Raw genomic sequence first — 57671 nt, forward strand, 5'->3', positions numbered from 1 at the left:
TCCCTCACCGGACCGGTGCCCACCCTGCTCGAATGGGACGACCGCATCCCGCCGCTGCCCGACCTGCTCGCAGAACTGGACAAGGCTCGTCCGTACATCAAGAACGCGGCTGCGGTCCCGGTGGGCCGTGGCTAGCGCGCCCGGCTTGGACGAGGCACAGCGCTGGCTCCAGCAGGCGATCCTCGGCCCGCGGGAGGGACAACGCGCGCAGTTGCTGGCGCCGGCGGCCCGGCTGACTCCCGCACAGTGCCTGGACGTCTACCGGCACGGCTACCGGCTGCGGCTGCTGGAGGCGATGCGCGGGCTCCACCCGGGCCTGCGGGCGCTGCTCGGCGAGGAGGTCTTCGACGACTTCGCCGTGGACTACCTGGACGCCCGCCCCTCCCGTTCCTACACCCTCTTCGAACTCGACCGGCACTTCGCCTATTTCCTCGCCGATCACCGCCCCGACCGGGAGCGGCCGGCCGACCGGCGCGAGGCGTGGATCGACGTGGTCATCGATCTCGCGCGCTACGAGCGGGCGTTCGCCGAGGTGTACGACGGCCCCGGTGCCGAGGCCGTGCCCGACAGCTACGCGGTTCCACCCGGCGAGGTCAGCCCGGCGCCCTGCCTGCGGCTGTTGACCCTGAGCGCGCCCGTGCACACCTACGCGGCAGCCGTCCGCCGGGGCCTCGATCCCGCGCCCCCGGCGCCGAGGCCGGTGCGGCTCGCGCTGTCACGCCGGAACTACATCGTCACCGCCACCGAACTGGACCGGGCAGCACACCAGTTCCTGACCCTCCTCCGGGAAGGCAGGCCGGTCCGTGCGGCAGCCGCCGCAGCGGGCCTGGACGAGGCGGGAACCACGCGCCTTCTCCACCGGTGGACGGCCGACGGATGGCTGCTGCCCGACACCACTCCCCCAGCCCCCGAATCCAGGAGACGAACACCATGACCGTCACCGCTCCACGCGAGGCCGCCACCCCCCTCATCCTCACGCACCCGGAGACGAAGGTCGACCCCAGGAGGCCCATCGAGACGCTGGACGACCTGGTCAAGCACCTGAAGCAGGCCGCCTACCTGGAGATGTCCACCATCCCCATGTACCTCTACCCGTCCTTCTCCATCGCCTCGCGCGGCTACTCCCAGTGGGACCCCGGGATGGGAGCCTTCCGGCTGATCCGCAGCATCGTCGTGGAGGAGATGCTGCACCTGTGCCTCGTCCGCAACCTTCTCGTGGCCCTGGGCAAGGGCGACGAGATCAGCTTCTACAGGAAGGACTTCGCACCGACGTACCCGTCGTACATGTTGCACCGCTGGCCACCGCTCGTCCTCGACCTGGGCCCGTGCACCAGGGAACTGGTCCGGGACGTCTTCATGGAGTTCGAGCTGCCCTCGCCGGCCATCGGCGCGGGAGCGGTGCCCGACGGGTGGTACGCCACCATCGGCGAGTTCTATGCGGCCGTCGGCAAGGGGCTCAAGACCCTCAATGACACGACGCCCGACCTCTGGAAGCAGAACAAGCCGTACCTCCAATACATCACGGCCTACTGGAACAAGGACGGCGGCGGCGAGCCGGTCGCGATCAAGGACCTGGAGACCGCCCAGGAGGCTCTGAAGACCATCGTCGAGCAGGGCGAGGGAGCCTCGCCCGACATGCTCACCGTCCCCATCGACCCGCTGAAGCCCGTTCCCGGCCTGGACGAGATGCCGCACTACATCAAGTTCAAGCGCATCGCGGACGGCGTCGAACCGATCGGCCCGGTCTGGCCACTGCCCACCAACCCGACAGCAGAGATCTACCGCGACGATGAGAGGGTCCGCAGCATCAACACCCTCTTCAACGCGGTGTACTCCTACGTGCTGTACATGATCGACATGGTCTACACGTCCTCGCGCGAGGACGTGACCCCGGGGCAGGACAACCCGCGCTACCACTACGAGCGCACCTTCATCTCGGCGATGCAGGGCATCCTGGTGACGGTGGCGCAGACCATGGTCGCCACCCGGGCCGACATCGACCAGTCGAGCGGCACGCGCCTGGGCCCGACCGTGCGTGCTGACGCGGCCGCCACCATGGGTCCTGGCCCGGCCGTCATCACGAATGCTGGTCCGACCTTCGAGTTCCACGAACTGCCCGAGACCGGGAAGAAGAAGCACCTCATGGACCTGTGCGACGCCGCCATGGTCCACTTTCCCCAACTCGGCGGTGACAACAGCGTCCGCTGGCTGATCGGCAAGCTGCCCGACGAACTGTGAGACACGTGGATGAGCCCGCTCGCATCGATCGCGAGCGGGCCATTCGCGGCCTCCACTGCGAAGCGCGGGGTACTCCAGTCGCGGTTCTCCATCTGCGCTGGTCAATGGTCTGATTTCGAGCCTACTGGGCTGACGTGTCGCCAGGGTAGTGATGGTTCGTAACTCACCCGATTGGGATGCATTTTGAACCACTTACGGACAGTTAGCGGTGTCATCGTGAAGTGGCAGGTCACGGGCCTGGTGTGATTCCGTGCCCGGGTGCTCGTGCTGCTAACGCGCGGCAGTCTGCCGCATAGATCGTCGGGCAGGGAGGTCTTCGCGGGTTCCGGCCCGTTCCGGCCCCGCTCCTACGCTCCCGGGCATGGTGGACCCCGAGGCGCTGGAACGGATCGCCGCGCGCCGCGCGGAACTGGACGGGCTGGAAGAACAGCTGGTCAAGCAGCTGGTCAAGGTGCGGGCCGAGCGGGACGAACTCGCAGTCGCGGAGCAAGTCCTGACGCGGATGAATGAGCAGAGCACTGGGGAACGGGCCGTCGGCGCGCCGACGTCGGCGCAGGTCGGCGGGCGTCCTGTGCTCTTGGTCCCGCACCGCCGCGACAGCCAGGACGTGTCAAAACCTGTGGATCTGCTAGCTAAGGGCTGTCCCGTTTTAAAGGGATGTCTCGTTTGGAGGTTGAGGCCCTACGCTGTGCGGATGTCGAGTCGTCTGAGCGTGGCGGTGTGCCCCGGCCGTGAAATCGCCTACCCGGCGGCCCTGCAACGCCTCGCGGGAATGGGCGGGATCCCACTGGTGTGCTTCGAGTGTAAATGTGGCGCTACCCACCTTGTCGTGGTGTCACCCGATGGTGCCGAGGTTGTCGCCTCAGGAGGCGGTTACCTGCGTGCCAGATTCGAGTTGCTCGGCTGGGTGCGCTCAACTGTGTTCGCCGAGGGCGGTGCTTTCCGCCACTACATGGTGCCGGACGCCGACCGGTCCCTGCTGGACGGTTTCCTCGCGCTCCTGGCTGCCCGCGTGCCCGGCACCTGAGCCGTCAGGCTTTGAGGTTCGGACACAGCCTGCGTCGGCAGATCTGCACCACGCCAGGGGTGACGAAGGCATGGACCGACCCGCGGGTCCGACCATGCCAGTGCCATGATCTTGGAGTGGCTGGTGTGATCACGGCGTCGGAGCCGTCCTGGATATTCCCGTTCAGCGGGCTGGGCCCGCGCGACTTCCAGCAGCTGATCACGATGCTCCGCCGCGAGGGGGCCGAAACGGTGCGCCCGGGCCGACCGTGGAGCCTGCCGTTGGAGGATCGGGTTCTACTGGTCGCCGCCTACTGGCGCACGAACCTGACGCTGCGGCAGCTCGCGCCGCTGTTCGGGGTGTCCAAGTCGACGGCCGGCCGGATCATCGACCACATCGGGCCCCTGCTCGCGCTCAATCCACGGCGCCGGTTCCGCAAGGACACCGTGCTGATCGTCGACGGCACGATCGCCGAGCAGTCGAAGAACTACCGGTACTCCACCAACCACCAGGTCGTCATCGACGCCCGTACCCGGCTGGTCGTCGCTGTCGGCAAGCCCCAGCCCGGCAACCGAAATGATTGCAAGGCATGGGAGGATTCCGGCGCGAAGGCCGCCGTCGGCCGGACGACGACCATCGCCGACGGCGGCTATCCGGGCACCGGCCTGGTCATCCCGCACCGCCGGCCACGCGGCGGCGAGCTCACCGAGTGGCAGGCCGAGCACAACCGCGAGCACAAGCAGGTCCGCGCCCGCGTCGAGCACGTCTTCGCCCGGATGAAGACCTGGAAGATCCTCCGCGACTGCCGTCTCAAGGGCGACGGCGTCCACCACGCCATGCTTGGCGTCGGCCGCCTGCACAACCTTCTCCAGGCCGCGTAGGCGAAGCCCACCCTGAGGCGGATCACCCAGCCCCAATCCAACGAGATCAATTACGGGACGACCCTTAGTCCTTGACCAGAGACAAGCCCCTGATCAGGCACTTGATCGACGCGAGAGCTACGACCTGCCGGGCAGAACGATCATCGCGCGGTCCTCCTCGCCAGGAAAGTAGTCCCCGGTCGACGCCGTGGCCGGGTGCCCTTTTGCTGACTCCGGATGGTCGATCAGGTCCCCAGCCTTGATGGAACCGTTGGTTCCGCGGTAAGGCCTGCGGGTGTTTCCGCAGGCCGGACCCCGTCTACGGGACCACGTTGAGGAAGCTCATCATGCCGTGGTCCTCGTGGGCGGCGATGTGGCAGTGGAACATCCACCTGCCCGGGTAGTCGGCGAAGGCGACCCGGATGACCACCTTGCCGGCGACGCCGTCGACCGCGTGCGGTACCGGGACGGTGTCCTGGCGGCCCGTGTAGGGGTGCGGGGTGCCGTTGACGGAGAGCACCTGGAAGGCGTTGGTGTGGAGGTGGAAGGGGTGGTCCTCGCCCGAACGGTTGACGATGGTCCACTCCTCGACGGTGCCGAGTTTCGCCGGGGTGTCGAAGATGGAGCTGTCCGGCGTGAACTGCCGGCCGTTGATGTAGAAGGTGTTGCCGTCGTCGCTCTCCGACAGGGCGACGGTGCGCCGTTGGGCCACGGGCTCCGCGGCGAGGTCGGCGGGGGCGGTCGGGATGGCGCCGGTGACGGCCGGACGTCGGTGGACCGGGGCCCCGGTGACCCTGATCGTCGCCAGCTCGGTGTCGGGGTAGGCGTCGCCCTGGGGGCCGTTGCTGTACGCGAGGGTGCGCAGGGTCGCCCTGGCCGGGCGGGGGCCGGCGGTGACCAGCACGTCGTAGCGCTTGCCCGGGGGCAGCAGCAGGTTGTCCGCGGTGGTCACCCGGGCGACCGGGCTGCCGTCCTCCCCCACCACGGTGAAGCGGTAGCCGTCCAGCTGGAGCCGGTAGAAGATGTCGGCCCCGGCGTTGACCAGGCGCCACAGCTGGGTCTCGTTCGGCCGCATCGACAGCACCGGCCGCAGCCGGCCGTTGACCAGGCGCACGGTCGGGTTGTTCGAGTCGATCGACGCCGTGCCGGTGTTCTGCAGGATGTGCCCGGTCGGGTCGAGCTGGACGTCCTTGAGCACGAGGGTGTGCGCGGTGACCTTACGCAGGTCCGCCGGAAGCAGGGTGCGGTCGTCGCCGATGATCAGGGCGCCGGAGAGGCCGGCGAAGATCTGGTTCTCCACGTCACCGGTCATGTCGGTCATCCCGGTCATGTCCGAGGATCCCGACGTTCCCGGCGCTCCCGGCGCGGGGCAGCTGGTGCCCATGGCGTGGCTGTGGTACCAGAAGGTGCCCTGGGCGTGGTCCGCGGGGATCGCCAGCCGGTAGGTGGTGTCGGCGCCGGGCGCGACGCACAGGAACGGGTCGTCGGACTGTCCCTCGGGGGACACGTGCAGCCCGTGGAAGTGCAGGTTGGTGGCCACCGGGAGGTGGTTGACCAGGTGGACGGTGACGGTCGAGCCCGGGGCCGTGTGGAGGGTGGGGGCGACGTACGAGCCGGTGTAGGAGGCGCCGTAGACCTCCCGCCCGGAGACGTCGAACCGGCTGCGGGTGGCGTCCAGGGTGATCGTCACGTTCTCGTCGCCGGTGGCGTCCGCGACGGGCGGGTCCTGGAACGGCATGCCTGCCCGCATGCCGTGCTCCTGGTCGGCCGTCGAGGGCGGCTGCGCGACGTCGGCGGGCGGAACCGCCATCGCCTCGGCGCCGAGGGCGGCCGAGAGGAGGACCGCCACCGCGGTCATCACGTGGATGACCCGCCGGGTGCGGCGTATCTGCTGCCGATCGGGGTCGACCGGAGCTTCGATGTCGTGGGACATCAGATCTCCGTTGTTCAGCTTGTCAGTGAGGGTTGGTTGAACTGGTCACACAGCCTGTCCGTCTGACCGGTTCCTGACAAGGCCTCAACAGGCCGACAGCGGGTGCTCCCACCCACCCCCGTAGGTCGGGAGCACTCCACAGCCGACCCGGTTCCCCGGAACCGCCCGTACCGTTCGGGCGCCTACCGCCCGTCGGCTCCAACCCGTGTCACGAGTTCGGTGGCGCCGTCGGGAATCCACTCCGACATCGCCCGGCGAGCCCCCGCCGGATGGATCATATTTGCCAGTCCACCGGGACCACACCTCCTGGTCGGTGCCGATCGACGACCTCGAAGCGCCGCCGGGCTGACTTTCAGTCAGCCAGCGGAGTGGTCAGGCGGGTTCGTCCACACCGAGCTGCCGGTAGGCCGCGGCGACCGCGAGCATCCGGGTGATTTCGGTCGCTGACGGTCAGCAGGTCAGGTCGGGCAGCAGGTCAGGTCGGGCAGCAGATGAAGGGCGCAGGCCGGTTCGGTCCGGAGAGTCGCTCCTCCTCCTAGCAGTGCCGGCGCAGGCCGCTTCCGGCGGCCGGGGCCCGGAGGGCGGCGGCTTGAATCGGACCGTGCCGGCCGCCGACCGCCGCCCTGCGCGGTGGGCGGCCGGCGTCCGGTTCGAGGCCCGACGGGCCCCGGGGCGTCAGCCGCGCGGCAGCACCAGCGACTGCACCGCCGCGAGCTTGCGCCAGTCGCTGGACACGATGCTGGCGTGCGCCCGGGCCAGCTGCTCGGTCCGGGCCCGCGCCTGGTCGACGGTCGGGGTGGTGGCGCTGATCTGCGGCGCGACGTTCTGGGCGTCCGTCATCACCAGCAGGTAGTGCGAACGGTCGAACCACGCGGTGTCGATGCCGTTGAGGTAGGTGGCGGCGTCGCCGTCGAAGACCACGAACCAGGGGCGGATCCCGGCGTCCGAGCCGGTGTACTTGCTGCGCGGGTCGCCGGCCGCCGCGCCGTGCACGGCCGGGAACAGCTGGGCCTGGCCGATCCGGCCGGCCGCGGCCAGGTCGCGCAGGTGCCGCCCGTACTCGACGTCGGTGTGCAGGGTGTCGAAGGGGTTGTTCTCCTCGACCGTCCCCGGGATCGCGTAGAGCAGCACCCGCCCGGCGAGGGCCGAGCGGCTCGGCCAGTTGCCCGCCCGCACCGCCTCGTCGACGCTGGCGTACGAGCCGCCGCCCGGCTTGGCCAGCAGGTCGGCCGGGCGCAGCACCGCGTCGCCGAGGTGGGCGGCGATCAGTGTGTCCAGCTGGTCCGGGCCCATCCCGAGGTTGGCCGCGAAGCCGCCCTTCAGCTCCAGCTTGACCACCAGCGGTCCGGCTCCCGGGTGGGCGCCGAGCCAGACCCGGATGTCGTCGAGGCAGTGCTCCAGGTTCTTGTTGGTGCCGCCGCCGTAGAGCTGGCTCGGGGTGTCGGCGGCAGTGCAGTTGTTGGAGTTGCCGAGTGGGTTGGAGTGGCTGACCTTCCACTCGTGGGTGATGACGTCGGTCCAGAGGTCCAGCTCGATCATGCCGGTGCCGGTGTCCAGGCTCTGGGCGAGGTACTGGTAGGCCGCCGGGTCGTAGGTGTTGTGCAGGCCGACGGTGGTCGCCGAGCCGAACGGCAGGTCGCCGCTGCCGGTGTCGGCGGCCGCCGGGGCCGCGGTCGGCAGCAGGGCGGCCGCGGTGGTGAGCAGGCCTGCGGCCAGGAGGCCGGCCAGGGTACGGCCCGAGACCGTACGGCCTGAGGTCATGCGGCGTACGGCTGTCCGGCCTGGGTTCGAACGGCGTGCGGTCATCGGAAGATCCCCCCGGTGTCGGTCACGGCGGCCGCCCGTGCGCGCCGCCTGAGGCAGCATCGCCCGGCCGGGCGTGCACCTCGTGAAGAAGGCACGACAATAGCGTGACGGTTCCCTCACCTCCGTCCCGACCTCCCCCGAATGGGACGGCCGCCACGACCTGCCGGTGACGGAACGTCAGGATGTCGGAGCCGGGCGCTAGCGTGGCCCGCGAGCGGACGGCCGGAAGCGGTGGCGGACGGCCCGCGAGCAGCCGCAGACAGCGAAGAGCAGTGGAGGCAGCACCATGTCCCTGGTCCGGGTCCACAACTTCTCGATCTCCCTCGACGGTTACGGCACCGGCGAGGGGCAGAGCCTGGAGAACCCCTTCGGGCACGCCACCGACCGGCTGCACCGCTGGTTCTTCGGCACCCGCACCTTCCGGCGGATGCACGGCCAGGAGGGCGGCGACACCGGGGTGGACGACGCGATGGCCCGCACCTGGGGCGACGACATCGGTGCGGAGATCATGGGCCGCAACAAGTTCGGTCCACAGCGCGGGCCTTGGCAGGACGAGGACTGGCAGGGCTGGTGGGGGCCGAACCCGCCGTTCCACACCCCGGTCTTCGTGCTCACCCACCACCCGCGCCCCAGCCTGGAGATGGCGGGCGGCACGGTCTTCCACTTCATCGACGCCACCCCGCAGGAGGCCCTGCGGCGGGCCCGGGAGGCGGCCGGTGGCAAGGACGTCCGGATCGGCGGCGGCCCGCGCACCGTCCGGGCCTTCCTGGAGGCCGACCTGATCGACCACCTGCACGTGGTCGTGGTGCCGGTGGTGCTCGGGCGGGGCGAGTCGCTCTGGGCCGGACTCGAAGGGCTGGAGCAGCGCTTCGACACCGAGGTGGTGACCGGCCCGAGCGGCGTCACCCACCTCACCCTCACCCGCCACCGCAGGGAGTGACGGCGGACGGCGCGCCGTGTGACGGCCGACGGGCGGCCTCCCCGCGTGGGTACGGGGAGGCCGCCCGTCCGTCCGGGACGGTGTCGGGTCAGACCCGGTCGGCCGCGATCAGCACGTACTGGAAGGAGCCGTCCTTGTAGGACTCGATGAACGCCTCCTCGATGCCGGTGACCAGCGAGGTGGTGTTCCGCAGCTCCCAGTAGGGCAGGGTGTCCGGGGTGAGGTCGATGACGGCCTGCGGCACCAGGCGGTTGTCGGCCATCGCCCGCAGGTACTCGCGGCGGGAGTGGATGTTGCACTCGAAGTGCGCGTTGATCTGCGAGACCCACTTCGACGGCTGGCCGTACTTCGGGTTCCAGCAGCCGGTGATGGTCACGTACCGGCCGCCGACCGCCAGCACCCGGGAGTGCTCGGCGAACAGGTCGTGCAGGTCGACGTACATGCTGGACTCGTTGTTCCAGGAGCCGGCGACCGAGCCGCTTTCCAGGGGCATGTCCAGCATGTTGGCGACCCGGGATCGGACGAACTCGCCGATGCCCAGCTCGGCGGCGCGCTTGTTGCCGAAGTCGGCCTGCTGGGTGGAGAGGGTCAGGCCCTCGACCCGGCAGCCGAAGCGCTGGTGGGCCATGACCATCGAGCCGCCGCGGCCGCAACCCGCGTCGAGCAGGGTGTGCTCGGCCCTGATGTCGCCGAGGTGGTCGAGCAGGACGTCGGCCTGGGCGGACTCCAGGCGGTGCAGCTCGGCGATGACCTTCTTCTCGCGCTCGCTGTCGGCCGGGTCGCCGATCGCCGCCTGGTCGATCTCGCCGATGCCGTAGTGGTGGTGGTACAGGCCGTCGACGTCGCCCAGGCGCAGGTTGACCGGGCGTGCCTCGTGGTCCCAGTAGCGCGCGATGTCGCCCTGGTACGGAGTCGCCGGGCCGGGGATGGCGCTGCCGAGCGTGGTGGTGATGTCGTCGGTCAGGGACATATTGGTCAACTCCAGGATTATCAAAGGGTGTTCGTCGGAGAGTCAGCGGGCCTCCGGACCTGGCGGATCACCAGAAGTCGGGCAGGCTGTACCGGTGGGTGTTGGTCTGGTGCCAGTAGTGGTTGCCGGCCAGCCACGCGGCCACCCCGTGCAGGAACCGCACCAGGGTCGGTACCGGACAGGCGAGGGCCAGCGCGGCCGACTCGGCCTCGAAGGCGTGCATCAGGTCGTTGTGGACCTCGACCGCCTTCAGGTAACCCTCCTTGCGCGAGACGCCCTCGCGCTCGGAGATCACCACCGGCAGGTTCAGGTGGAGCCCGGGGCCGGCGAGCTCCTTGGTGTACGAGTACAGGTCGTTGACGATCGTGGTGGCGTTGCCGGCCAGCGCGATCACCCGCTGCATGGCGGGCAGCGCGTGCAGCTCGGCGGGCAGCTCGTAGCCGCCGACGGCGTCGGTGATCGTCGGGCAGGGGCGGAAGTTGTTGAACTGGCGCATCGCCAGGTACTCCCACACCTCCGGGACGTGGTCGGTCTCGGCCCAGGCGGCCTCGGCCAGGTACCCCATGTGCAGCCGCGCCATGTCGTGCCGGAAGCGGTCCGCCTGGGAGGGCGTGGAGGCGCGGACGAAGTAGTCCATCGCGGAGCGGTACGAGCGCCGGGGCGCGTCCTCGGAGAGCGAGGCCTCCCAGGCCGGGTGGTACTCGGGGGTGGTGTGCAGCGGGTCCAGCGCGGTGTGGGCGAGCAGCAGGCGGCTGCCCAGGCCGATCGGCGAGCCGCCGAGGTCCTCGCAGTAGCAGTCGTCCACCGCGTTCTCGGCGACCATCAGGCGGGCCGCGAGCATCAGGTGGTCGACGCTCGGCGCGTCGGGGTGGCAGGCCACCATGTAGCGCCCGGTCGAGAACCCGTCGAAGTCCTTCTCCCACTCCGGCGGGTAGAGCTCGATCTCGTCGATCGCCCAGGCCTTGATCCTCTGGCTGAGCGCCTCCACCCGGACCGGGTCGGGCTCGGCGATCGGGTGGTGGTAGAGACCGGGGATCGGGTCGCCGAGCTTCGGCTTACCGCCGCTCGGCGCCGCGGCGGCGGCCGGGGCCACGGCCGCCGGGCCCGGAAAGGACGGAATCGCGAGGGACGGAATCGGGAGGGACGGACCGGGGAGAGAGGGCAACCGGACGTCCGGGACCGCCGCCTCGAACGTCGCCGCCTTGGCCGTGAGGGCCTCCAGTGCCACGACCTCGACCACCGAGGTCTCGGTCACCACGGCCTCGGCGGCCGAGACCTCGGGGGACGCGACCGCGGGGGCCGGGGCCTCCGGTGCCTGGACGGCCGGCGCCTGAAGATCCGGTGCCTGGAGCGCCGGCGCCGGAACGTTCGGACCAGGAGTCTCTGGCGCCGGGATCTGCGGCCTCAACTGCAGCCCGGCGGTGCCCAGTCCGGTGGGCCCGCGCAGGATCCGTTCGATCGCCGGGGAGCTCATGGGCCCACCGCCGGGGCGGGGGCGGGCCCGGGTGCTGTGCCCGTTCTGGTGCGCAGGGGCATGGAGCCTCCTCTGAGAGGGATCGCATGATGTGACGGATCGTCATCTCGCCCGCCGCGAAGGGGAACTCCACGCCGCGGGCCCCGTCTCGCTCGCTTCCCAACCGTAGGCGCGAAAGCGCGTTCCGGATCGCCACGGACGATCTTCTACACCCGATAGGGTGAACGTTCATGCCGACGGCGTTTGACCGTGCTCCCGTCATGCATCGGTCCACCCCGCCGCTGGGCACTCCGGCCCCGAGCCGGCGGATCCGACCTGCCCGCATGTCGCGTCAACCCGGTGAACCTCACCCGTGCCCAGCTCCGACGGGCCGCGTTGTGAACTTCGCGACCCGCACCACCCTGCCCGCCCGGCTGCTGCGCGGCCCGGTCGGGCTCGGCACCGCCGCCGCCCGGCTCGGCGTGAGCGGCTAGCGCGTCCGGTTCCCCGCCAGGACTCCCGCCCGGCGGCCGACCCCGGCCGCCGGGCGGGCCTGTTCCGCCGGGCGGGCCTGTCCGCTCCACCCGCGTAAGGGGGAGAAGAATGGGCGCAGCGCCGTGAGTGGAACGGGGCCAGGAAGGAAGAGCAGCGCATGGAGAGCCAGGCCCGCAGCCGGACCGCAGTCGTCGAGGACCTCATGGAGCGCTTCCCCGACGTACCCCGCGAGGCGGTGATCAAGGAGGACCTGTTGCGCGGCGGCATGGCCTTCGACGAGTCCGCCCTCAGCGGCAGCACCGGCGCCGACGGGGGCGGCGAGGTCAAGCCGAAGTCGTACTTCATCTTCTCCTTCGACCACCGCACCCTGCCCGAGCTCGGCGCGGCCGCGCTGAACCGGCCGCCGGAGGAGATCGTGCTGACCGGCGGGCCGTACGGGCTGCGCCGCACGGTGGTGTCGGTGCGGGTCAACCCGGACTCGCCGTACCGGGTCCGCGCGGGCGAGGACGGCACGCTCGGCCTCTACCTGGACGGCGCGCGGATCGCCGACGTCGGCCTGCCGCCGATGCCCGACTACTACCGGCACACCCTGGCGAACGGGAAGTCGGTGATGGAGGTCGCGCCGACCATCCAGTGGGGTTACCTGATCTACCTCACGGTGTTCCGGGTCTGCCAGTACTTCGGCGCCAAGGAGGAGTGCCAGTACTGCGACATCAACCACAACTGGCGCCAGCACAAGGCCGCTGGCCGCCCGTACACCGGGGTCAAGCCGGTCGAGGAGGTGCTGGAGGCGCTGGAGCTGATCGACCGGCACGACACCGCCCGGGCCTCCCAGGCGTACACCCTCACCGGCGGCGCGATCACCTCGCAGGTCGGCGGGCGGGACGAGGCCGACTTCTACGGCCAGTACGCCAAGGCCATCGAGGAGCGCTTCCCCGGCCGCTGGATCGGCAAGGTGGTCGCCCAGGCGCTGCCGCGCGAGGACGTCCAGCGCTTCCACGACTACGGGGTGCGGATCTACCACCCCAACTTCGAGGTGTGGGACAAGCGGCTGTTCGAGCTCTACTGCCCCGGCAAGGAGCGCTACGTCGGCCGGGACGAGTGGCACCGCCGGATCCTCGACTCCACCGAGGTGTTCGGCCCGGAGAACGTGATCCCCAACTTCGTGGCGGGCGTGGAGATGGCCGAGCCCTTCGGCTTCACCACGGTCGACGAGGCGATCGCCTCCACCCGGGAGGGGCTGCGCTTCTTCATGTCCCACGGCGTGGTGCCGCGCTTCACCACCTGGTGCCCCGAGCCCACCACCCCGCTGGGCAAGGCCAATCCGCAGGGCGCGCCGCTGGAGTACCACATCCGGTTGCTGCGGACCTACCGGGCCACCCTGGAGGAGTTCGGCCTCTCCTCCCCGCCCGGCTACGGTCCGGCCGGGCCGGGCAAGGCGGTGTTCTCGGTGAGCTCCTTCATGGACTCGCTGCCGGGCTGAGCCCCTGTCGCTGAATCACTGCCGCTGAACGAGCGGCGCCGCCCCCGGCGGGGATGGCGCCGCTCGTTCCGTCAACTTCCGGACAGCGGGCGGACGGTGAGGATCTGCTCGGCCCGGCCGACCGGCCCGTGCACGTCGTGCAGCACGGTGCTGGTCACGCCGTGGCCGGACGGGCCGAAGCTGACGCTGGTGTCCAGACCGGTCCACGGTCCGTCGGGGCGGCGGTGGAAGTGGATGGTCAGATCGGTGTTGGGGAACATCCACTCGGTGGGCTCCTGGCGCACGGCGATGCCGTTGGCGGTGTCGACCAGGGCGATGAAGGAGGCGTGCGGGCTGCTGGGCTCCCCCGCGACCAGCTCCAGCGGCGTGGCGATCCAGGCGGCGGCACGGCCGGGGGCGGTGTAGCGGCGGCGGACGTCGATCGAGGCGATGTAGCCGCCGCCCCACGGCCCGCTCATCGCCCACGGCTCGAACTCCTCCGGCGCGGGCAGCCGTTCGTCGTGGGTGCCGGCGACGGCGGTGGTGTCCTGCTCGGCCAGGAACCAGGCCCGGGCCCGGACCACGGCGCGGCCGCCGACCGAGGCCACCGCCTCCACCAGCTCGATGGTGCGGCCGGGGCGGACGGTCTCCACGGTGATCTCGAGCTCGTCCAAAGCGATCAGACCGAGTATGTCGTAGCTGATCCGGGCCAGGGCGAGGCCGTCGGCGGGTCGCTCCGCGGGGCGGTCGGCCCGGTGGCGGTCGATCGCGTGGGCGATCAGGCCGCCCACCGGGCTGAAGTGCTGCTCGTCGGGGTGCCAGGCGCCCTGCGCGTGGGCGGTCGGCTTGTAGCTGTGCTCGCCGGTGCGCTGGTAGTAGCTGTCGGGCGCGGCGGTGGGGGTGGTCAAGGTGCGCTTCTCCTCGGGCCGGATCGCGGGGGGTGCCGGGCGGGCGCCGGGCTCGTGGCGGACGTCCGCGATCACGATCGTAGGAGCCCGAACGGGCCCGAAAGCTGTGATGCGCCCCACACCGCCCTCACACCCCCATACCGCCGCATCCCGTGCGGCGGTACTGGGTTCAGCGCGCGGCGCCCGGGCGCCGTCGGGGGCACCCCGGTCTTCCCCGGGTCGGGGGCTGCCGCCACACTGTCGCGAGCACGAACGGAACCACCGAACCGGGGGCAGCATGGCCAAGCGGCCGAACAAGAAGCAGAAGCGACCGCTCGCCGCGGGCGTCCGCCGGCCGCCGAAGCCGGTCCGCCGGCGCCCGGGCAAGGACATCCAGCTCGCGCCGCGCACGGTGCGCCGCACGGCGCTCCTGGTCGGGCTGCTCGCGCCGCTGCTGATCATCGGACTGCTCGCGGTCGCCACCAACCCGGACTACCAGACCCCCTGCACGGTCCTCGCCGTCCTGGTACTGATGGCGGCCGTCATCGGGCTGATGCTGATCCGAAGCACCGGGTGGGTGATCTGGCCGGCCGTCTTCCTGGGCGTGCTGCTCCTGGCGATCCCCACGCCCGCCCTCCGCGCCCAGCTGATCGCGCACCGCGGGGTGCGGACCCCGGTCGTGGTCACCTCGGCGCACAGCGGCAAGGACAAGACGGGCAAGGTGAGTTGGACCTGCGGCATCCGGCGCGAGGACGGCCGTCCGCTGCCGCACGGCACCATCGGGGGCATCGGCTGCTCGGGCACCTCCATCGGCACCACCACGACGGTGCTCGCCGACCCGGCCGGCTGGGCCCCGCCGGCCACCCTGGACGACGACCTCTCCTTCGACGGCGCCGGGGTCTACGTCACGGGCGCTCTGGCCGTCCTCTGGGCCGCGCTCACCTTCGGCGCGGCGCGCCGTTCGCCGCGCGGGCGGAGTCGCCGGTAGGGCGGGTCTGACACGCCCCCTGGCGCCGGAGCTCGGACGGGTGTGCCTCCGGCCGGGCCGGGGGCGTCCCGTCGTCATTCGCCCCGGAGGCCGTCGAGCAGGGCGAGGGTGTCCTCGACCGAGCCCGCCGGGTCGGTGACCGGGTAGAGCACGCCCCGGACGGTCCGCCCGGCGTCGAGGATCAGGGTGAGCCGCTTGAGGCGCTCGACGCCGGCGGCGCGGAAGGTCGGCAGCCGAAGGGCGGCGGCGAGTTCGAGTCCGGCGTCGGAGAGCAGCGGGAACGGGATCCGCGCGTGTTCGGCGAACGCCGCCAGCTGGTCCGGGCGTTGGGTGCTGACGCCGTGGACGGCGGTGTCGCGGGCGGCGAACTCGCCCATCCGGTCGCGGTAGGTGCAGGACTCCAGGGTGCAGCCGGGCGCGCCCGGGACCTCGCCCCAGCCGGGCGGGTAGTCCAGGCCGCCCGGGGCGTAGGCGCCCGGGTAGCAGTAGAGCACCGTCCAGGCGCGGTCCGCGGCGACCGGGTCGACGCGTCCGCCGGAGGCGGCGTCGAGTTCCAGGGCGGGCAGCCGGTGGCCGGTGAGCGCCAGCACCCGGCGGGTCTCGGCGGAGTCGGGGGTGCTGGTGCCGGTGAGCGTGCCGTCGCCCAGGACGTAGCGCCCGCCCCAGTCCTGCAGGGCGACCAGCACCGGCAGCAGGCCGCGGCCGCGGTCCGTCAGGTGGTACTCGTAGCGCGGCGGGTGGGGGTGGTAGAGCCGCTTCTCCAGCACGCCGTCGGCGACCAGCGCCTTCAGCCGTCCGGTGAGCACCTTGCGGCTGATGCCGAGTCCGTCCTGCAGCGCGTCGAACTGGTGGGTGCCGCCGGCGACGTCCCTGATCAGGAGCAGCGTCCAGGTGTCCCCGACCACCGCCAGGGCCTGGGAGATCGCGCAGTCGGGGTCAGCCGCTTCCGTGTGCCGCATGATCACCCATTATAGTGAGTTCCCAAAAGGAACTCAGTCGCAGCGAAGGGGTGGACGTGACGACGGAGACGGTGGACACGACGACGGGAACGGCGGAGGGGGTACGGCCCGGCAAGCGCCGCGCCGGCGGAGCGACGGCCTTCTGGCGCTACTGGACGGCCTCGACGGTCAGCCGGCTCGGGGACCAGGTGACCACGGTGGCGCTCCCGCTGATCGCGGTCGTCACCCTGCACGCCTCGGCCCTCGAGGTCGGCCTGATCACCGGCGCCGCCTACGTCGCCTGGCTGCTGATCGGACTGCCGGCCGGTGTCCTGGTCCAGCGCCTCCCGCTGCGCGGCACCCAGGTGGCGATGGACCTGATCCGCGCGGCCGCCGTCGCCTCGATCCCGCTGGCGGCCGCCCTCGGGGTGCTGGGGCTGCCGCAACTCGTCGTGGTGGCACTGCTGGTCGGCTTCGCGAGCGTCCTGTTCGACGTCGGCAACTCCACCTTCCTGCCCACCGTCGTCCCCAAGGAGCAGCTGACCGCCCGCAACAGCCTGGTCTCCGGCAGCATCGCGGCCACCGACCTGGCCGGGCCCTCACTGGGCGGCGTACTGGTGCAGCTCGTCGGCGGCGCGGCCTCGATGCTGCTGGACTCGGTCAGCTACCTGGCCTCGGCGGCGCTGCTCGGCAGCCTCCCGCAGGCCGAGCAGCCGGCCGCCAGGCCGACCGGCGGCGCCGGGATGCGCGAGCAGATCCGCGAGGGCTGGCGGTTCGTCGCCCGGCACCCGGTGATCCGGCCCTGCGTCGCCGACGCCACCGCCCTCAACTTCGTCTGCGGCGGCCTGATGACGCTCACCCCGGTCTTCCTGGTCCGCACCCTCGACGCCCCGGCCGCCACCGTGGGCGCCCTGATGGCCACCGGCGGCCTCGGCAGCCTGCTCGGCGCGGCCGCCACGCCCCGCCTGGTGCGGCGGCTTGGTGGCGGGCCCGCTCTGCGCTGGGCGGCCGTGGTCTCCACCGTCTTCGCCCTGCTGCTCCCGGCGGCCGGATCCGGCTGGGGCACGCTGGTCTTCGCCCTCGGCAACGCCGGGTTCTCGGCCGGAGTCGTGGTCTCCAGCATCGTGACCCGCACCCACCGGCAGACCCAGACCCCGCCGGAGCTGCTCCCCCGGGTGATGGCCACGGTCCGCTTCGTCTCCTGGGGCGCCATCCCGGTCGGCGCCCTCGCCGCCGGCGCCGCCGCGGCGGCCTGGGGGCCGCGCACGGCGCTGCTGCTGGTCGCGATCGTCAGCGCGGCGAGCCCGGTGATCCTGCTGGCCAGCCCGATCCGCCGGATGCGCGAGCTGGCCTGAGTCCTGCGCCCGGCCGCCGGCCGGCACCCGCGCTGACCGGGCGTCCGCGCCCGGGGCCGTGGCCGTGGCGCCTGAGGGGCACGGGGCAGCCGGTCGGCCCGGTCCCGTTCCCGGATCCGTCCCAGGGCGGCGACGAGCTGCTGGCTCCACAAACGGTACGCCGCCGGAGCTCGGCGTGGGGCGGCAGCCGGTGTCACAGGTCTTGGGCCGCCAGGCCGAGGTGCTCCTGCCAGGCCTGCCGTCCGGCTTCGGTCACCGCGAGAGCGCGGCCGGTGTCGACCCGGGTCCCCAGCCGGCGGTGAGCGCGTGGGCGCACAGCGCGGCCCCCGCCGCGCCGCCCAGGTGGGGGCGGCGCTCGGTCCAGTCCAGGCAGGCCCGCACCGGCGGGCGCCGCGGGTCCGCCGGGCAGCTCGATGCCGAGCCCGGCCCGCCAGGCCCGACCCTCCGGTGTGAGTCCTGGCGCCGGGCCCCAGTCCAGCAGGCCGCGCCCGGCCATCGCGTCGGTGACGGCCAGGCCGAAGGCGTCGGCCAGGTGGTCGTGGCACAGCCGCGCCCGCGCCAGGGCGTGCCGGCGTCCGGAGGCCGCGAGCGTGCGCGGCGGGGCGGCCTGCCGCAGATGGACGACGCCCGGCGAGATCCCGTTGCGATCCGCCGGGCACCAGCCGGGTGTTCCTGACCGAGCGGCTTGCGGAGCGCTAGAGACCGCTCGGCCAGTTGTAGCCGCTCGGCACCGTGACGGCGGCGTTCTCGGCCTCCGTGCCGTAGACCAGGGCGATCTCGTCGTGGGCGTTCAACCGGATCGCCGCCGGGTCGCCGCTCACCGCCTTGCCGTTGACGTACGCGGTCAGGGTGTGGGTGGCGTCGGTGCGCAGCCCGCCGAGGTGGTCGGCGGAGGTGGAGACCTGCCACTCGGTCAGGAACTGGCCCAGGCTGAACTCGGCGGTCACCGGCGACTCGACGTGGATGACGCCGGTCGTGTCGTGGGTGTGCAGCGGGCTGATCCTCTGGGCGCTCTCGTCGATGCCCACCAGCGCGGGCACCGTCACGGCCCGTCCGTCGGCGTAGACGTCGAGGTGGGCGTGGATGTGCTCGGCGCCGAGCATCGGCAGGCCGGCGGCCTTCACGGCGGCGGCGACGTCGGCGGGGGCGTCCCAGGGCGGCGGGGTGGTCCGGCCCTCGGCGGTGGTCCGCGGCTGCGCCGGGACGCCGCTGGGCGCGGAGGAGCCCTGGTTGGTGGCGATCACGACGGCGATCCCGCCGACCACGACGAGCACGAGCAGGCCGATCACTGCGCCCACCAGCCACCGCCGGGCCCGCGCGTGACGGGCCTCCGCGGCCCGGAGCGCGGCAACGCGGGCCTGCCGTCCGGCCGGCCCGGGCTTCTGCGCTGACATGGGTGCGGGCCTCCTCGGTCGAGGTAGCTTCCCCTTCAGCCTGGCAGAGTCCGTCGCTCCCAGCGCGCCGAGCCCGGTGGGGCCACGTACGACCACTCCACGGTCACCGCGGGTGATCGGAAGGCGTCGGCCCCGGCTCCCCCGTGGGGAACCGGGGCCGGACCTCGGTCAGCGCTGGCCCGGGTAGCCCTGCTGGCCCGGCTGGCCCGGGTAGGGCACGTTCGGGACCTGCGGCGGGTACGGCTGGGCCGGCGGCGGCACCTGGGCGCCCGGCTGCGCCGGGTACGGCTGGGCCGGCGGGTAGGCCTGGGGCGCCGCCGGGTACGGCTGCCCGTGCGGGGCCGCCTGCGGGGCCGGGTACGGCTGCTGCGGCGGGTACGGCTGGCCCTGCGGCGCGCCGTAGCCCTGCTGCTGCGGGATCCCCGGCTGACCCGGCATCGGCTGGCCCGGCATCGGCTGCCCGGGCATCGGCTGCCCCGGCATCGGGTAGCCCTGGCCCTGCGGGGTGTCGAACGGCTGCGAGCTCGGGTCGATCGACCCGGGCGGGAAGGCGGCGCTCAGCTGGTCCATCTCGGCGCGCCAGATGCGGTGGATGTTCAGGCGCGTCGGGCTGCTGTTGCCGGGCATCTGGACGTACATCGAGCTCCAGATGCTGGCCCGCTTGACCCGGTTGACCGGGAAGGCGTGCCGCGGGAAGGCCGCGACGACGTCGCCGGGGCGGTTGTTCCAGCGGTTGGCCGAGTTGATCACCACGTGGCTGTTGGTGAGCGTCAGGAAGTAGTACCTGCGGGTCAGCACGATGATCAGGCCGACGAGCGGAATCTCACCGAGCGCCGCGGCGAGCCAGGGGCTGGGCCCGCTCTCCGCGTGCACGCAGGCGATGAAGGTCTCGCCGGGAGGCGCCACCTGCGAGAGCTTCTCGATGACCTGGGCCTTCTGCTTGGCCCGGAGGAATGCCATGTCTTCTGTACCTCTTACCCCGTCGTGTCCGCCGACTCGGTGTGGCGGGAAATCGGCTGAGGTTAGCAGGTGGTGATGACACTTCGAACACCGCCGTCCCCGTGGAATCGGGCGCCCCGCCGGTCCGGCGCCCGCCGGGGCCAAGTCGGCACACGGAGCGTCCAACGGCGGCCTGGTCCTGGGGCGTTCGGAGCGGCCGTACGGGTCATGACCGGCCGACTGCCGCTCAGCACTCGGCGGCGGCACCGGTCTCCACCGTGCCGGTGGCGGAGCTGTTCCTCCTGTCCCGGCGACTTCGTGCGCGGGGCCGACTCCGGCTCGTCCAAGGGGTGGTCCGGTCGGCCCGGTGGGGTGGAATCCGGCCAAAGGGTCACCATCTCGGACAGATCTGTTAAAGCCGGGGTCAAAAAATCGTGTGCATCCTTGCTGACACTGTGCTCCCATGTGTACGCGCTGCGGTGCACTTCGCCGCAGGGGGAGGGATCGGCCTGGCCCGTTTCGGTCAGGCCCCGTCACACAGGAGATGCACCATCAACACCGCCATCCGCAAGGCCGCGCGCGGTGCGCTGCCCGTCGCGGTCACCGCCTCCGTCCTCGCCGCCGGCCTCACCGCCTGCGGCACCGCCGAGCAGATCTCGGCCGGCCAGAAGGTCTCCAAGGCCTTCGGCAGGATCGGTGACAGCAAGTCGGCCGGCTTCACGCTCTCCGTGGACGCCACCCCCGAACAGATCGTCGCCTTCACCAAGGAGAGCGGCGACGAGGCCGTCGACGAGCAGAGCGCGAAGGGGCTGTCCGGCCTCTCCATAGCCGTGTTGGTCTCCGCCGACAAGCCGCTCAAGGACGTCGAGGCCTTCAAGAACGCGGGCGCGAGCGACCAGAAGGACGTCACGCTCGACAAGTCGGTGCGCGTCTCCTACCGCATCGCGGACAAGAAGGGCACCCCGCTCCTCGAGTACCGCCAGGCCGAGGCCACCGGGTACCTGCGCATCGACCTGAAGAGCGTGCTCAAGCTCACCGGTCAGGACCCGTCCGAGGCCGACGCCGTCACCAAGGACCTTCCCCCCGGCACGGACCCCGCCAAGAGCCTGCTGAGCGGCGACTGGACCTCCTTCGACCTCCAGGAACTCGCCAACGAGGCCAAGAAGAACGACGGCGCCAAGGGCGGCGAGCCGGAGGCCCTGCCCTCGGTCGACCCGCAGGCCGGCAAGGAGCTCCTCGACTCGCTGAAGGACGTCTTCAACCGGACGGTCACCTTCGAGGACAAGGGCAAGAAGGACGGCACCGAGCACATCTGGATGAGCGCCCCGGCCCGCCAGGCCGTGGACGAGCTGTACAAGGCCCTCAAGCCACTCTCCACCAAGTTCCCGCAGCAGTTCAAGAAGTTCCCGACCGAGGCTCCGAGCGACGTCCCGGACCGCAAGGTGGGCGCCGACCTCTACCTGAAGGACGGCTCGCTCTCCTCGGCGAGCTTCGACCTGGCGCAGCTGGCGAAGGAGGTGGACCCGGGCGTCAGCTTCCCGGTGAAGCTGACCTTCGACCAGGAGGCGCCGAAGGTCGAGGTCCCGTCGCCGGTGCCGAACAAGATGACCACCGAGGACCTCATGAAGAGCTTCTTCTTGCTGGCCGCCGGCGGCGACAGCTCCGACCTCGGTGACGAGACCGCGCCGGGCGCCGTCCCGTCGGTCAGCACCGACGCCGCGCCGCTGACCGACGCCCAGCTCAAGGAGCTGGCCGCGCTCGGCCTGCCGGAGGCCCAGGCCCAGGCGCTCAACAAGGTCGGCATGAGCTTCGACGACCTCAAGTCGATCGCCCAGGAGAAGTGATCCCCTCCTGACGTCCATGCGCACCGACCGGCCGACCGCCTCCGTGGTCGGCCGGTCGCGTCCGGTCAACTCCGGCTGCGCAGGCTGACCTTGGCCCGTTCGGGCATCGGCGCCTCCGGGTCGCCGGCCACCCGGACCGCCTCCATCGCCGCGAGTTCGCTGGGCACCCGGGTACGCGCGCCCAGGCCGAGGATGCCGCCCTCCTCGTTGGCGTCGGCGACCACGGTGGCGATCTCCAGCAGGAAGGCGCGGAACCCGTCGAGTTCGTCCGGCGCCCGCTCCGCGACGATCCGGGCGGCGGCCCGGATCGTCTCCAGCGCCGGCTCGCGGTACTCGGCGTAGCGGGTGTCGGGGCGCAGCCCGGTGTCGAAGGTGGAGGCGGCCGCGAGCTCCCGGACGAAGCGTCGCGGGTGGGTGGTGCCCGCCTCGCGCAGCAGCTTGACGATCGCGATGATCTCCTCCGGATCGGCGACGCCCTCGGCCAGGGCGACCAGCACGCCGGAGGCCATCAGTGCCCGGCCGAGCACCGCCCACTCCTCGGGGGTGAAGTCCAACTCCCCCACGCCGTCGGTGATCCGGCCGATCCGCACCACCTGGAAGCCGACGTCGGCCAGCACGGCGGGAATCCGGCGCACCGACTCCACCGTTCGGGCCCGGGCCCGGTCGGACAGCTCCTCCCAGGGCAGGAACTCCGCCCGGCCGTCCCGCTGGCCGGGGAGGACCGCCTCCGGTTCGGCGCCCGTTCCGTAGCGGTGCTCGTGCTCGTGCTCCAGCCGGGCCAGCACCTCGGTCTCCTCCTCGGTGAAGTCCTCGAAGCCGCCGACGGCCTCGGGGGCCACCTGCTCGGAGGTGGGCACCATCAGGCAGCCGACCGCGGCGAGGCGTTCGCCGAGTTGCCGGGCCTGGCGCCGGTTGGCCGACCGCAGTTCCTCGGGCAGTTCCTCCCAGGGCAGCAGGGCCGGCCGGCTGCCCGGCTCCTCGCCGTCCTCCACCGCGGCCGTGAGCCGGCTCTGGTGGATGGCCCGGGCCAGGTGCCGGGTGACCTGGGCGCTGGTGTAGTCGGCCAGGCTCTCGATGACCTTGCCCTGCGCCTCCAGCCGGGCCTTCATCCGGCCGCACTCGTGCAGTACGGCCTCGGCGTCCAACAGGGTCTGCTCGGCGCGGCGGTCGCCGGCCTTTCCCAGCACGTCCTGGCCGACCATGATGACGATCATGAAGATCAGCTGGGCCAGGGTGGAGAGGAAGCTCATGAAGGCGAACGGGTAGGGGTCGAAGGTCTGCAGCCCCAGCCGGGACAGGCCGATCCACACCACCTGCGTCCCGGCCGCCAGGTAGAAGGCCCACATGCTGCCCAGCCGCCCGGTCAGCCAGGCGGCGATCCGCCCGTTGACCCCGGTGGCCTGGTCCAGCGCCTGCGGCGGCGGCTGCACCCGGTGCCGCTCGATCCACGGGTGGCCGCTGGTCTCCAGCAGGCTGACGCCACGGCCGAGTGCCCGGTCGTGGCGGTCGAGGTGTGCCTGGAGGTCGGCGACCCTGGCGAAGATCGCCTCGGCGTTCTCGTAGGTCTGCACCGACCGGCGGTCGGCGGCCTGGCCCAGCACCCGCTGGCCGACCAGGATCGCCAGGCAGAGCACCAGTTGGACCACGTTGTCGAGGAACAGCAGGAACCCGAAGGGGTACGGGTCGACGACGTGCAGCGGCCCCCAGGTCGCCAGCGCCATCCAGCCGCCGACCAGCGCCAGGGCGACGTACAGGGCGGGCATCGACCCCACCGCCCTGGTCAGCGCGGCGGCGAACGCGCCGTTCAGCCCGACCTGTTGGTCCGCCATCGCCACCGGCTGCTGTCGCGGCTGGTCGATCCCCGTACCGGCTTCCCGCACGCCCGCTCCTCACGCTCGCTTCCGGCGCCGCCGCCGGAGTCGTGTTCATGATGACAGCGGGTGCCGGACGGCGGGTCGCCGAGCGCTTTTCCTGACGTCATGTCAACGCCCGCTCCGTTCGCGGCGCGTGCAGCTCGACCCGGCCGCGGCGCAGATGGCTGCGGTGGCCGTCGGCGAACTCCACCCGCAGGCTGCGGTCCGCCGGGGCGGCCACGACGACGGCGCTCTCGACCGCGCCGAAGGAGGAGTCGCGGTAGACCCACACCTGGTCGCCGACGTGGAACTCCGATGTCTCGGACACGATCACCGCACTCACCTCCGCTCCTCCGCTCCGGAACGCTCACCTGTGTGTACGGGCGGGAGCGCCGGCGGACTCAGTGGGTGCGCAACTGCGTCGGGGCGGTGATGGTCGGCAGGTCGGCCGGTTCCCCACCCCGTTCCACCGGCGTGCCGTCGGAGTGGCGGGAGCACTCGGTGCCGGCCGTGACCGCGAAGGTGTGGTCCACGCGGTTGTAGCTGATCGAGACCGTCTCGGCGAGGGAGCCCGGACCGGTGGCCGGCGGCGTCAGCGACAGGCCGGGGACGAGGGCGGAGTCGTCGACGGCGGCGACCGTCCAGCCCTGGCCGGTCAGGGTCTGGCGGGCCCGCCGCGAGGCCTCCCGCCACTGCGGCGGGGCGATCCCCGCGAGGGCGCAGCGGGCGCCGAGGACGGCCGTGCGGGACTGGCCGGTGCCGCCGCCGTCCAGACCAGGCCCGGGGCAGCCCGTCCGCCAGCGTCGCGGCCGAGTGGTGGCCGACCGCGCCGAGCACCATCGCCCCGGCGGCCGCGGTGGGCATTCCGATCCGCACGGACGCCCGGCGGCCCTGCCTGGTCTTCGTCATGATCGACATCGTCCACCGCCGCGCCGATCCGCCGCCTGAGTACGGCTACTCAGACGGCGGCGTGAGCGGGCTCAGGCGTGGGCGGACCCAGTCGTGCTCGGGCTCAGGCGTGGGCGGCGGCGCACTCCGGGTGGCCCCAGCTGCTGCCCACCTTGGTGATCTTGTCACCCTTGGCGTACGGGCGGCTGCACGGGCAGGTGCCGGGGAAGCGGGCGTTCAGGGTGCGCGAGCCGCCGCTGCGCTTGGCGGCGCCGCCGGTGCCGGAGGAGGTGGCGGCCGAGCGGGTGGGACGCGCCTTGGGGGCCTTCACGGCGGCGGCCGGGTCGGGCACCGGCAGGTCGGCGGCCGTGCCGGCGGCGGCCCGCTGGGTGCGGGCGGCGTCGCTGGCGGCCTTGTCGGCGATGGCGTTCAGCGGGTCGCCGTCCACCTGGTGGGCGGGAACGTACACGAAGGTGACGTCCCGGCCCTCCAGGAGTTCGTCGATCCGTTGGATCAGTTCGCGGTTGGCCACCGGCTTGCCCGCGGCCGTCTTCCAGCCGTTGCGCTTCCAGCCCTTGAGCCACTTGGTGACCGAGTCGCGGGTGTAGGTGCTGTCGAGCCGGACCTCCAGCGGGACGGCCGGGTCGGTGGCGGACAGCAGCTGCTGAAGCGCCGTCAGCTCGCCGACGTTGTTGGTGCTGTGCCCGAGCGGCCCGGCCTCCCAGCGCTGGGGCACCCCGGCGCCGTCCGCCACCACGTAGGCCCAGGCCGCCGGACCCGGGTTGCCCTTGGCTGCTCCGTCACACGCTGCAATGACTCGTTCGACCATGCCCCCGATCATGCCTGGTCAGGGGGCGCGGAGCCAAAGCGGTCAGTTTCCGCAGCAGGGGCAGCAGCGGCGCGGCGGACCAGCTGAAGTCGGTGGAGTTGCGACCCCGGCCGGTCAGCGGGTCGTGCTTCTCCCGCGGCCCGGTAGGCGCCTACCGGACGTACTGTTCGACCAGGTCGGCGCCCCGGGCCGCTCCCCCACCCCGCCGGACGGCCCGGCGCATCTCCGCGAGATCGGCACGCACCACCGGGTCCGCGGCGACCCTGCTGATCGCCGCCCACAGTGCCTCCGGGCTCACCGGCTCCGCGTCGTCCAGGCGTTCGCCCAGCCCGAGCTCCACCAGCCGCCCTGCGTTGGCCGCCTGCTCGGGCGTCCGGGGGACGGCGACGATGCCGACCCCGTAAGTCAGCGCCTCCATCACCGAGTTCATCCCGGCGTGGGACACGAAGGCGGTGGCCCGGCGGAGCACCGCGAGCTGCGGGAACCGCGACCGCACCTCCACCCACCCCGGGACGACACCCAGTACCGCGCGCTCCGCCCCGCCCACGCTCATCGCCACCTGCCACGACCGGTCGGCGACGGCGGCCGCGCACGCCCGGTAGAAGTCCGGGTGGCCGTCGACCACGGTGCCCAGTGACACGTACAGCAGTGGCGCGTCGGGGTCGCGCGGTGACCACTCCTCGACCCGCTCCCGCGATCCCGTCGACGGGCCCAGGAAGTGGAAGCGCCCGTCGAAGCTGTCGGCGGCCGGCTGGAACTCCCGGGGGACGAACACCAGGTTGAGCCCGTCCGCCACCGTCATGGTGTCGGCGAGGCCGAGCGGGACGCCGTACTCGGTGGCGAAGGCGGCGCAGTCGGCGGCGAGCGAGGCCACTGCCGGATCGTCGGCGTCGATCCCCCCGGTCAACTGCCGGTCCAGCGAGTACGTCTCGTTGGAGGCGAGGTGGGGGAAGCACTGCACCCCGGGAATGCCCAGGCTCCGGGCGGCGATCCGGCCCGGCCAGTTCGTCGTGTCGTAACAGATCGCGTCCACCCGCTCCGACCCACAGTGCCTCCGCAGCACCGGGTACGTCGCGCTCAGCGCCGCGAAGTAGTGGCGCAACCAGCCGGCCACCGCCGCCGGACCGATCACCGGCGGCGGCGTGAACGGCGGCGGCGACGGCAGCTCCAACCACCGCGCGCCGGCCCCGGTGACGGCGGCGGCATGACCCGCCTCGGTGGCGTACACCACCTGGTGCCCGCGCCGCACGAGCTCCTCGACCAGCGGCAGCATCGGGTTGATGTGCCCGTGCCCGGTCAGGGTCACGAAGAGCAGATTCTTCCTCAGCACGGCTGGCACCCTGCCAGGAGCGGGGACGCGACGCCACCGGATTCCGCCCAGCTGCTGTGCTCCGTCCAGGACTTGGCGGTTGGCGCCGGAGTCGGAGTCGGAGACGGAAATCCGGTGGCGGCCCGCGAACGGCGCCGGATAGCGTCCGGGCCTCGATGACTGGCGGGGCCACCGTCCTGGATGTGGCGCTGGACGAGATCGTCATCGAGACCTTCTTCCCGGGGACCGGGCCGCGGCGGCGTTGTTCCGGGCGGCGACCTCGTAACGTCGTCAGGCCACCACGGGAATGCCGTCCGGCCGTCCGGCGAGCAGTGCCGCGATGTGGTCCGCGCAGCGCAGGGCCGCCTCGGCCATGGCGCTCCTGGTCATTCCGGCGACGTGCGGGGTGAGCAGGGCGTTGGGCAGGCCGAACAGCGGTGAGGCGAAGGCGGCGTGCTCGTGGGCGAAGGTGTCGACGGCGGCCGCCGCCGGCGGCCGGGCCGGGTCGCGCAGGGCGTCGGCGAGCGCCTGTTCGTCGACGATGCCGCCCCGGGAGGTGTTCAGCAGGATCGACCCGGGCCGCATCCGCGCGAGTTCCGCCCGCCCGATCAGCCCTTCGGTCTTCGGGGTGAGCGGGAGGTGCAGCGACACCACGTCGCTGGTGGCGAGCAGGGCGTCGAGGGATTCGACCCGGCGCACCGGCGGGTGGGTCGGGCGCCGCGCGTAGCCCTGGACGGTCATGCCCAGCGCCGTGGCCCGTTCCGCCAGCGCGAGGCCGATCCGCCCCAGCCCGACGATGCCCAGGGTGAGTTCGGACAGCTCGACTGCGGGGGCCGTCGGTGCGCTCCAACGGCCTTGGTGTGCAGCCTCGTTGTAGGGAGCCAGGTGCCGGGTCAGGGCAAGCAGCTGGGCCAGGGCGAACTCCGCGACGGCGTTCGCGTTGGAACCGGGCGTGTGGGTGACGGTGACCCCGTGGCGGGCGGCGGCGGCCTGGTCGACGTGGTCGGTGCCCGCCCCGGCCCGTCCGACCACCCGCAGCCGGTGGGCCAGCGCACGATCGGTCGCCGCCTCGAGCAGCGCGGCGCGCAGCGGGGCGCTCGCCCGGGACTTGACGGCGTCGTACCCGCGCCCGCCCCGCACCACCTCCTCGATCAGCGCCGCCTCGTCGAACAGGTCGACGTCGGTGAACTCCACCCGGTCCGCCCACCGGTCGACCGCCGCCCCCGCCCGGTCCCCCACCCGCCGCAGGTTCAGCGTGACGGCGAGCCCGTGCCCGACCAGCCGCTCCAGCTCACGATCGAGCAGCTCCCCCGGAGCCGCGTCCAACATCAGGACCCGCTTCCGCTCCACGCCCGCCCCTCACTCCGCCGGGATCAACGCCGCATGGAACTCGGCGAACGGGTCGCGGAGTTCGCGGGTCTCGATGGGGTTGGTCTCCATCCGTGGATGGTCCATCCGCGCTCCTCAGTGCCAGTAGGTGTGCCCGGCCACGCCCTGGCCGGTGCGGGCGGCGTGGCGGAGCACGCGCAGGGGGCCGTCGAGGAGGGCGTCGGCGTCGTGGTCAGGGTCGTCGCCGAGGCCGGTCATCCAGGCGTGGATGCGCTCGACCACCTCCCGGCGCCGGGCCCCGGTCAGGGTCAGGGCCTCCTCCGCGTCGGGGAGGCGGGCCCGGACCTGCCGGGAGTCGAGCAGGAAGTCGCCGAACCAGCCGGGCAGTCGGAGGGTCGCGTCGGGTCCGAGCGCGTAGGCGAGGGCCCAGAACGGGTTGGCCTTGCGCGCCGCGGCCGCGAACAGGCCCTCCTTGTCCTCCGGCCGGAAGCGATCCATCACGGCCTCGCGGAAGTCCTCCACCGCGTCGGAGCCGTCCCGGCAGCTGTCGAAGAACCTGCAGAGCCGGTAGGCGTCCTCCCCGGCGATCCCGTCGCCGGCGGCCGGATCCCCAAACAGGGACTCGCCCGCCACTCCCCGCCACCATTCCAGCTCGGCAGCCACCCCGGGCGCGGGCGGCGCGGGCGGCCCCGCCTCGGCCGCCGCACGCAGCAACTGCCGCAGCTCCTCGTCAGCCACCGTACCGATGACCCACAACCCCGTGGCGCTCACCGCGACCTCCGTTCCTCGACCTCCCTCGATCATGCCCGACGGCCCTGACAGGCCCGGCGGCCGCCGTCGGTGCGACGGCCCTCCACCGGGGTAGCCCCGCGTGCGGGGGCCGGTGCCCGGCGGGATTCTGCTGGGGCGGGCGCAGTACGCGTCCGCGCCGGCTTCCGAGACCCCGAGGTTGTGCCGTGACCCAGCTGTTCGAGCACCAGCTCGCCGCCCTCGCCCATCCCGACCTGCTCGTCCGCGCCACCGCCGCACACGACGGCGGTCCCGGCCCGAGGACGTTCGCCGATCTGGCCGCCCTGCGCCGCGCCCAGCCAGTGGAGAAGGTCCGCAAGAGCGAGAAGGACCTCACGGACACCGAGCGCTCCCGGCTGGTCGGTGCCTTCACCGTGCTGAACCAGTCCGGCGACTTCGGCAAGCTGGTGGCGATCCACGCCGACATGGGCCACCACCAGCACCGGATGACCAATGCCCCCGACGACCTCGGGGCCCGGCGCTTCCTCCCTTGGCACCGGGTGTTCGTCAACGTCCTGGAGACCGCCCTGCAGCGGATCCACTCGGACGTCACCGTGCCGTACTGGGACTGGACCGCCGACCAGCAGGTCCCGGACTGGCTGAGCGGCGTGCTGCCGACGGTGGTGGTGCCGGGTGCGATGGGCGGGGTCATCCGGGTGACCCGCTCGCCCGGGAGCCAGCAGGACCTCCGGCGGCGGACCGCCAAGCTGGACGAGGTGATGCGGTCCGGCGACTTCATGTCCTTCGTGGACGGCCTGGAGCACATCCACGACCTGATCCACGACTGGGTCGGCGCCACCATGTCCGACCTGTCCACCGCGGCGGCCGACCCGCTGTTCTTCCTGCACCACGCCAACGTCGACCGGCTCTGGTGGACCTGGCACGTGACGCACCAGAACGAGAACCCGCCGCTGACCGGTGACGACGCGGTGATGGACCCGTGGCGGGTCACCGAGCCCACCACCCGGGACATCGGCAACTTCCACTACTCCTACCGCTGACCTCCACAAGCCGCCCGGCCCGGCGAAGGGGCCGCCCCCGCCGCCGCCCGTCCCCGGTCTGACCTGGCAGGATCTCCCGCCATGACGCACTACGAGACCTACGGGCCCGGGCAGCGGCGGCACCGCCAGGCCGGTCGGGCCGAGAGCAACGGGAAGAACGGGAGGAGCGGGAAGAACGGGAAGAGCGACTCGTCGTGGCCGCGCCGGCCGCTGCTGACCGCCCTGTGGATCCCGGCCGCCGCCGTGCTGCTCCCGCTCGGCGGGGCGCTCGGCGCGTTCGGGCCGTGGTTCCTCCTCCCGGCGCTGGCCCTGGTCCTCCCTGGGGCGATCGGCCTGATCTACAGCGTGGTGTGCCTCTGCCCGACCAGGGTGCTGCAGCGCGTGGCACTGGCCCTGCTGCTCGCCCCGGTGATCGCCGTCCCGATGCTGGGCCTGAACACCGCCCAGTCCACCGTGCTGTCCATGCGCGGCACGACCCACCCGGGCACCGTCACCGACGTCAGGGTGATCCACGGCAAGTCCACCAGCTACAGCTGCGCGGTGCGCTACGACGACGCCCCGGGGCGCACCCGGTCCGTCAACTGCGGCTCCGGTGACGCGGCGGGCGAGCGGGTCAGCGTGACCGAGGACCCGGACGGCCTGGTGGACCCGGAGTTCACCGCGGGAGCCGAGAATCCCCGGTTCGACCTCGCCATGGTCGGCTTCGCCGACGTCTCCCTGCTCGCCGTCTCCGGCACCGCGGCCGGCCTCGGCGCCCTGCTCCACCAGGTCCGGAAGCGCCGTAATCCCGTTGCGCGGGCATCGTGGTGACGGGGATCCTCCCTGGATGGAGCCAGCAGAGCAGGAAATCACCCTGGGCGAGGTGACGCTGCGCCGTTTCCGCGGCGAGGCGGACCTTCCCGAGTTCTTCCGGGTCATCGAGGAGTCGCTGGAGCACCTGCGGCCCTGGATGCCGTGGGTCGCCGAGCACAGCGTGGCCAAGACCACCGCGTTCCTGGCGGAGCGGCCTGCGCTGTGGGAGAGCGGGAAGGACTTCACCTACGCGATCCTGCTGGAGGGCGCCATCGTCGGCGCCTGCGGGCTGTTCCGGCGCGAGGACACCGCCGTGAACGGCCGGGAGATCGGCTACTGGCTGCACCCCGCCGCCACCGGCCGAGGCATCGCCACCCGGGCGGCCCGGGCGCTGGCCGAACAGGCCTTCCGGTTCCCCGGCGTGGACTTCGTCGAGATCGTGCACGACCCGGCCAACCTCGCGAGCGCCGCCGTCCCGGCCCGGCTGGGCTTCACCGAGCACTCGCGCCGCCCCGCCGAGGCGCTCGCCCCGGCGGAGACCGGCGAGGAGCAGATCTGGCGGCTCCACCGCGGCTGACGGACAGCGCCCTGAGCCTGCGCCCGACGGTCCGCCGCCGTGGGGTGCGTGCGGACCGCCGGGCGACGCCGGACGGACGGGACGATCCGGCCGGGCGCCGTGGGAACGAACGCGGCCGGAGACTGCCGTCCCCGCGCGGAGCGCCCCATCTCGAACCCCGCGTGCCGGCCGCATACCCTCTGCCGCGGCCTTGCGCGTTCGTTCCCACGCCCAGGAGACCGCCCGGCGGGCGCGCGGATAACACTTTTCCCTCCGCCTCCCGCCCCCCTCGCCGCTCCGGTGATCGTCTAGTCTCGGCCCCAGCCGACGGGGACCGTTCCCCCGGCCCAGCCACCAGCTCCCGGTGAGAGGCCCACCGTGTCCGACGCCCCCGTGATCCGCAGCGACGTCCCCGGCTCCTTCCCGTGGGCCGTCTTCCACGAGCGCCATCCCCGGCTCGTCCGGCAGGTCCTCGACGCCCTGCCGTACGGCCCGGCCGAGCGGGCGGCGGTCGAGCGGCTGCTCGTGGAGAGCACCACCGGCGTCCTGGAGCCGCTGGGCGAGGACGCTCCGGACGCCGCCCAGTGGCGGGAGTGGGGCGGGCTCGTGTGGGGCAGGCCCTGGGGCGAGGCGCCGTTCCTGTGGGCGGAGAGCTACTTCTACCGCCGGCTGCTCGACGCCATCGGCTACTTCCGGCCCGGCGCGTGGCAGGGCATCGACCCGTTCGCGCCGTTCAAGAACGCCGAGCTGGCCGGAGTGGCGGTGGACGAGGAGCTGGTCGCGCTCAGCGAGCTCGACGCGCTGCCGCGAACGAAGCGGGCGGAGGCACTGCTGTCGTCCGCGCTGTGGGGCAACCGGGCGGACCTCGGCTTCCAGATCACCGCCGGGCCCGGCGGGCCAGCCTCGTCCGACCTGCTCGCCGACGACAGCGCCGTGCTCTGGTCCGAGCTGGATCGGGCCGGGGGCGGGCGGGTCTGCGTCGTCGCGGACAACGCGGGCCGGGAGCTGCTGCCGGACCTGGTGCTGATCGACCACCTGCTGACCGACGGTCGGGCCGCCAAGGTCGTCCTGTACGTGAAGCCCCAGCCGTACTTCGTGTCGGACGCGACGACGGCCGACGTCCTCGCCTCGGTCGACCGCCTGCGCACCGCGCCGTCGGCCGCGGCCCAGGCCGTCGGCAGCCGACTGTGGCAGGCCCTGAACCGGGGCACGCTCGTGCTCCGCACCCATCCGTTCTTCTGCGCGCCGCTCCCGTACCACGACCTGCCCGCCGACCTCCGGGCCGAACTCGCGGGCGCGGCGCTGACGATCCTCAAGGGCGACCTCAACTACCGCCGCCTGGTCGGCGACCGGCTCTGGCCCCCGACTACGCCCTTCGCCGAGACCGCCGGGCACTTCCCTTCGGCCGTCGCCGCCCTGCGGACCCTGAAGTCGGACGTCATCGTCGGCCTCGACGCCGCCACCGTCGCCCGCCTCGACGGGACCGGGACGACGTGGCGCATCGACGGCCGCCACGCCGTCATCCAGGTGTGCGCCGGGTCGTAGCCGACACGGAGACGAAGCACCACACCGACGGGCCCCGCCCCCGGCGCCCTGAGGGATCCCGATCGGCGACCCGCAACGGCGGCTTGAGGCCTGCCCGCCCGCTGCTCGACCGGAGCAGCGGGCGGGCGGTCGTTCATCAGCGGCCGTCCTTCAGCGGCCGTTTCTCCAGCAGACGTGCCCTCAGCCCGCGTACACGTCCTCGACGTAGCGGCCGGCCTCGATCAGGCCCTGCAGCCAGTCCTGTGCCCGCTGCTCGTCCGCCCCCGGCGTGCGCTCGCGGTAGAGCGCCCGGAAGGCCTCCCGCACGCCGGGCGCCATCCGGGCGCCGTCGCCGCACACGTACACCTCGGCCCCGGCCTCGAGCAGCGCCCAGACCTCCGCCGCCTCGGCCGCGATGCGGTCCTGGACGAACCGCCGCCCATCCTCGGGCTGCTCGCTGAAGGCGGGCCGCATCGAGACCGCGCCGGCCCGCTCGGCCTCCTCCAGCTCGGCCCGGTGCAGGTAGTCCGCCTCCGGGGCGTCGCAGCCGAAGTAGAGCAGCGCCGGGGCCAGTTCCGTGCCATGGGCCGGCGGGGCGAGCAGCGCCCGGCGGTCGGCGACGGCGCCGCGGAAGGGCGCCAGGCCGGTGCCGGCCGCGATCATGATCACGGGGGTGCGGTGGCCGATCCGGAACGCCTCCCGGCAGGGCTGGACCCGGGCCAGCACGGTGTCGCCGACGCCCACCCGGGCGAGGTAGCCGGAGCCGGTGCCCCGGAAGGTGCCCCGGCCCGAGCGGGCCGGGGCGCTGAGCACCGAGACCATCAGGTCGACCTCCCGCGCTTCCCCGGCCGGAAGCCCGGCGGGCGAGGAGGAGATCGAGTAGTGCCGGGGCCGGATCGGTGGCAGCAGCTCCAGCAGCACCGGCCAGCTCAGCGCCTCCCGCAGCGCCGGGTGGTCCTCGACCAGGTCGAGCAGGGTGCGTGGGTCGTCCGCGGGCAGCGCCCGCAGCGCGGCCTGCTCGGGCGGGCAGGGGTTGAGCGCGGCGAGGGCGGCGCGCTGCTCGGCGGTGGGGTGGTCCTGCAGCTCGACGTGGTGGGTGAGCAGTTCCCGTACGGTCAGCGGGCGGTCGACGGCCAGGCCGGTGCGGCGGTGGGCGACGATGCTGAGCACCGTGTCGAGGTCGGCGCCGAGCAGCTTGGCGGCGCGCTCGACCAGGGCCGGGTCGTTGGCCGGGAGCACGGTCAGGTGGTCGGCGGTCCGGTAGTCGGCGCCCGCCGGCAGGGCGAGGCGGACGAGCCGCTTGACCCGGTGGTACCCGGGGTCGGTCAGGCTGTCGACGGCGGTGACGGTCAGCTCGCTCATGCCGTGCCGGGCGGCGAGCGCGTGCAGCGGGCCGCCGGTCAGCTCGCTCACGGTGTACGCGGCCTCCTCCCGCGGCGCGGCCGCGGCCTCGGCGTCGCCGTGGCGGGTCAGCAGGAGGTCGGCCAGTGCCTCGGTGAACTCCCGTACCGTACCGGCCAGATCGCCGGAGGCGTCGGCCTCGGCGCGGGCGAGCAGCCGGGTGCCGCCGAGGGCGGCGAGCCGGTCGTCGATCAGGGTGGGGATGCGCTGGTAGGTGGCGGCGTAGGTGCGGTCGCCGATGCCGAGGACGGCGTACTCGACCCCGTCGGCCGCGCCGTCCGCGGCTTCGCCGAGTCGGCGGATGAACTCGGCGGCGTCGTCGGTCGGTTGGCCGTTGTACGAGGCGGCGGTGATCACCACCGGGCGGTCGGTGGGCAGGCCGTCGGCGTACGCGTCCAGCGGGGCGGTCTCGGTGTCGCAGCCGAGTTCGGCGGCGGCGTCGGCGAGTTCGCGGCTGAACTCGCGGCAGGCACCGTAGTTGGAGCCGTGCAGGAGCAGCAGTCCGGTGCCCGGGCGGACCCGGCCGGGGCGCTCGGTGCGCTCGGCGGCGCCCGTGGTCCCGATCGGCCGGTCGTGCTGGGCCGGCTGGTCGTGCCGGGCCGGCGGGGCGGGGGTGCGCGGGGCGAGGGCGAGGGTGAAGCCGTCGGGCTTGATGGTGAGCGTCTGCTTGAGGGTCAACCGGTAGTCGCAGTGGTCGATCAGCCGGTAGCGGTGAACCAGCATACCCAGCAGCATGGTCGCCTCGTGCAGCGCGAACTGCCGCCCGATGCAGGCGCGTTCACCGGTGCCGAAAGGCTTGAAGGCGTGCGGCGAGCGGGCCGCCTCGCGCTCGGGGTCGAACCTGGAGGGGTCGAAGAGCTCCGGGTTGTCGCCCCAGGCCGGGTCGCGGTGCAGCATCGTGGTCAGCACGAAGATCGGCAGTCCCGGACGGACCGGGATCCGCCCCCCGAGCAGAGTCTCCTCGCGCGCCTCCCGGCTGAACTGGGGTGCCGTCGGCCACAGTCGCAGCGCCTCGTTGAGCACCTGGCGGGTGTGGCGCAGCCGGCCGACGTCCTCGTACGAGGGATCCGGGTCGGCCTGGTCACCCCAGAGCGCGTCCACCTCCTGCTGGACGCGCCGGAGTTCGGCAGGGTGCTTGGCCAGGTAGTGCAGCGCGAAGGAGAGCGCGCCCGAGGTGGTCTCGTGGCCGGCGATCAGAAAGGTGATCACCTGGTTGCGGATGTTCTCGATGTCCAGCCGGGTGCCGTCGACGGGGTGCACGGCGCCGAGCATCAGGCCGAGCAGGTCCTCGGCCGGGCCGGTCTCGGCTCCGCTCGCGACCCGGGCGGCGATCACCTCGTCCACCACGCCGGCCAGGTAGTCGGCGTCCCGGCGGAACGCGGCGTCGCGCTCGCTGTGGTCGAGCTCCGGGTTGCGGGTCTGCCGGGTCATCGCCCAGTCCAGGCAGCGCACCATCGCCTCGACGAAGGGGTGCGGCTCGTCCCGCTCGAAGGAGCCGAAGTCGAAGCCGAACCCGGCCAGTCCGATGGTGTCCAGGGTCATCCGGGTCATGTCGCCGGGCACGTCGACCGTCAGCCCGGCGGCCGAGCGGCGGTCCCAGGCCTCGATCAGCCGGCGGGCCACCTTCAGCATCACCGGGTGGTAGGTGCGCATCGAGCCGAGGGCGAAGGCGGGCATCAGGATGTCGTGCGCCCTGGCCCAGTTCGGCTCGTCGTTGTAGGCGGTGAACAGGCCGTCGCCGGTGAACTCGCGGACGTTCTGCAGCGCCGGGCCGATCGCCTTGGTGAAGCGCTCCTCGTCGGCCAGTTCCTCCACCAGCTCCAGGCTGCTGACCAGCAGCATCTCCCGGCCGTGCAGGCGCTGGAGGAAGGCCGGTCCGTGCTCTCTGGCCAGTTCCATGCTGCGCAGCACGGGGACGCTGACCGGCGGCAGCGCGGAGATGTCCACCACGGGGACGCGCGGGTCCACGGTGGTGGTCCCGTCACTGGCCCCGGTCGTCCTGGCCTCGGTCGTGGTGTCGGTCATCGGTGGGTCCCCTCCCACGGCGGAAAACTTCTCGGTACCTCCACTCTGGGCCCCCGGGGTCCTCGCCCGACAGTGATCACTACATGATTGTGTAGTGCTCGCACCGTCCGGAGACTTGCCTACGTCCCGTCAGACCCCGGGCCGGCGCGACAGGAGGAGAAGAACGCATGCGACCGATCGAGGAGCGCCGCCCCGGACCGGTGACCCGGCAGGACCCGGCGGTGATCTGGCGCAACCGCGCCCTGCGGCTCATGGACCACGTGCCGCTGCCCATCGCCGTGTGCGAGTACGGCGGCCGGATCATGATCGTCAACCGCGCGATGGCCGCCGAATTCGGCCTGCTGCCGGGCCAGTTGCGCCACCGCAAGATCCTGGAGTTCTTCACCCTCGAGGACCGCGCCACCCTGCAGGCGCTGACCGAGGCGGTCCGGCTGCACCGCCGCTCGCAGTACCCGGCCCGGGTCTCCTGGACGCCCGCCGAGGGCGGCGAACGGCAGGGCGAGATGACCGTCGAACTGATCAGCGACTCCCCGGAGGAGACCCCGAACCTGCTGATCTCGCTGCGCACCCTCGCCGCGCCCGCCGCCCCGCGCGCCCCGGCGCAGCCCGGCCCGGGCGCCGAGGTCAGCCCGATCGAAGCCCGCATCCTCGCCGCGGCCGCCCGGGGCGCCACCACCGCCCGGATCGCCAAGGAGGTCGGCCTGACCAGGGACGGCGTCAACTACCACCTCGCCCGGCTCTCCCGCCGCTGGCACCTGCCCAACCGCACCGCCCTGGTCGCCCGCGCCTACGCCCTCGGCGTCCTCGCCGCCGACGCCTGGCCCCCGGCGGCGGCCCGCCCGCGCTGACGGGTCGTGGGGCCCGCGAACGGAGTCGCCCGGCTCGCCGCCGGCGCGGCCGCGTGCTCTCGTGAGGCACATGATCACTTCATCGCCGGCCCGCCCGGCCGGCCCACTGCACGGCGGGAGGCCTTGCCCGAGCACGCCGAGAGCCTCGCGCCGCAAGCCGCGATCGACCCGCTCCGAGCGCCGGCGGAGGTCGACTGCCGGTGGCTCGTCCCCGAACCGCCCGAGCGGCGGTACAAACACTTTCAGTGATTGAAAAATCACTGTACGTAAACGAAGCTGTGCGCATGACCGCCCCAGCACGGACCCCCGCACAGTTCACCGCGGATCTGCACGCCTATGCCGAGAAGTACTGGCATCGCCACCCCTTCCACCTCAAGCTTCACGAGGGCAAGCTGTCCGCCGATCAGCTCCGGCTCTGGATCGCGAACCGCTGGTACTACCAGGCCCGCCTGCCGCAGAAGGACGCGGCCGTGATCGCCAACTGCCCGGTGGCGGAGGTTCGGCGGCGCTGGACCCAGCGGATCGTCTACCAGGACGGGGCGGCCGGCGGTCAGGGCGGTCACGAGGAGTGGCTCAGGCTCGCCGAGGCCGCCGGGCTCAAGCGGACCGCCGTGCTGGACGGAAGCCTGCTGGTCCCCGGGGTCCGCTTCGCCACCGACGCGTACGTGGACTTCGCTCGTACCCGTCCGTGGACCGAGTCCGTCGCCGCCTCGCTGACCGAGCTGTTCTCCCCGGACCTGATGCGCCGTCGGCTCGACGCCATCAAGACCCACTACACCTGGATCGCCCCCTCCGGCCATGGCTACTTCACGGCCCGACCACCAGTCGCCGCTGCCGACGCCGAGCACGCCCTGGGCCTGGTCACCGCCCACTGCACGACGCGGGCGGAGCAGGACGCCGCCCTCGCCGCGCTGTCGTTCAAGTGCGATGTCCTCTGGTCCATGCTCGACGCCATCGAACACGCTTCCTAGTCCTCGCCTGCCGCCCGTCCCGGCCTGTCCCGTCGCCGCCCGATCCTCCGGAGGTCGTAGCGTGCCCCTGCTGCCCCCCACCGTCGTCGGACCGCTGTCCGAGTGCAGCACCTCGGTCTGTGTCCACAACCAGCTCGTCGGGTCCACCGTCACCCTGCTCGTGAACGGCTCGCACACGGTCGGCGGCCAGCTGGTCGGCGGCGGCGTCGCGACCTGGCCCGACCAGGAGTTCCCGCTCAACCCGGGTGTCGCCCTGCAGGCCGGCGACCAGGTCGCCGCCACCCAGCTGTTCGGTGGCGAGGTCAGCGCTGCCTCCGCGCAGCCGGTCGCCGTCCAGAAGAAGCCGGCCGTCATCGGCACCGTGCACTACGGCGGCCACCAGTACGTGTGCGGGCAGTGCCTGTGGATCGATGGCGCGGTCCCCGGTGCCACCGTCACCGTGAAGCAGGGCGCGCAGGTCATGGGCAGCGCCACCGCCCCGGACGGCATCGCCCGCGTCCAGCTCGGCACCGCGATCGCCGCCGGTCGGGTGCTGATGGCCGAGCAGCAGGCCTGCGGCAACCCCGGCACGCCCACGCCGAGCCCGGTGCCGGACGGTCCGCCCGAGCAGCTGCCACCACCGGTCGTCCACGGTCCGCTGCTGGCCTGCCAGACCGGCGTGCCGGTGAGTGGCGTGTTCGAGGGGGCACAGGTCACGCTGCACCGCACCGGCGTGCCCAACACGACGCGCGGCTGCTTCGACCTCAGCGCGTTGACGTTCCGGGTCCCACCGCTGGTGCAGGGCGAGCAGGTCTCCGCGGACCAGGCCTTCGTCAAGTGCGATTCGCTCAGTGGGACCTCGGCCACCGTGGTGGTCGGGCCCGCCGACCAGCTTCCCGCGCCGGCCGTCGTCGCTCCGCTGTGCGCCGGCGGCACCTCGGTCCGGGTCACCGGGTTGGTGGTGGGCGCGCTGGTCACGATCCTGGAGAACGGCGTCGTGCTCGGCACGGCGCAGGCCTTCGAGCCGAGCGCCGACCTCGATGTCCCCGCGCTGATCGGCGGCGGCACCGTCACCGCGCGTCAGGAACTCTGCGGGTACACCAGCCGCGAGTCCGCGAAGGTGGTGGTGGACCCGCAGCCCGCGGGACTACCCGCCCCGGTGGTGGTCCCACCGCTCTTCGAGTGCGCCTCCCGGGTCCGGGTCCTCAACGTGCACCCGGGCGCCCTGGTCCTCGTCTACTCCGCGGCACTCGGCGCGCCGATCGGCCTCCAGTACGTCTACGCGGGACAGGCGGACATCCCGGTGGCACCGCTGCTCAGCGCCGGGGACCAGATCCACGCGGTGCAGGTCGGCTGTGGCTGGACCAGCCCCAAGTCCGCCCTGGTGACGGTGCAGCCGCTCGGCACGGTCGAGCCTCCCACCGTGCGCACCCCGCTCACCGAGTGCACCCGCTGGGTGTGGGTGGACGGTGTGGTCCCAGGGGCCGATGTGGACGTCTACGTCAACGGCCAGTGGCAGGGGACGGCGACCGCGACGACCCCCAGCCTCCAAGTGGGGGTCTCCGGACCGCTGCGTCTGAAGGACACGGTGAGTGCCCGTCAGCGCATCTGCACCACCGTGACCGAGTTCGGCCCGGCTGCGACGGTGGCCTTCGGCCCGGTGTCGGTCACCACCCAGCACAACGACAATCAGCGCACCGGAGCCAATCTGCTGGAGGTGACGCTGCGTCCGTCGAACGTCGGCCCGAAGACCTTCGGCAAACTCTTCACCCGGGCGGTGGACGGCGAGATCTACGGCCAGCCGCTCTACCTCTGTCAGGTCGATGTGGCCGGCGTCGGGCAGCGCAACGTCGTCTACGTGGCGACCATGCACAACAGCGTGTACGCCTTCGACGCGGACGACCCGAACGCCTCGGCGCCGCTGTGGCACGCCCAACTGGGCCCGTCGGCCGCGATGCCCGATCCCAACATCGGCCCGGGCGGGTACGCGGACATCTCCGTCGAGGTCGGTGTCCTCAGCACACCGGTGATCCGGGCCGAGCGGAACCTCATCTACGTCGTCGCCTTCACCAAGGAGGGCAACGCGTACCACCACACCCTGCACGCCCTCGACCTGCGCTCGGGGCAGGAGTCCCTCGGCGGCCCGGTGCGGATCGCCGCCACCGTCCCGGGATCGGGCGACGGCAGTGTCAACGGCACCATCACCTTCACCAGCGACCGCCAGATCCAGCGGGCCGCGCTGACCCTGGTGAACGACCGGCTGTACGTCGCCTTCGCGTCCTACGGCGACCGGGACCCGTACCACGGCTGGGTGTTCGGCTTCGACGCCGACAACCTGCAGCAGACCGGTGTGTACGTCACCACGCCCGACACCGGCATGGGCGGGATCTGGCAAGCGGGGCAGGGGCTGGCCGCGGACGGGAACGGCGACCTGTACTTCATGACCGGCAACGGCGGCTTCCGTCCCGACGGGTCGAACCTCTCCTGCTGCGTCATGAAGCTGAGCCCCGACCTCGAACTCCTGGACTGGTTCGCCCCGTTCAACCAGGCCTTCCTGAACGGCCCCGCCGATCTGGACCTGGGCTCGGCCGGTCCGCTGCTGATCCCGAACACCGACCTCCTGCTGGGCGGCGGCAAGGAGGCGAAGTTCTATCTGCTGCACACCGGCGCGATGGGCCACTTCCAGGCCGGCTCCGACAGCCAGATCGTGCAGAGCTTCTGGCTGACCCAGGATCACAGAAACAACCACATCCACGGCGGGCCGGTGTACTGGAACTTCCCGGACGGCCCGTGGGTCTACGTCTGGCCGGAGAACGTGCCGCTGCGCGCCTACCGCTTCGCCGGCGGGCTGCTGCAGACGGCCCCCGCCTCCACCAGCACCACCCCCGAGCCGCCCCCGTTCATCATGCCCGGCGGATTCCTCTCCGTTTCGGCCGACGGCAGCGATCCCGACTCCGGCCTGCTGTGGGCCTCGCACGTGCTCAAGGACGATGCCAACCACGCAGTGGTGGAAGGCGTGTTCCGCGTCTACCAGGCCTCCGACCTGACCAAGGAGCTGTGGAACAGCAAGATGAACGCCGCCCGGGACGACGTCGGCCTGTTCGCCAAGTTCGTGCCGCCGACCGTGGCGAACGGCAAGGTGTACCTGGCGACCTTCTCCGGGGCGCTGAACGTCTACGGGCTGCTCGAATGAGCCGCGCCGTACCGCATTCCGAAGGAAGTGAAGCCGGCCCGGTGTCACCGCCGGGTCGGTGGAATGTCGCGGACCGGTAAAAGCACCACCCCCTGCCCCTCCCCCTCGCTGACCAGCCGCTACGCTCTGGGCCGCGCCGCGCCACGGGGGCCGGCGGATCCATCACGGGGGAACCACTGTGCGTTACCTGGTCCGCGACCGCATGTTCGCCTTCCACGAGGAGGCCTGGATCGAGACCGAGCACCGGGAGAAGCTCTACCGGGTGAACCGGAAGTTCTTCCGGCTGCGCCGGACCTTCGCCCTGGTCGACACCCGCGGCGAGCACGTCGCGAGCATCGTCCGCAAGGCCTTCACGTTCCACCACACCCTGCTGATCAAGCAGGAGGGCCAGCCGACCGCGAAGGTCAGCAAGAAGCTGTTCAAGCTCTTCGGCGACCGCTTCAAGGTCCGTCTCGGCGACGGCCGCAAGCTGCGGATCAACGGCAACCTCTGGGACCGCGAGTTCGACATACGCCACGAGGGCACCACCCTGGCGCACGTCTCCCGCCGCTGGTTCACCGTCCGCGACGCCTACGCCGTCGACGTGATGAGCCAGCAGGACGCCCTGCTCCTGATCATCCTCGCGGTCTGCGTCGACCACGTGCTCCAGGACGCCAAGGGCGACCAGCTGACCAATCTCTGACGGGAGGCTACGACGCGCCCAGGATCGCCGGGTCCTCGGCGAGTTCGGCGAGCAGGGCGTCCAGCTTGGCCCGGTCGACCGAGGGCATCACGAAGACGTGCACGTAGCTGCGCCGGGTGGCCTCGTCGCCCGGGACCATCAGCACGTCCTGGGAGGACAGCGACCACTTGGCCACCAGCTCCGGGCTCGGCTTGCGGAACCGTACGGTGACGGCGCCCGGGGTGCGGGCCGGCCAGAGCTCGACGCCGAGCTCGCGCTCCATGGCGACCAGCCGCCGTTCCAGGTAGGCGGCGAGCTCCTGGGCCTCGCGGATCCGGTCCACCTGGTCGCGGTAGGAGTACCGGGACAGGTGGTCCCAGAGGATCAGCGGGGAGAAGCCGTTGCGGGAGCCGGCGAAGGTGGTGTCCGGGGCGCCGATGTAGTCCGGCTGGGACGGCGGGGAGATCTGGTACTTCACCTTGGTCATGTAGATGCCGCACGGCCACGGCGCGCCGGCCCACTTGTGGCCGCTCATCGCGATCGAGGAGACCATGTCGACCTCGCCGTGCTCGGCGGTGGGCAGCCGCAGGCCGAAGTCGAACTCGGGCAGCTCGGTCTCCGGCGTCCAGCCGTACCGCGCCGGGTCCTGGGCGGCCAGCCGCAGGAACGGCGCGTAGCCGGCACCGAGCGCGCCGTCCACGTGGATCCAGAAGCCGCGGCGCACGTCCACCAGCGGCCGGCCGGTCTCCGGGCAGCTGCCGTAGACCACCTCGCGCCGCACCAGCCCGTGCCGCTCGAAGATCGGCAGCAGGCGTTCGCAGACCGCGCGGACGTCGTCGTGGGCGCCCTTGAAGGTGCTGCCCAGGTTGAGGTTGACGAAGACCGGGTGGCCCTTGGCGGCGAAGAACTCGACCAGCACGGCGAGGGCGTCGACGTCTATCTCGCCGGGGCCGTCCCAGGACAGGCCGGACGGGCCCGGGCGGGACGGCACCTCGGTGGGCCAGGTGCGCAGCCCGGTCACCGGGTCGACCAGCGGGCACTCGTCGGCGTACTTCTCCAGCCCGACGGCGTGGAAGGTCTCCACGCCCAGGACGGCGACGGCCTTGGCGAAGGAGTAGTGGGTGTCCTCGGAGTAGAAGGCCACCGGGTGATGGGCGTTCGGGTTGTGCCGGTCGGGGTCGGCCTTGACGTAGCGCACCGCGTCGAAGGGGGCGGTCGGCGGCTGGATCAGCGCCTTGCCGCTGAGGTAGTCCCGGGCGTTCCAGAGGGCGTACATGTTGCCCTCGGTCGAGCCCATGGACAGCATGTAGCCCCAGTACGACTCCGGGTCGGCGGGGTCGTGCGGGCGCTCGGCGTGCCAGAGCCTGGCGTAGTAGTCGAGCACGGCCCGCTCGACGACCTTGGTGTTGGGCTTGTAGCCGCCGCTCTGGAACGGGTCGCCGAGGTTGTTGATGTTGTTCGGCATGAACCGGGCGAGGTCCAGCGCGGTGCCCTGCATGTCCTGGGTGGCCTGGTAGCCGACCAGGTGCTTGCGCTTGCGGGTCAGGTACTCGTCCACGGCGTCGAGCGCGCGCAGCCGCCGGTCGTCGTCCAGGCCGCCCTCGGGGAGGGTGAAGTCACCGCCGTCCAGCTCCGGACCGGGGTCGACGGCGGTCGCGGTCTCGGTGAGGGTGACGGCGGTCGGGCTCATGGGCGGGGCGCTCCGGGGTGCTGGGGACGGCGACGGACGGCGACGGGCCGTCGGCGACGTCGACGAGGGTCGTCGGTAAGGACCGTCCGTAAGGATGGAACTTTCGAGCGCTCCGGGGAAGCCCCTCCGAAGAACATTCGGTCCAGCCCCGATCAGGTTTGCGGATCTGCGGAACGGGCTGGGATCCTGGCAGGCATGCCGAACAATCCGCAGGCCCGCCGGGCACCGGTCGACGACGTGGACCGGGCGATCATCCGCGCCCTGGCCGACAACGCCCGCCTCCCCAACAACGCCCTCGCAGCCACCGTCGGCATCGCCCCCTCGACCTGCCTGACCCGCGTCCGGGCGCTCCAGGAACGCGGCATCATCCGCGGTTTCCGGGCCGAACTCGACCCCGCCGCGATCGGGCTGCCGCTCCAGGCGATGATCTCGGTACGGCTGCGCGCCCACACCCGCGAGCAGAACGAGAGCTTCCGCAGCAGCGCCCCCGACCTGCCCGGCGTGCTGGCCGTCTTCCACATGGCCGGCTCCGACGACTACCTGCTGCACGTCGGCGTCGCCGGCCCCGAGGCCCTGCGCGACTTCGTCGTGGACCACCTCACCACCCACCCGGCGGTGGCCCAGACCCGCACCAACCTGATCTTCGAGCAGATACCGGGCCGCCGCTACCTCGCCCCGGAGCACTGACGGCCGACCGGCGGCGACCACCCAGGGCATGGTCACGACTTCTCCACGAATGTGTCCGACAAGTGGAGTTGATGCGTCCTGACCCCTTGTCAGGCGGAACGTTCCTCCCTACACCTTCGTGGTTCGGGAACGCGGCCCGCTGAGTCAGTCGCAGGGGCCCGCGGTCCGCACCATCACCGGAGGCACGACAAGATCTGGAGGTTTCCCATGCCCGGAACCATGATCGAGGAGATCCGCGACGCGGGTCCGCTGCTGGTCGATGACGAGACCATCCTGTTCGAGGACGACGACCGCGCCGACCGCGAGGCCACGGCGTGTCTGGCCGACCCCTGGGTGACGGCCACCACCCGGTTCGCCTGCGACTTCAACTCCTGACGGTGACCGGTTTCATCGCCGGCCGCAGCGGGTGGTCCGACGACACCTGGTCGTACCTGAACGATCCGCGGATGCCGGCGGTGGAACACGGTTGGAAGCTGCACGTCTCGGCGCGGCCCGGCGAGTTGGCGGCCGTGACCGGGCTGGTCCGGCCGGTGCTGCTGCGGTACGTCTGCCACGCCAAGTGGGCGAGCGGTCCGGAGGTGCTGCGGGAGCTCAACTCCGGGGTGCGCAGCGCGGGTGCGGTGGGGAAGGCGATCACGGTGTATCCGGCGCCGGGCACGGTGGTCGCGCTCGCCGAGGAGCTGGTCGAGGTGATGCGCGGGCGCGAGGGTCCGCCGGTGGTGAGCGATCGCCGGGTCGATCCGGACGCACCCGTCTACTACCGCTACGGGCCCTTCACGGGTGACTACCGGACCGGTCGCAGCGGGCGGCTGGAGTCGGTGATGGTCGGCCCGGACGGCCGGGTCTTCGACGGGCTGGCGACCGGTTCCTACCGCTGCCCGCCCTGGGCCGCGGATCCCTTCGAAGGGCGCACGGCCCGGGCGCAGGCCTCCCCCGGGCTCGGCGGTGGCCGCTACCGGGTCACCGGTGGCATCGCGCGCAAGCCGCAGGGCAACGTCTACCGGGCGGTCGACCTGCGCACCGGGCTGCCGGTGGTGGTCAAGCAGGCGCGGGCGTTCGTGGCCGAGGACGAGACCGGGGCGGACGCCCGGGCCCGGCTGCGCAACGAGCGGGTGGTGCTCGCCGCGCTCGACGGCCTGCCCGGGGTGCCCCGGGCCCTCGACTCCTTCCGACACCGCTCGGACGAGTACCTGGTGATGAGCAGCTGCGGCGACCGGGACCTGCGGCGGGACGTCCAGGAGCACAGCCCGTACGACGGTGCGCGCCTCGCCGAGCTGGCCGCCCGGCTCCTGCGCCTGCTGGACGGCATCCACCGCCGGGGCGTGGTCGTCCGCGATCTGAAGCCCGACAACGTCGCGCTGGACGCCGCCGGCCGGTGCCGGCTGGTCGACTTCGGGATCAGCGCACTGAACGGCGCCGCCCCGGACGGCGCCACGCCCGGCTACAGCGAGCCGGTACGACGCCCGGCCGGACAGCCCGCCGAGCCCGCCGACGACTACTACGCGCTCGGCGCGACCCTCGGCTTCGCCGCCACCGGCCTGGACCCGGTCATCGTCGACGCCGACCCCGCCGTCAACCGGGACCGCACCCTGGCCGGCCTGGCCTGGGCGCTGCCGGGCCAGGAGCACCGTCAAGTCCGCGAGCTGATCGGCGAGTTGACGAGCCTCGACCCGGCTGTCCGGACGGTCGGCGCGGCCCGGCTCCGGACCGGGAGGCCCCGGGCGGTGTCCCGGGAGCCCGAGCGGCCGAGGATCGACGCCGACCTGCTCCAGGAGATCATCGAGCACACCACCGGGTACTGCGTCGCCGAGGCCCACCGGATCGCCGACCCGGCACTCGCCGCACGCGCGGCCCTCCCGACCCCGGTCGACGTCTACGGCGGGAGCGCGGGCCTCGGCCTGGAACTCCTGCGCCACCTTCACCGGCCCGGGGTGCCCGAGGCCGTCGACGCGCTGGCGCGGTGGACGGCCGCCCAGTCGCGGAGCCTGTCGCCCGGCTTCTACTCGGGCCGTACCGGCGTCGAGCTGTTCCTCGCCGAGGCCGGGATCGGCACGGACGGGACCGGCCCCGGCGGGACCGGCACCGGCGGCGCCGGCGGCACCGGCGGCACCGGCGGCACCGGCGCAGCCTGGATCGGCATGGGCGGGACGGGCGACCTGCCGAACCGGGGACCGGACGGCGGACCGCCGGAGGCGGACCTGATCGAGGGCGTCGCCGGAATCGGCATCGGCCGCCTGCTGCTCGCCCGGCACTGCCCGACAGCCGGCGCCCGGCACCTCGCCGTCGCCGCCGAGTGCGCCCGGATGCTGGCCTCCGGCCGGGCCCGGCTGTCGCCCGCGGGTGCCGACACGATCGGCAGCGCCGCCCTGCGCGAGGGACTGGCACACGGCGCCGCGGGAGTCGCCTACTTCCTGCTGGAGTACGGGAGTTCGAGCGGCGATCCGGCCGACCTGCGCCAGGCCGAGCAGGCCTGCGCGCGGCTGGCCGCCGTCACCCCGGACCTCCTCGCCCGGGCGACCGCCCCGGGGGCGACCCGCCGCTACGGCTCCTGGTGCAGGGGCCTGGCCGGGGTCGGCGCGGTGCTCGTCCGGGCCGCCGACCGGCTGGGCGAACCCTCGTACCTGACCCTCGCCCAGCGGACCGCCCGGACGTGTGCCGCGCTCGCGCCCCGGATGCCGCTGGTCACCCAGTGCTGCGGGCTCGCCGGCCTGGGTGACTTCCTGGTGGACGTCGCCGTCGCGTCCGACTCCCCCGGCTCCTCCGGCTCCTCCGACTCCGAGGAGTTCTGGGACGCCGCCGACACCGTCGCGGCCGTCCTCCTGAGCCGTAGCGGCGGCACCGCGGCCCGCCCGGTGTTCCCGGACCCCGGCCTCGCCCGGGCCAGCGCCACCTGGGCCGGCGGCTCCGCCGGCGTCCTCGGCTTCCTCCGGCGGCTGCACGACCGGGGCGGACCGCGCCTGGGCCTCATCGACTGACGGGCGGACGGTCGAGCCTTCCGCTGCCGGCGGCGCTATGTTCGGGGGCATGGGACGACCCGAAGGCGTGCTGCTCGACATCGACGGCGTGCTCACGGTGGACTGGCAGCCGCTCCCCGGCGCCGTGGCCGCGCTGCGCCGGCTGCACGCCGACGGCCTGCCGTACGTACTGCTGACCAACACCACCTCCCGCACCCGCCAGTCGGTCGCCGAGACCCTCGCGGCCGCCGGGTTCCCGGTCACCGCCGAGTCCGTGCTCACCGCGCCCGCCGCCACCGCCGCCCGGCTGGCGGGCTCCCGCTGCCTGCTGCTCAACAGCGGCGACATCCGGGCGGACCTCGCCGACGTCGAGCTGGTCGACGACCCGGCCGAGGCCGAGGTGGTGCTGATCGGCGGCGCCGGTCCGGAGTTCGACTACCCGGCGCTCAACCGGGCCTTCACCGCTCTCCAGGGCGGTGCCCGACTGGTCGCGATGCACCGCAACGCCTACTGGCGGACGGCGGACGGGCTGCGGCTGGACGGCGGCGCCTTCGTCGCCGGTCTGGAGTACGCGGCCGGTGCGCGGGCCGAGGTGCTCGGCAAACCGGCCGAGGCCTTCTTCACCGGCGCGCTCGAACGACTGGCCGTCGGCGCGGGCGAGGCGCTGATGGTCGGCGACGACATCGAGTCCGATGTGCTCGCCGCCCAGCGCTACGGGATCACCGGCGTCCTGGTGCGCACCGGCAAGGCCGCCGCGGGCGCACCGCGCCGGGGCGACGGCGACCCGGACCACGTGCTCGACTCGGTGGCGGACCTGCCCGAGCTGCTGTCCCGGCTCCGGCGGGAATGAGCCCACCACGCGCCGAGGTGCGCCGCCCCGGCCGGCGTGCGTCCCTGGTCCTCGGACAGAACGGAGGAAGCGATGGGCCTGCCGCTGGTCCCCGGCCATGTGCTCGTACGCCTCACGGACGGTGCGCCCCAGGACGCCGACGCGGTCCTCGACGCCCTCGAGGTGGCCTTCCCCACCCACACCGGCCGGGGTCGCACCCGGATCGGCAACGTGTGGGACGTACCGCCCACCCTGACCTCGGAGGGCTCCTGGACGGTGGCCGAGGCGGGCCCGGACGGCACCTCGGCGATCCCCGTGCCCGGCCCGGCGGTGAGCACCTCGCAGGCCTTCGACGTCCAGAGCCCCGCCCCGCCGCCGGACCGACCGGCCCTGACGGGCGAGGCCACCGCGGAGTTGCTGGGTGCGCCCGAGCACGTCGAGACGATGCTGCGCGCGCTCACCGCGCTCTGCCGGGTGGACGAGGAGAACCGCGAGGAGCAGGGCCCGCAGCTGGCGGTCCGCCTCCGGCTCCGGTGTGCCGCCGCCGACGCCGGGTAGACGCGCGACGGCAGCAACCGGCTGGGCCGGCCGAACCGATCTGGGAGCCACGATGGCTGGACGACGCACGCGACGCGCGGCGAGTGAGCGCCACGACTTCCCGCACGCCCCGAGCGGCCCCGGCCGCACGATGCCCGAGCTGCGGCCCCAGGCGGGGGTGCGCCGGGGCACCGAACCGGTGAACGCCCGGACCGACCTCGAACTGCGGCGGCTGCTGTCCCGGATCTTCCTGGTGCTGTTCGTCTGCGGCACGGTGGCGTTCGCGGTGCTGGCCGCACTCGCCGCCCCGGGCCCGCCGCCGAACCGGGGCGTGTACGCCGTCCTCGCCGCCGTGTGCGCGGCCTTCGTCGGCATCAGCGCGCTCGACCTCACGGTGATCCGGCGCCGCCTGGCCGCCGGGCAGGGGCGCGACACCGTCGCACCATCCGATCGCGGTGACCACGGGCGGCCCCGACGGGGCTCGTGATCGACACCTCGTCGCCCGACCCCTTCGGCCGTGCGAACCCGTTGCGCTGATTCGGTGGCCGAAAGTGTCGGATTGGAAACGGTACGGGGGAACCGAGTCCCGGGATGCTCATCGCGCACCTGACGGCAACCGTCGCCGCGGCGCTGCGCGGCACGCTCGCGCTCCTCGCGCTGCTGCGCGGCGGGCCGGACACCGGCCGACGGGCCGCTGCCGTGTGCTCGGTGCCGGCAGCAGGTCGGCGGTGGCTGCCGCAGTGGACACCGTCGCGGCATGTGGTGATCAGGCGCGGCCCGCCGCTCGCACTGGCCGCCTGACCGGAGCGGAAACCCCGCCCGGTCGCGGCGCATCGGTTTCGACCGGCCGAGCAGCGCGCGGCCGTAGGCGCTCGACCTGCGGGATCAGCGGCGGCACGGCCGCCGAGGCCAGGCGGCCCACGTCGGTGGAGGAGTTCAGGGCGCCGGGGGGCGCATTCCCGCACGGCGTTGTCCGGCCCCTGGGTGGTGCCGACCGGGGAGGATCCGGTGGTGGGCGGACTGAACTCGGTGGTGGCGCCGGAGGTGGTGATCCGGCCGCCCGGGCGGCGCCCGGGCCGTGGCGGCTCGGCCCGCTCCCCACCGACGTCACGCCCTCGTGCCCCGAACGGCCGCCAGCGCCCGGGCCAGGGCCACCAGCAGCAGGCGCTCGACCTGCGGGATCAGCGGCGGCGCGGCCACGGCCACGGCGATCGAGGCCGCCACGCCCGCCCAGGCCACCGGGCCGAGCGGGGTGCAGCCGAAGAACCGGCTGACGCCGGGCGTCTGGACGATCACCGCCAGCGCGGCCGCCGAGCCCAGCACCGTCGCCAGCACCAGCGGGCTGCGCGCCCGCCCGGTCAGGGTCTGAGCCAGCTGGGCGCCGACGACGCCGCACAGGGCCATCGTGCTGGTGCGCCGGGCCGAGCCGGGGGTGGTGGTGCCGATGAGCCAGGCGGTGGTCGCGCCGACGGCGGTGACCAGGCCGCGGTGCCGGATCTGCCGGGCGAGCGGGGCGTCCAGGGCCGCGGTGCCGACCCGCCGGGTGCTCTCCCCGTTCGGCGGATCGTCCCGCGGCGTGACCGCGACGGCCATCGCCGGGAACATGTCGGTGAGCAGGTTGACCAGCAGGATCTGCCGGGTGGACATCGGGGCGCGCCCGGACAGCAGGGTGCCCAGCAGGGAGAAGCCGATCTCGCCGGCGTTGCCGCCGATCAGGATGGTGATGGCGTCCGCGACGCTGCGCCACAGCGCCCGGCCCTCGTCCACCGCGTCGGTCAGCACGGTCAGTTCGTCGTCGGTGATCACCAGATCGGCCGCGTTGCGGGCGGCCGCGGAGCCGCGGGCGGCGATCCCGATCCCGATGTCGGCGGAGCGGATGGCGGCGGCGTCGTTGGCGCCGTCCCCGACCATCGCCACCACCCGCCCGGACTCCCGCAGCGCCTCGACCACCAGCACCTTCTGCTCGGGGGCGACCCGGGCGACGACGTCACAGCCGCCCAGCGCCCGGGCGCGGCCGGTGCGGTCGAGGCCGGCCAGCTCGTCGCCGGTGGCCAGCTCGAGGTCCTCGGGCCAGCCGAGGGCGATGGCGACCGCGCGGGCCGTGGCCGGGTGGTCGCCGGTGAGCATGACGGGCCGCACCCCGGCCCGGCGCAGGCCCTCGACCAGCGCCGCGGACCCGGGGCGCGGGGTGTCGGCCAGGGCGACGAAGCCGACCAGTTCCAGCTCCTCCAGCGGGCCTTCGAGCACGTCGCCGGCGTCGTCGGGCAGCGGTCGCACCGCGACGGCGAGGACCCGCAGGCCGTCCGCGCCGAGCGCCGCCACCGTCGCGTCCGCGCGCTTCCCGGCGCCCGCGCAGGCCGGCAGCACGGCTTCGGGCGCGCCCTTCACCACCAGCAGGGCCCGGCCGTCGTCCGGCGTGCCGGTCGCGGCGGCGTAGCCGCGGCTGGCCTCGAACGGCAGCGTCTGGGCGGGCGTCCAGCCGAGGTCCTCCGGGGCGGCGGCGAGCACCGCCTCGTCGGTGGAGTGGGCGTGCACGGCCTCGCCGTCCTCGGCCGGCGGGCACGCGCGGGCCGCCGTCCGCAGCACCGCGGCCGCGGCGGGGTCGTCGGCCGGGTACCGGGTGCCGTCGGGCGTGGCGACGCGGGTCACCCGCAGCCGGTTCTCGGTCAGGGTGCCGGTCTTGTCGAAGCAGACGGTGTCCATCCGGCCGAGCGCCTCCAGCGCGCGCGGGGTGCGGACCAGCACGCCCTGGCGGCTGAGCCGGCGGGCCGCGGCCAGCTGGGCGACGGTGGCCACCAGCGGTAGGCCCTCCGGTACGGCGGCGACCGCGACGGCCAGCCCGCCCCGGACGGCCAGGCGCACCGGGCGCCCGCGCAGCACGGCCAGGCCCGCGACGGCCGCTCCGCCGAGCAGGGTGAACGGCAGGCTGCGGTCGGTCAGTTCGCGCAGCCGGGCCTGGACGCCCCCGGCGGGCGGGGTGCGGGCGGCGAGGTGCGCGGCCCGTCCGGCCTCGGTGTCCTCCCCCGTGCCGACCACGGCGGCCCGGGCGTGCCCGGCGACCACGGTGGTGCCCTCGAAGACCATGCAGCGGCGGTCGGCGACCGTGGCCTCCGGGGTGGCGTCCAGCTGTTTCGTGACCGGGAGGGACTCGCCGGTCAGCGCGGACTCGTCGACCTCCAGCTCGTCCAGCTCGATCAGTCGGGCGTCGGCGGGCACCACCTCGCCCGTGCTCAGCTCGATCACCTGACCGGGCCTGAGCTCGGTGGCGGCGACCGTACGGGTCCGCTCGCCGTCGACCACGGTGGCTCTCTGATGCTGTGTCACTTCCAGTGCGGACAGGGCCTGTTCGGAGCGCAGCCGCTGGACGGCGCCGATCAGCGCGTTCATCGCCAGGGCTCCGGCGACCAGTGCCGCGTCCACGGTCGAGCCCAGCAGGGCGGAGGCGGTCGCCCCGACGAGCAGGACCGGTGTCAGCGGATCGTCGAGTTCGGAGCGAACCGCGCCGACCAGCCGGCCCGCCGCGCCCAGCGCCGGGTGGGCGGCGAGTTGCCGGGCCCACAGTCCGCCGCGGCGCACCGGACGGCGGACGCCCTTGAGCCGGGCCAGCGCCTCCTTGGGCGCGAGCGCGTGCCAGGGAATGCGCGGCGGCGGGTGGGGCGCGCTGCGGGTGCCGACCCGCAGGGCGGCCCGCCAGCCCGAGACCAGGGCGGCGGCGGTCGCCACGTTCACCGGCGAGAGCCGGGCGGCGACCGGCAGGGTGCCGTGCGGCCGCCGGCCCCGGGTGACCACCAGGAGTCCGGACAGCGCGGCGCTCGCCTCGGCCAGGGTCTTGGAGTGGCGGGCGACGGTGCGGGCGGCGGGGATCGCGGCCAGCAGCCGCCAGACGGAGTCGAGCCCGTTCAGCAGGAGGAGGTCCGCGCCCCACACCACCGCGCTGTCCGCGTCGGTGACCGCGACCGCGAGGTCGCCGCGCAGCAGGCCGGCGAGCAGTTCGCGGGCACTGTCCGTCAACTCGGCGCGGTCCGTCGACTCGTTACGGCCCGTCAACTCTGCTCCGCCGCCCGCCGGAACGCGGGCGACGGTGAGCACCACCCGCCCTTCGCGCTGGAGTTGGCGCACCGCGTCGGCCAAGGACCGTTCATTGCCGAGGAGTTGGTCGGCCAGGGCGCCGAAGTCGCCGAGCGTGCCGTCGTCGGCCACCACGACGTGCAGCCCGGCGCGTCGGGCGGCGTCCAGCGCGGCCTCGGCGACCGGGGCGATCTCCCGTCCGACCAGGACGGTACCGACGTCCACGCCCCCGGCGGCGGCGACCAGCAGGCCCGTTCCGGCGTCCGGCCGGTCCAACTGGTCCGGCACCGGACGTAGTTCGAGTTCCGTGTCCGGGCGGTCCAGGGCCGCGACGGCGGCCTGCCACAGCCGGTCGTGGTCCCAGTCGGGCGCGGTGGGGTGGACCTCCAGGACCGTTCGGCCCGGGCCGCGCAGCGAGTCGGGGTGCAGCACCACGGTGTCGACCAGCTCCAGCCGGCGCAGCCGCTCCAGGTCGCGGACCAGGACGCCCTCGCGGGCGAGTACGGTGCCCAGCGCGGTGGTGAACGCGACCGGACCGTAGCGCGCGGCCTTCGGATTGCCCGCCACCAGCCCCTCGGCCGCCTCCGCCACGTTGCGGGTGAACAGCAGCGCCCCGGCCGCGCCGAGCAGGGTGCCGCCGACCGCCTGCTCCTCGAACTCCTCGTACGGCAGCGGGCGCAGTGCGGGCCGGGCGGTTCCGGTGCCCGCGAGGCTCAGCCGGCCGGGCGCGCAGACCGTGTCGTACGCGGCGTCGAAGGCGGCGGCTCCGGCGATCGTCTCCAGCAGCCGCCCGGTCCGCAGCACCGCGTCCAGGGCCAGCGCGCCGGGCGACTGCCCGATGCCGTAGGAAGCGGCGCCGGCCGCCGCCAGCACCAGGTCGGAGCCGGCGTCACCGAGGCGGCGGCGCAGCAGGGCGCGGACGTCCGGGTCCTCGCGGACCAGGGCGACCAGGGCGGTGGCCAGCCGGGGCCCGGTGCGCAGCGGAAGCACCCGTGCCCCGACGGCCGTGGTGAAGCCGACGGCGTCGCAGGCCAGGGCGAGCGTCTGGGCGCGGATGCTGCCGGTCCGCCCGGGGTGGGCGGTTTCCAGGACGTCCTCGTCGACCCGTTCCAGGCGCTGGCTAGCGGCGAGTTCGGTGGCCCGCTGCACCACCCGGTCGGTGGCCGCGTCCTGGGTCAGCTGCACCACCAGCCGGGCGAGGCCGCCGTCCCAGTAGGCGGCGATCACGTCCGGCCGGGTGGCCAGTCCCAGCGCCACCCGGCGGGCGGCCGCCTCGACGTTGCGCGCCGTGCCGGCGGCGCGGGGGCGCAGCGGCAGTTGGATCCGCGAGCCCGCGTGCCAGTAGCCCGTGCCCGTCTCGGCGGCGGCCCGGGCGACCCGGCCCATCCGGGCCGCCGTCCCGGCGGCCGACGTGGCGGTGCGGACGGTGGTGCGGACCGTGGTCCGGGCCCCGACCCGCCCAGCCGAGGCGGCCACCCGGGCGGCGACGCGGGCCGTGGGCACAGCGGAGCGTGCGAGGACCACCGGTACGGCCAGGGTCAGCCCGAGGCCCTTCGCCGGTAGTCGGGCGAGTCGGCGCAGCACCACGGCTCAGCCCCGATCTGCCGGGTCAGGCGGTCTTCCGCCGGGACGACCCGGCGGACGCGGTGGCGGTCGTACGACGGCGGCTCGGCGTCTTGCCGCCCGGCCGGGAGGCCTTCGACGCTTTCGACGCCTTGGACGCCGTCGACTTGGACGCCGTCGCCTTGGACGCCGTCGACGTCCGCGAAGTCCCGGCTGCGGACCCGGCCTTCGGCCTGCTCGACTTCGCCGTCCTGCTCTTCGCTGCGGACCGGCCCGCCCGGGCGGGTGCCGAGGCGGCCCCGGCACGGCTCCTCGGCCGCGTCTGGGTCAGCCAGACGGCGGCCGCACCGGCCGCGGCCACCGGCCACTCGACCACGCCCAGCACGCCGAGCAGCCCGGCGCCGGTGTAGGCGGCGATCCGGCGGGCCCGCGGTGACACCAGTCCGACGGTGTCGAGCACCCCGTCGACCATCCCGCCGACGGCCCCGGCTCCCGGCACGTGCCGCACGGCGGAGGCGGCGGACTCCACCGGGCGCAGCAGCAGGGCCGTGCCCGTCGACGAAGTAGATGATGTGGATCCCTGGTCGTTCATGGCCGTTTCCGATCCCTGCTCTCCGGCCCGCGGGCCTGCGCCGGTACGGGCACATCGACCCGCGGGTCCGCGTGTCCCACCCTTGCGTGTGCCCAGCATCGCCGGCTCAAACAACGGACACGGCGCTACCCGGCCGGCACCGGAGCCGTCGCAGCTGCGAGGGAAGAGCGGCCATTTCCCATGGAAACGCAATCGAATTCGCGGCAATTCACCTCGAATTCGCACCGCCAATCCTCTCCCGACCAATCCCGGTAGAGTAATCGGAGGAAACTCCGGAACCGCCGCAACCGATTCCTCGAGAGGTTGTCCGCGCATGAGCCTCAGCATTCGCAACCGGATCCCCGGCACCGTCACCTCGGTCACCACCGGCGAGGCCATGGCCACCGTCAAGGCCCGGCTTCAGGGCGGCCAGGTCATCACCGCCGCCGTCACCGCGGACGCCGTGAAGGATCTCGGCCTGGCCGAGGGCAGCGCGGTGCACGCGGTGGTCAAGTCCACCGAGGTCGCCCTCGCCACCGGCCCGGTGTCCGGGCTGAGCATCCGCAACCAGCTCCCCGGTACGGTCACCGACATCGCCACCGGCAACGCCATGGCGACGGTCAAGGTCTCGGTTCAGGGCGGCGAGCTGACCGCAGCCATCACCAAGGACGCCGTCACCGACCTCGGCCTCGCGGCGGGCACCGAGGTGGTGGCCCTGATCAAGTCGACCGAGGTGGCGCTCGCCACGGCCTGACACCTCGACGTCCCGCGGCGGCCGGAGGACTCCTTCCGGCCGCCGCGCCGTGCTGCGCTCCTGCGGCCGTCCCGGGCCGCGCCCCCGGATCCCGGCCTCCCGCACTTCACGCCCGGGACCGCGGAAGCGGTTTCCGGACTACGGCGCCGGGCAGACGCGCCTGCGCGGGGGACCGTACCGGGGGCCCGTACCCGATCGCCCTGGAGGACGTGATGAGCCGGAAGATCAAGGAGATCATGACGCCCGCACCGGTCACCGTGCCGCGGCTGGCCTCGGTGCGCGACGCGGCGCGCTGGATGCGCGACACCGCCATCGGGGACGTCCTGGTCTCCGACGACGTCTCGGGCGACGGCCGGCTCCTCGGCCTGGTGACCGACCGCGACCTGGTGGTCCGGGTGCTCGCCGCCGGCCTGGACCCGGACAGCACCAACGTCGGCGACGTCTGCAGCTCCCAGCTGGTCTCCGTCGCCCCGGACGACGACGTCGGGCACGCCGTCGACCTGATGCGCCGGCACGCCCTGCGCCGCCTGCCGGTGCTGGACGACGGCCGGGCGGTGGGTGTGGTCTCGATCGGCGACCTGGCGATGGAGCGGGACCCGGACTCCGCGCTCGCCGACATCAGCGCCGCCGACCCCAACAGCTGACCGCCCCCACACCAGCGGACCCGCCCGGAGGCCGAGGACCATGACCGAACCACTCGGCGTCGCCATGCAGCTGATCACCGACCACCTGCTGGAGGGCCGGCCCGTATCCGGCGAGGAGGTCGCCCTGCGGGTGGACCAGACGCTGTGCCAGGACGCCACCGGCACCCTGGTGATGCAGGAGCTCGACGCCCTCGGACTCGACCGGGTCCGCACCGAGCTCAGCGTGCAGTACGTCGACCACAACATCCTCCAGTCCGACGAGCGCAATGCCGAGGACCACCTCTTCCTGCGCTCGGCCGCCCACCGCTTCGGGCTCTGGTACTCCAAGCCGGGCAACGGCGTCTCCCACCCCGTCCACATGCAGCGCTTCGGCGTACCGGGGAAGACCCTGCTCGGCTCCGACTCCCACACCTGCGCCGGCGGGGCGCTCGGCATGCTCGCCATCGGCACCGGCGGGCTCGACGTCGCACTCGCCATGGCCGGCGAGCCGTACCGGCTCACCATGCCGCAGATCTGGGGCATCCGGCTGGTCGGACGGCTGCCGGACTGGGTGAGCGCCAAGGACGTGATCCTGGAGCTGTTGCGCCGCCACGGCGTCAAGGGCGCGTTGCACCGCGTCCTGGAGTACCACGGCCCGGGCCTGGAGCAGCTGACCGCGATGGACCGGCACGTGATCGCCAACATGGGCGCCGAACTGGGCGCCACCGCGAGCGTCTTCCCCGCCGACGACGCGGTCCGGGCCTTCCTCGCCGCCGAGGGCCGCGAGGAGGACTTCCGCCCGGTCACGGCCGAACCCGGCTGCCGCCACGACCTCACCGACCGGGTCGACCTCTCCGCCCTGGAACCGCTGGTCGCCCGGCCCAGCTCGCCCGGCAACGTCGTCCCGGTCAGCGAGGTGGCGGGCACCCCGGTCGGCCAGGTGGTGATCGGCTCCTCCGCCAACCCCGGCCTGCGCGACTTCGCCGTCGCCGCGGCCATGGTGCACGGGCGGCAGACCTCCGCCGAGCTCAGCTTCGACGTCAACCCCAGCTCCCGCGAGGTGCTGCAGGACCTGATGCGCACCGGCGCCGCCTTCGACCTGATCGCCGCCGGCGCGCGCATCCACCAGGCCGGCTGTCTTGGCTGCATCGGCATGGGCCAGGCCCCCGCCCCCGGCCGGAACTCGCTGCGGACCTTCCCGCGGAACTTCCCCGGCCGCTCCGGCACCCTGAACGACTCGGTGTGGCTCTGCTCGCCCGAGACCGCCGCCGCCTCCGCGCTGACCGGCCGGATCACCGACCCGCGCGCCTGGGCGCTGCGCGAGGGCGTGCAGCCGCCCGAGCTGGACCTGCCGGAGCGCGCCTGCGTCAACCGGCTGATGCTGGAGGCCCCGCTGCCGCCCGAGCGCGCCCGGACGGTCGAGCTGGTCCGCGGCCCCAACATCTCGGCGCTGCCCGATCTGGACCCGCTGCCGGACGAGCTGAGCGCGCCCGTGCTGCTGAAGACCGGTGACGACGTCTCCACCGACGAGATCTCCCCGGCCGGCGCCAAGGCCCTCCCGTACCGCTCCAACCTGCCGAAGCTCGCCGACTTCACCTTCACCCGGATCGACCCCGACTACCCGGCCCGGGCCCGGGAGAGCGGGACCCACCTGGTGGTGGCCGGGGACAACTACGGCCAGGGCTCCTCGCGCGAGCACGCCGCGATCACCCCGCGGCTGCTCGGGCTGCGCGCCGTCCTGGCGAAGTCGTACGCCCGGATCCACTGGCAGAACCTCGCCAACTTCGGTGTCCTCGCCCTGGAGTTCGCCGATCCCGCCGACTACGACCGGATCGAGCCCGGTGACCGGCTGACCCTGCCCGGGCTGCACCGGGCCCTCGCCGCGGACGCCGACGGGCACATCACCGCGCACAACACCACCCGGCACGAGGAGTACCGG

Annotated in this window: 47 protein-coding genes (2 of these 47 cut by a window edge); 28 read left to right on the plus strand and 19 right to left on the minus strand. The window is 73.2% G+C overall.

All coding sequences use genetic code 11. The features are described from left to right. The 5 genes from bufB to ACWCYO_RS01545 form a co-directional block, all read left to right on the plus strand. Nucleotides 1-135: the 3' end of an MNIO family bufferin maturase gene (gene bufB / locus ACWCYO_RS01525; protein ID WP_449782988.1), read on the plus strand. The gene continues 726 nt to the left of window position 1, outside the view; the window shows 135 of its 861 coding nt (coding positions 727-861); its start codon lies beyond the left edge, outside the window; the stop codon is at nucleotides 133-135. A gap of 10 nt (nucleotides 136-145) precedes the next feature. Further along, nucleotides 146-934, plus strand: a complete 789-nt coding sequence (locus ACWCYO_RS01530; protein WP_449782989.1) for an HvfC/BufC family peptide modification chaperone — start codon at nucleotides 146-148, stop codon at nucleotides 932-934. Beyond that, nucleotides 931-2238 (plus strand): ferritin-like domain-containing protein, encoded by a 1308-nt coding sequence (locus tag ACWCYO_RS01535; protein WP_270140528.1) that lies wholly within the window; start codon nucleotides 931-933, stop codon nucleotides 2236-2238. Before ACWCYO_RS01530 ends, ACWCYO_RS01535 begins: the two co-directional genes overlap by 4 nt. 361 nt (nucleotides 2239-2599) lie before the next feature. Then, entirely contained in the window at nucleotides 2600-3265 is a 666-nt protein-coding gene (locus ACWCYO_RS01540) for a hypothetical protein (RefSeq protein WP_270140530.1), read from the plus strand. Nucleotides 3266-3381: 116 nt separating this feature from the next. Then, nucleotides 3382-4125 carry a transposase gene (locus tag ACWCYO_RS01545; protein ID WP_449782990.1) on the plus strand — a complete coding sequence of 248 codons (744 nt, stop codon included), beginning with the start codon at nucleotides 3382-3384 and terminating at the stop codon, nucleotides 4123-4125. Nucleotides 4126-4423: 298 nt separating this feature from the next. On the opposite strand, the gene ACWCYO_RS01550 is transcribed toward ACWCYO_RS01545, so the two are convergent. Both ACWCYO_RS01550 and ACWCYO_RS01555 read right to left on the minus strand, forming a co-directional pair. Next, entirely contained in the window at nucleotides 4424-6037 is a 1614-nt protein-coding gene (locus ACWCYO_RS01550; RefSeq protein ID WP_449782991.1) for a multicopper oxidase family protein, read from the minus strand. 675 nt (nucleotides 6038-6712) lie between these two features. Then, entirely contained in the window at nucleotides 6713-7798 is a 1086-nt protein-coding gene (locus ACWCYO_RS01555; RefSeq protein ID WP_449782992.1) for a phosphatidylinositol-specific phospholipase C domain-containing protein, read from the minus strand. A gap of 331 nt (nucleotides 7799-8129) precedes the next feature. On the opposite strand from ACWCYO_RS01555, the gene ACWCYO_RS01560 reads away from it, so the two are divergent. Continuing rightward, nucleotides 8130-8783 carry a dihydrofolate reductase family protein gene (locus ACWCYO_RS01560; protein WP_449782993.1) on the plus strand — a complete coding sequence of 218 codons (654 nt, stop codon included), beginning with the start codon at nucleotides 8130-8132 and terminating at the stop codon, nucleotides 8781-8783. An 88-nt stretch (nucleotides 8784-8871) separates the two neighbouring features. Here ACWCYO_RS01560 and ACWCYO_RS01565 read toward each other — a convergent pair whose 3' ends face one another. Beyond that, nucleotides 8872-9753, minus strand: coding sequence for a geranyl diphosphate 2-C-methyltransferase (locus tag ACWCYO_RS01565; protein ID WP_449783041.1), 882 nt, complete (start codon nucleotides 9751-9753; stop codon nucleotides 8872-8874). A 67-nt stretch (nucleotides 9754-9820) separates the two neighbouring features. Further along, nucleotides 9821-11227, minus strand: coding sequence for a family 2 encapsulin nanocompartment cargo protein terpene cyclase (locus ACWCYO_RS01570; RefSeq protein WP_449782994.1), 1407 nt, complete (start codon nucleotides 11225-11227; stop codon nucleotides 9821-9823). Between the two features lie 631 nt (nucleotides 11228-11858). Between ACWCYO_RS01570 and ACWCYO_RS01575 the strand changes: the two genes are divergently transcribed. Further along, complete coding sequence (locus ACWCYO_RS01575; RefSeq protein WP_449782995.1) at nucleotides 11859-13184, plus strand: radical SAM protein; 1326 nt, start codon at nucleotides 11859-11861, stop codon at nucleotides 13182-13184. Nucleotides 13185-13255: 71 nt separating this feature from the next. Here ACWCYO_RS01575 and ACWCYO_RS01580 read toward each other — a convergent pair whose 3' ends face one another. Then, nucleotides 13256-14071, minus strand: a complete 816-nt coding sequence (locus ACWCYO_RS01580; protein WP_449782996.1) for a thioesterase family protein — start codon at nucleotides 14069-14071, stop codon at nucleotides 13256-13258. A 277-nt stretch (nucleotides 14072-14348) separates the two neighbouring features. On the opposite strand from ACWCYO_RS01580, the gene ACWCYO_RS01585 reads away from it, so the two are divergent. Then, nucleotides 14349-15038 (plus strand): hypothetical protein, encoded by a 690-nt coding sequence (locus tag ACWCYO_RS01585; protein ID WP_449782997.1) that lies wholly within the window; start codon nucleotides 14349-14351, stop codon nucleotides 15036-15038. A gap of 74 nt (nucleotides 15039-15112) precedes the next feature. Here the strand turns inward: ACWCYO_RS01585 and ACWCYO_RS01590 are convergent, their stop codons facing one another. After that, entirely contained in the window at nucleotides 15113-15997 is an 885-nt protein-coding gene (locus ACWCYO_RS01590) for a winged helix-turn-helix transcriptional regulator (RefSeq protein ID WP_449782998.1), read from the minus strand. Nucleotides 15998-16053: 56 nt separating this feature from the next. Between ACWCYO_RS01590 and ACWCYO_RS01595 the strand changes: the two genes are divergently transcribed. Further along, complete coding sequence (locus ACWCYO_RS01595; RefSeq protein WP_449782999.1) at nucleotides 16054-17331, plus strand: MFS transporter; 1278 nt, start codon at nucleotides 16054-16056, stop codon at nucleotides 17329-17331. Nucleotides 17332-18026: 695 nt separating this feature from the next. On the opposite strand, the gene ACWCYO_RS01600 is transcribed toward ACWCYO_RS01595, so the two are convergent. Together ACWCYO_RS01600 and ACWCYO_RS01605 are read right to left on the minus strand one after the other, a co-directional pair. Continuing rightward, nucleotides 18027-18725: a hypothetical protein gene (locus ACWCYO_RS01600; protein WP_449783000.1), complete on the minus strand. Its 699-nt coding sequence runs from the start codon at nucleotides 18723-18725 to the stop codon at nucleotides 18027-18029. Between the two features lie 168 nt (nucleotides 18726-18893). After that, nucleotides 18894-19685 carry a hypothetical protein gene (locus tag ACWCYO_RS01605; RefSeq protein WP_449783001.1) on the minus strand — a complete coding sequence of 264 codons (792 nt, stop codon included), beginning with the start codon at nucleotides 19683-19685 and terminating at the stop codon, nucleotides 18894-18896. Nucleotides 19686-20143: 458 nt separating this feature from the next. On the opposite strand from ACWCYO_RS01605, the gene ACWCYO_RS01610 reads away from it, so the two are divergent. Then, nucleotides 20144-21508, plus strand: coding sequence for a hypothetical protein (locus tag ACWCYO_RS01610; protein WP_449783002.1), 1365 nt, complete (start codon nucleotides 20144-20146; stop codon nucleotides 21506-21508). Between the two features lie 65 nt (nucleotides 21509-21573). Here the strand turns inward: ACWCYO_RS01610 and ACWCYO_RS01615 are convergent, their stop codons facing one another. From ACWCYO_RS01615 to ACWCYO_RS01645, 7 genes are all read right to left on the minus strand, one after another. After that, the gene (locus ACWCYO_RS01615; RefSeq protein ID WP_449783003.1) at nucleotides 21574-23388 is read right to left on the minus strand and encodes a DUF1003 domain-containing protein; all 1815 of its coding nucleotides are present in this window, start codon (nucleotides 23386-23388) and stop codon (nucleotides 21574-21576) included. 97 nt (nucleotides 23389-23485) lie between these two features. Beyond that, on the minus strand, nucleotides 23486-23704 hold the full coding sequence (locus ACWCYO_RS01620) for a hypothetical protein (RefSeq protein WP_270140555.1): 219 nt from the start codon (nucleotides 23702-23704) through the stop codon (nucleotides 23486-23488). Between the two features lie 58 nt (nucleotides 23705-23762). Continuing rightward, a complete protein-coding gene (locus ACWCYO_RS01625) occupies nucleotides 23763-23894 on the minus strand; it encodes a hypothetical protein (RefSeq protein ID WP_449783004.1) in 132 nt (43 codons plus the stop codon). A 479-nt stretch (nucleotides 23895-24373) separates the two neighbouring features. Next, nucleotides 24374-25090 carry a ribonuclease H family protein gene (locus ACWCYO_RS01630; protein ID WP_449783005.1) on the minus strand — a complete coding sequence of 239 codons (717 nt, stop codon included), beginning with the start codon at nucleotides 25088-25090 and terminating at the stop codon, nucleotides 24374-24376. A 139-nt stretch (nucleotides 25091-25229) separates the two neighbouring features. Further along, nucleotides 25230-26408, minus strand: a complete 1179-nt coding sequence (locus ACWCYO_RS01635; protein ID WP_449783006.1) for a macrolide family glycosyltransferase — start codon at nucleotides 26406-26408, stop codon at nucleotides 25230-25232. Nucleotides 26409-26678: 270 nt separating this feature from the next. Next, nucleotides 26679-27737 (minus strand): NAD(P)-dependent oxidoreductase, encoded by a 1059-nt coding sequence (locus tag ACWCYO_RS01640; protein WP_449783007.1) that lies wholly within the window; start codon nucleotides 27735-27737, stop codon nucleotides 26679-26681. A 114-nt stretch (nucleotides 27738-27851) separates the two neighbouring features. Next, complete coding sequence (locus ACWCYO_RS01645; protein WP_270140562.1) at nucleotides 27852-28487, minus strand: hypothetical protein; 636 nt, start codon at nucleotides 28485-28487, stop codon at nucleotides 27852-27854. A gap of 185 nt (nucleotides 28488-28672) precedes the next feature. On the opposite strand from ACWCYO_RS01645, the gene ACWCYO_RS01650 reads away from it, so the two are divergent. From ACWCYO_RS01650 to ACWCYO_RS01665, 4 genes are all read left to right on the plus strand, one after another. Continuing rightward, the gene (locus ACWCYO_RS01650) at nucleotides 28673-29506 is read left to right on the plus strand and encodes a tyrosinase family protein (RefSeq protein ID WP_270140564.1); all 834 of its coding nucleotides are present in this window, start codon (nucleotides 28673-28675) and stop codon (nucleotides 29504-29506) included. A gap of 81 nt (nucleotides 29507-29587) precedes the next feature. Beyond that, entirely contained in the window at nucleotides 29588-30316 is a 729-nt protein-coding gene (locus tag ACWCYO_RS01655) for a hypothetical protein (RefSeq protein ID WP_449783008.1), read from the plus strand. A 16-nt stretch (nucleotides 30317-30332) separates the two neighbouring features. Next, the gene (locus ACWCYO_RS01660; protein WP_270140568.1) at nucleotides 30333-30875 is read left to right on the plus strand and encodes a GNAT family N-acetyltransferase; all 543 of its coding nucleotides are present in this window, start codon (nucleotides 30333-30335) and stop codon (nucleotides 30873-30875) included. A gap of 357 nt (nucleotides 30876-31232) precedes the next feature. Then, nucleotides 31233-32399, plus strand: a complete 1167-nt coding sequence (locus ACWCYO_RS01665) for a damage-control phosphatase ARMT1 family protein (protein ID WP_449783009.1) — start codon at nucleotides 31233-31235, stop codon at nucleotides 32397-32399. Nucleotides 32400-32579: 180 nt separating this feature from the next. Here the strand turns inward: ACWCYO_RS01665 and ACWCYO_RS01670 are convergent, their stop codons facing one another. Beyond that, entirely contained in the window at nucleotides 32580-35804 is a 3225-nt protein-coding gene (locus tag ACWCYO_RS01670; RefSeq protein ID WP_449783010.1) for a bifunctional cytochrome P450/NADPH--P450 reductase, read from the minus strand. Nucleotides 35805-35971: 167 nt separating this feature from the next. Here ACWCYO_RS01670 and ACWCYO_RS01675 point away from each other — a divergent pair, with 167 nt between their 5' ends. From ACWCYO_RS01675 to ACWCYO_RS01690, 4 genes are all read left to right on the plus strand, one after another. Next, entirely contained in the window at nucleotides 35972-36652 is a 681-nt protein-coding gene (locus ACWCYO_RS01675) for a PAS domain-containing protein (RefSeq protein WP_449783011.1), read from the plus strand. Between the two features lie 284 nt (nucleotides 36653-36936). Next, complete coding sequence (gene pqqC, locus ACWCYO_RS01680) at nucleotides 36937-37623, plus strand: pyrroloquinoline-quinone synthase PqqC (protein ID WP_270140574.1); 687 nt, start codon at nucleotides 36937-36939, stop codon at nucleotides 37621-37623. Between the two features lie 61 nt (nucleotides 37624-37684). Next, entirely contained in the window at nucleotides 37685-40795 is a 3111-nt protein-coding gene (locus ACWCYO_RS01685) for a hypothetical protein (RefSeq protein WP_449783012.1), read from the plus strand. Between the two features lie 178 nt (nucleotides 40796-40973). Further along, nucleotides 40974-41477 (plus strand): LURP-one-related/scramblase family protein, encoded by a 504-nt coding sequence (locus ACWCYO_RS01690; protein ID WP_270140579.1) that lies wholly within the window; start codon nucleotides 40974-40976, stop codon nucleotides 41475-41477. A gap of 7 nt (nucleotides 41478-41484) precedes the next feature. Here the strand turns inward: ACWCYO_RS01690 and ACWCYO_RS01695 are convergent, their stop codons facing one another. After that, the gene (locus ACWCYO_RS01695) at nucleotides 41485-43146 is read right to left on the minus strand and encodes a PLP-dependent aminotransferase family protein (RefSeq protein WP_270140580.1); all 1662 of its coding nucleotides are present in this window, start codon (nucleotides 43144-43146) and stop codon (nucleotides 41485-41487) included. 195 nt (nucleotides 43147-43341) lie between these two features. On the opposite strand from ACWCYO_RS01695, the gene ACWCYO_RS01700 reads away from it, so the two are divergent. The 7 genes from ACWCYO_RS01700 (at nucleotide 43342) to ACWCYO_RS01730 (ending at nucleotide 48954) form a co-directional block, all read left to right on the plus strand. Beyond that, the gene (locus ACWCYO_RS01700) at nucleotides 43342-43833 is read left to right on the plus strand and encodes an Lrp/AsnC family transcriptional regulator (RefSeq protein ID WP_270140582.1); all 492 of its coding nucleotides are present in this window, start codon (nucleotides 43342-43344) and stop codon (nucleotides 43831-43833) included. A 207-nt stretch (nucleotides 43834-44040) separates the two neighbouring features. Further along, nucleotides 44041-44208 (plus strand): SflA family class IV lanthipeptide, encoded by a 168-nt coding sequence (locus tag ACWCYO_RS01705; protein WP_270140583.1) that lies wholly within the window; start codon nucleotides 44041-44043, stop codon nucleotides 44206-44208. A gap of 2 nt (nucleotides 44209-44210) precedes the next feature. Continuing rightward, nucleotides 44211-46808 (plus strand): class IV lanthionine synthetase LanL, encoded by a 2598-nt coding sequence (gene lanL, locus ACWCYO_RS01710; RefSeq protein WP_449783013.1) that lies wholly within the window; start codon nucleotides 44211-44213, stop codon nucleotides 46806-46808. A gap of 49 nt (nucleotides 46809-46857) precedes the next feature. After that, nucleotides 46858-47637 carry an HAD-IIA family hydrolase gene (locus ACWCYO_RS01715; protein WP_449783014.1) on the plus strand — a complete coding sequence of 260 codons (780 nt, stop codon included), beginning with the start codon at nucleotides 46858-46860 and terminating at the stop codon, nucleotides 47635-47637. A gap of 72 nt (nucleotides 47638-47709) precedes the next feature. Next, nucleotides 47710-48174, plus strand: a complete 465-nt coding sequence (locus tag ACWCYO_RS01720; RefSeq protein WP_270140589.1) for a hypothetical protein — start codon at nucleotides 47710-47712, stop codon at nucleotides 48172-48174. Nucleotides 48175-48226: 52 nt separating this feature from the next. After that, nucleotides 48227-48640 (plus strand): DUF6343 family protein, encoded by a 414-nt coding sequence (locus tag ACWCYO_RS01725; RefSeq protein WP_270140591.1) that lies wholly within the window; start codon nucleotides 48227-48229, stop codon nucleotides 48638-48640. 104 nt (nucleotides 48641-48744) lie between these two features. After that, nucleotides 48745-48954, plus strand: coding sequence for a hypothetical protein (locus tag ACWCYO_RS01730; RefSeq protein ID WP_449783015.1), 210 nt, complete (start codon nucleotides 48745-48747; stop codon nucleotides 48952-48954). A 306-nt stretch (nucleotides 48955-49260) separates the two neighbouring features. On the opposite strand, the gene ACWCYO_RS01735 is transcribed toward ACWCYO_RS01730, so the two are convergent. Beyond that, nucleotides 49261-53808 carry an HAD-IC family P-type ATPase gene (locus ACWCYO_RS01735; RefSeq protein WP_449783016.1) on the minus strand — a complete coding sequence of 1516 codons (4548 nt, stop codon included), beginning with the start codon at nucleotides 53806-53808 and terminating at the stop codon, nucleotides 49261-49263. Between the two features lie 22 nt (nucleotides 53809-53830). After that, nucleotides 53831-54376, minus strand: a complete 546-nt coding sequence (locus ACWCYO_RS01740) for a hypothetical protein (RefSeq protein WP_449783017.1) — start codon at nucleotides 54374-54376, stop codon at nucleotides 53831-53833. 313 nt (nucleotides 54377-54689) lie between these two features. On the opposite strand from ACWCYO_RS01740, the gene ACWCYO_RS01745 reads away from it, so the two are divergent. The 3 genes from ACWCYO_RS01745 to ACWCYO_RS01755 form a co-directional block, all read left to right on the plus strand. Continuing rightward, nucleotides 54690-55109, plus strand: coding sequence for a TOBE domain-containing protein (locus tag ACWCYO_RS01745; RefSeq protein WP_449783018.1), 420 nt, complete (start codon nucleotides 54690-54692; stop codon nucleotides 55107-55109). Between the two features lie 212 nt (nucleotides 55110-55321). Continuing rightward, on the plus strand, nucleotides 55322-55753 hold the full coding sequence (locus tag ACWCYO_RS01750; RefSeq protein WP_449783019.1) for a CBS domain-containing protein: 432 nt from the start codon (nucleotides 55322-55324) through the stop codon (nucleotides 55751-55753). A gap of 40 nt (nucleotides 55754-55793) precedes the next feature. After that, nucleotides 55794-57671, plus strand: the 5' portion of a protein-coding gene (locus ACWCYO_RS01755) for an aconitate hydratase (protein ID WP_449783020.1). The gene runs 93 nt beyond the window's last position; the window shows 1878 of its 1971 coding nt (coding positions 1-1878); its start codon is at nucleotides 55794-55796; the stop codon falls past the right edge of the window.

This window comes from Kitasatospora sp. NPDC001683, assembly GCF_053596495.1.

Coding starts and splice junctions, on each gene's coding strand:
- ACWCYO_RS01535 (WP_270140528.1), top strand. CDS start 931: ATGACCGTCACCGCTCCACGCGAGGCCGCCACCCCCCTCATCCTCACG.
- ACWCYO_RS01540 (WP_270140530.1), top strand. CDS start 2,600: ATGGTGGACCCCGAGGCGCTGGAACGGATCGCCGCGCGCCGCGCGGAA.
- ACWCYO_RS01550 (WP_449782991.1), bottom strand. CDS start 6,037: ATGTCCCACGACATCGAAGCTCCGGTCGACCCCGATCGGCAGCAGATA.
- ACWCYO_RS01555 (WP_449782992.1), bottom strand. CDS start 7,798: ATGACCTCAGGCCGTACGGTCTCGGGCCGTACCCTGGCCGGCCTCCTG.
- ACWCYO_RS01560 (WP_449782993.1), top strand. CDS start 8,130: ATGTCCCTGGTCCGGGTCCACAACTTCTCGATCTCCCTCGACGGTTAC.
- ACWCYO_RS01565 (WP_449783041.1), bottom strand. CDS start 9,753: ATGTCCCTGACCGACGACATCACCACCACGCTCGGCAGCGCCATCCCC.
- ACWCYO_RS01570 (WP_449782994.1), bottom strand. CDS start 11,227: ATGAGCTCCCCGGCGATCGAACGGATCCTGCGCGGGCCCACCGGACTG.
- ACWCYO_RS01575 (WP_449782995.1), top strand. CDS start 11,859: ATGGAGAGCCAGGCCCGCAGCCGGACCGCAGTCGTCGAGGACCTCATG.
- ACWCYO_RS01585 (WP_449782997.1), top strand. CDS start 14,349: ATGGCCAAGCGGCCGAACAAGAAGCAGAAGCGACCGCTCGCCGCGGGC.
- ACWCYO_RS01590 (WP_449782998.1), bottom strand. CDS start 15,997: ATGCGGCACACGGAAGCGGCTGACCCCGACTGCGCGATCTCCCAGGCC.
- ACWCYO_RS01600 (WP_449783000.1), bottom strand. CDS start 18,725: ATGTCAGCGCAGAAGCCCGGGCCGGCCGGACGGCAGGCCCGCGTTGCC.
- ACWCYO_RS01605 (WP_449783001.1), bottom strand. CDS start 19,685: ATGGCATTCCTCCGGGCCAAGCAGAAGGCCCAGGTCATCGAGAAGCTC.
- ACWCYO_RS01630 (WP_449783005.1), bottom strand. CDS start 25,090: ATGATCGGGGGCATGGTCGAACGAGTCATTGCAGCGTGTGACGGAGCA.
- ACWCYO_RS01655 (WP_449783008.1), top strand. CDS start 29,588: ATGACGCACTACGAGACCTACGGGCCCGGGCAGCGGCGGCACCGCCAG.
- ACWCYO_RS01660 (WP_270140568.1), top strand. CDS start 30,333: ATGGAGCCAGCAGAGCAGGAAATCACCCTGGGCGAGGTGACGCTGCGC.
- ACWCYO_RS01670 (WP_449783010.1), bottom strand. CDS start 35,804: ATGACCGACACCACGACCGAGGCCAGGACGACCGGGGCCAGTGACGGG.
- ACWCYO_RS01675 (WP_449783011.1), top strand. CDS start 35,972: ATGCGACCGATCGAGGAGCGCCGCCCCGGACCGGTGACCCGGCAGGAC.
- pqqC (WP_270140574.1), top strand. CDS start 36,937: ATGACCGCCCCAGCACGGACCCCCGCACAGTTCACCGCGGATCTGCAC.
- ACWCYO_RS01695 (WP_270140580.1), bottom strand. CDS start 43,146: ATGAGCCCGACCGCCGTCACCCTCACCGAGACCGCGACCGCCGTCGAC.
- ACWCYO_RS01700 (WP_270140582.1), top strand. CDS start 43,342: ATGCCGAACAATCCGCAGGCCCGCCGGGCACCGGTCGACGACGTGGAC.
- ACWCYO_RS01705 (WP_270140583.1), top strand. CDS start 44,041: ATGCCCGGAACCATGATCGAGGAGATCCGCGACGCGGGTCCGCTGCTG.
- ACWCYO_RS01715 (WP_449783014.1), top strand. CDS start 46,858: ATGGGACGACCCGAAGGCGTGCTGCTCGACATCGACGGCGTGCTCACG.
- ACWCYO_RS01720 (WP_270140589.1), top strand. CDS start 47,710: ATGGGCCTGCCGCTGGTCCCCGGCCATGTGCTCGTACGCCTCACGGAC.
- ACWCYO_RS01725 (WP_270140591.1), top strand. CDS start 48,227: ATGGCTGGACGACGCACGCGACGCGCGGCGAGTGAGCGCCACGACTTC.
- ACWCYO_RS01730 (WP_449783015.1), top strand. CDS start 48,745: ATGCTCATCGCGCACCTGACGGCAACCGTCGCCGCGGCGCTGCGCGGC.
- ACWCYO_RS01740 (WP_449783017.1), bottom strand. CDS start 54,376: ATGAACGACCAGGGATCCACATCATCTACTTCGTCGACGGGCACGGCC.
- ACWCYO_RS01745 (WP_449783018.1), top strand. CDS start 54,690: ATGAGCCTCAGCATTCGCAACCGGATCCCCGGCACCGTCACCTCGGTC.
- ACWCYO_RS01750 (WP_449783019.1), top strand. CDS start 55,322: ATGAGCCGGAAGATCAAGGAGATCATGACGCCCGCACCGGTCACCGTG.